We start from the raw sequence: 57671 nt of genomic DNA on the forward strand, positions 1-57671 counted from the left end.
CATCACCTGTACGTCGCCGGCCTCGGTACGGCCCTTATTGCCCAGGTTGTCGGCATGGCTGATGGCGCCTTCACGCACATAGGTGATGATTTCCATGTCCCGGTGCGCGTGTTGCGGGAAGCCGGTGCCCGGTGCAATGAGATCATCGTTCCATACCCGCAGGTTGCCCCAGTGCATGCGCTTTGGGTCGTGGTATTCGGCGAAGGAAAAGTGGTGGTGAGCGTCCAGCCAACCGTGATTGGCGCCGCCCAGGGTATTGAAAGGTCGAAGTTCAAGCATGATCGTCTCCTGTGGATGGGAGCCATGATCCAGCAGCACCCATTCGATAAAAAGCGTAAAAAATGCAGGATTCCTATCGAATGCTTCGATGCCGATGCTCAAGACGTATCTTCACTTCATCGCCTAACTGCATGAGCCCAAAGCAATTGGCTGGAACTGAGGGGCATTTGCGGCGAACATAGCGCTCTAGTCCGAGTTAAAGCCTCGCAGGAGTCCGCGTGCCGCAACACACCCCCGATCTGCCTCCCGAACTGCGGCCACTGGCCGAAATGCCCCTGTTGAAACGGCTCGCCGCCCGATTATTCGGACATGGCCTGACCCGCTTGCGTGCCCAGCACCGGTTTTCCTGGTTGCATGGCCAGGCCGATGGCTTTCGAAGTGGCCACACGGCCGGCGTGGAGTATGGCTATAAGGAAGGCAAGGCAGAGGGTATCGAAGAAGGCCGCCAGGTCTTGCTGATCCGTGACTTCCGGCCGGATGAACACACCGCGCCGGGTGTCGACGACAGCTTGTTCGACGATTGGCGCCTGCCGCTGACCGCCGAGCTGAAAAAACGTATCAAGGCCGACGTCGCGCGCCTGCTGCCAGCCCATGCCCAGCCGAGCACGGCCCAGTGGAAGATGATCTTCAGCGACACGCCGTCCACCTCGGTAATTGCCGGCGCCGGCGCCGGTAAATCCACCTCGCTGGTGCTGCGTATCCTGCTGCTGACCCATTACCTGGGCTTTGAGCTGAGCTCGATGACGGTGGTGACCTTCACCCGCGAATCGCGCAAGGACTTCATCAACAAACTCATGGAAATTCTCGCCTTGTGGGGTCAACCCCTTGGTATGAAAGAAGCCCAAGCCGTGGTGCGCACCTTTCACTCGCGCATTCTGCCGATGGTCCGCAGCCTGCCGGGCCTGGAGCGGTTGCAAGCGTTTGAGAACCTCAACGCGCGCACCGAAGCGGGCTTTGATGAGGCTGACAGTAATCCCTTCGAATTGCGCATCAACGACGTCCAGCGCCAGCAACTGAATGCCTGCTACCACCAGTTGCATGGTCGTCACGAACGCTTCCGCGAACTGATTGCCCCGTTGGCGCGCCACGCCCTGCAACTCAAGGAACTGGAGCGGGATCACCCTGACGTGCAGAAACGCGTGGCCGTTACCGAGCTGGCCGCCAAGCGCGATGAAGAACTCTGTGATGTGATCGAAGACCTGTGGTTTCGCGCCGGCGCCTGGCCGATCAAGGGCATCGAGCCCAATCGCCAGACCTTCGATATCAACGGTGCGCAGTTTCACTGCCATGGCTACATTGCCGAGCTGGATGCCTGGGTAGTGCTGGGCTTCGACCCTCGGGAAAATGCCCAAACCAGTCGTCCCGGCGCCAAGCTGTCCGTGCGCGCAGAGTGGGCGGTAAAGCGCACCCTGTTTCAAGCTTTCTGCCGTAAGCCACTGATATGGCTTGATAACTACGAGTCATCCAGGCGTCTTCTGAGCAGCTTGGCCGGCGATGCAACAGCGGGCCCGGGCTTCGATTACAAGGTCAAGGGCGAGCTGGCTTCGGCGCCACTACTGGACAGCTTTGTCGCCGCCGCCGGGTTTATCGAGAACCTGGGGCTGGATGTGCCCACCGCCGTGGGCAAGATGAGCTTTGCTAAGGACGATCCAGACCGTTTTTACTTCGAGGCGCTGAGCATTTTCTGGAAAGCCCTGGAAGACCACTTGTTGGATCAATCGCCACCGGTCATGACCTACAACCGGATGTTCTCGCTGTTTGGCGAAAACACCCCGGAAAACCTCAAGCTCCTGAACGACAGCCTGCTGCGGCCGATGTCGCACCTGATGATCGACGAGTTTCAGGACGTGTCGCCGCAGATCGTCTCGTGGATCCGTGCCAGCCTGCGGGAAATTCGCAGTCGTGGCCCGGCCATGCACGTAGGTCGTGGCGCCCAGCGTTCCTCGCTGTTGTGCGTGGGGGATGACTGGCAGTCGATCTATGGCTGGCGGGGTAGCTCGCCAAAGTACTTCATGGAGTTCAACAAGGAATTCCCGTCACCCACCACCACGCGGGTGATGCTGGGCGAGAACTACCGCAGCCATCAGCACGTGATCGATGCTGCCGAACACATCGTGCGTGCTGCCCCGGCCATCAGCGGCAAGAAAGCCAAGGCCAGTGGAACCTCGAAGGAATTGGTGCCGGTCAGCGTGCGTGATCGTGACGATGCGGCGTTGGGCCAGCAACTGCTGGCGCACTATCAAAAAGGTGATTCGGTATTAATGCTGTATCGAAAAAGTAGCGATAAGTCATTGATTCAAGAGCATATTCAGGCTGTAGTTAATCTGGATTCTAGCTTGCCGTATGGCGATCGCCGTCTGAAGCAACTGACCTATCACAGCGCCAAGGGCCTGCAAGCGGATGCGGTATTCCTGTTGGGCGACTGCCAGCACTTGACCAGTTCGCCGTACAAGAACCAGGTCTACCGCATGGCGGGCCTGGGCAAGGATGGCGATACCGACGCTTACGACAGCGCGCAAAAAGACGAAGTACTGCGCCTGGCCTATGTGGGGATTACCCGGGCAGTGAGTCATTGCTACTGGTATGTCGACGCGCAGGATGGCCAAGGGGTGAATGTGCCGAAGGCCTCGGATCGGGTTGCCGGGGACAAGCCGTTTTTTGATGATCAGCGCATCAGCAAATCATAAAGGGGGACGTTGAATCACGTGGCGAGGGAGCTGGAGTGCACAGCGCTCCTAGGATTTTGGGGCTGCTACGCAGCCCAGCGGGAGCAAGCTCCCTCGGCACACCAGATCAAGCCCGCAGCGACAGCGGCGGCACAAACGACTCCAGCTCATCCTCTACGGCCTCGATGATCCGCTCCACATCAGCGGCATTCATCACCGTGGCACAAGGGATGCCGGCAATCGCAATCAGGGTTTCTCCGCTGGCGCGGTCGAACAGGCGGGCGATCATGCTGCCGGGAGCATCCATGCTCGCCTCAAAGCCCAGTGGATGAAAATGCCAGCGCATCAGCTGGCAGGCGTTGGGGAATGTCACTTTGTTCATCTTGCCCACCTTGTTCATTGAGCACTTCCTTTAGCTCGCTGCAGGGGCGCCATGACCGTCACTGGTCCTGGCCGTCGTGAGCTTTAAAAATAGCATTCGTTCGCATCCTGCATGGGAGTTTTTTCGCTCCGTTCGGCGGTTCTTTTCAAGAAGTTTGACGTAGGTCATGTACTACGTGGAAATGGGCGAAAGGCCATTAGGCATAACTGTCAAATGGCCATTGAACCCACCCGGAAAGTTGGGCAAGCTCGCAGGCTGCCCCAGCCTTAGAGCGCTCCATGCCCGACTTCATCCCGGATGATTCCCAGCAAACCCAGGCCACCGGAGACTTGGTGCTGCGTCACCATCTATGCTGGAAACACCGGGACCTGGACGGCGTGATGTCGTACTACCACCCGGACATCCAGTACCACGATTTCTTCCAGAACCGCGTAGTAGGCGCAGACGATCTGCGCGAGTATCTGCAAGCCAGCATGCCCCGTGGCGCCGACGAGGCCATCGAGCACACCGACCGCATCCGCGCCGACGGCGACACCGCGTTCATCCAGTACCGCATTACCTTGCGCGGCGGCCAGGGCCTGGTGTCGTTTCGCACCAGCGAAGCCATCACCGTGCGTGACGGCCTGATCTGGCGGGTCAACGAATACGCCTCGCTGGTGCACGAGCAATCTGCCAGCCGCAGCGAGACCACGCGCCCAACCGTCAGCCGCCTGGGCCTGTCGCCCCAGCAACTGAGTTACATGGCCAAGGACCTGCAGCAGTACTTCGAGCGCCAGCAACCCTACCTGGACCCCGAACTGGATCTGCAACGGGTGGCGAAGGAGTGCGGGTACAGCCGCAACCAGATCTCCTACCTGCTGAACCAGGTGCTGGGCCAAAGCTTTTACCGCTACGTCAACCAGGCGCGGCTCCAGCATTTGCTGGCCGCACTGGACAAGGCCACGCCGCCGATCCGCATAGACGAACTGGCGTTTGCCGCGGGCTTCAATTCGACGTCGGCCTTCTACAGCTGCTTCCGCCAGCACACCGGCCAGTCGCCCAAGGCCTACGTCAAACAAATTTCCCTGCGTGCACGCGCGCAAGACAGCCCCTGAGGCCAGGCTCTAGGATCACGGCCATCGAAGTGTGGTGGTGGAGCTAGGCATGCCTGCATGGCGCAATATCAGTTTATGGATGGACCAGCTGGACGAGCCGCTGGTGGCGCGTGCGTCCCTGGAGCACGACCTGGACGTCAACGTGGCCATTATCGGCGCCGGCTACACCGGGCTGTGGACCGCGTATTACCTGAAGCGCCAGGCGCCCGAGCTGAAAATCGCCATCATCGAGGCGCAAACCGCCGGGTTCGGTGCCTCGGGCCGTAACGGCGGCTGGCTGATGGGCAACCTGCTGGGTGAAGACCGCCTGTTGGCCGGCTTGTCCCCCGAGCAGCGCCGGGCCTCGTTCGACCTGCTGCACGCCATTCCCGATGAAGTGGCCCAGGTGATCGAGCGCGAAGGCATCGACTGTGATTACCGCAAGGGCGGCGTGCTGTACTGCGCCGCGCGCTATCCCGAGCAGGAAACCAGCCTGCGGGCCTACCTGGCCAAACTCCACGCTCAGGGCCTGACCGACGACGACTACCGTTGGCTCGGCCCGCAGCAACTCGCCGAGCAAATCCGCATCGCCAAACCCTATGGCGGCATCTATGCCCCCCACGTTGCCACGATTCACCCGGCCAAGCTGGTGCGTGGCCTGGCGCGGGTGGTGGAGCAGATGGGCGTCACGATCTATGAAAACAGCCCCGTCACCCATTGGCAGTCCGGCAGCCTGCGCACGGCTAAAGCTTCAGTACGCGCGTCATGGGTGGTGCCGGCGGTGGAAGGGTATGCCACCACCTTGGCGCCTTTGGGCCGCTATCAGTTGCCGGTACAAAGCCTGATTGTCGCCACCGAACCGTTGCCCGCCAGCACCTGGGACGAAATCGGCCTGAACCGTGGCCAGGCATTCGGCGAAAGCAGTCGACAGGTCACCTACGGCCAGCGCTCGGCGGACAATCGCCTGGTGTTCGGCGCCCGTGGTGGTTATCAGTTTGCCGGCAAGCTGCGGCACAACTTCGACCTCACCCACAGCGAAGTCGAACTGCGTCGCTACCTGTTCGGTGAACTGTTCCCGCAACTCAAGAAAGTCCGGATCACCCACGCCTGGGGCGGCAACCTCGGCATGTCCCGGCGCTTCAAGCCGCACATGCTGTGCGATCACGCGGCGGGCATCGCCCTGGCCGGTGGTTATGGCGGCGAGGGAGTAGGGGCCAGCAACCTGGGCGGGCGTACCTTGGCCGACTTGATCCTGGGGCTCGACACGCCGCTGGTCACGCAGCCATGGGTCATTCAGCCGGGCCGGTTGGACGGGCTCAAGGCCTGGGAACCGGAACCCTGCCGCTGGCTGGGCTACAACGCGATCATTCGCAGCTTCGTCCACGAAGACCAGGTGCTGGCCAACCCCAACACCGCGCCGTGGCGCCGCAAGCTGGCCAGCGGTGTTGCCGGGTTTATGGAAGGTTTCATGCACTAAGTCGTTTCCATCACCACAGGTATGAACATGAGCATTACCCAGTTCAAAGACACACTCAGCGCCCATTTACCGGACTGTTCCCCCGTTGCCGCGCCACTGGGCACACCGGTAGCGGTGGCCTCGACCTTGAGCGTGGAGCGTAGCGACGGCGTCGAAACCGGCATCTGGGAATGCACGCCCGGGCGCTGGCGCCGGCAGATCAAAGCCCAGGAGTTTTGCCACTTTATCCAGGGACGCTGCACCTTCACCCCCGACAACGGGGAAATGCTCCACATAGAAGCCGGCGACGCACTGATGTTGCCGGCCAACAGCACGGGTATCTGGGACATCCAGGAAACCGTGCGCAAGACCTATGTACTGATCCTCTGATTCTTTGATCTTTGATCGCCTGCCATAAAAACAGCCCTAAAACCGCCAGGAAATCGAACCATGAGACCCATTGCCCTGTTGCCGCTGGTATTTGTCGCCACCCTCAGCCAAGCCGCCGAGACGGTGAAGATCTACAACTGGTCGGACTATATCGCCCCCGACACCACCAAGAACTTCCAGAAAGAAACCGGGATCGGCTTCACCTACGACGTGTACGACAGCAACGAAACCCTCGACGGCAAGTTGATGACCGGCAAATCCGGCTACGACGTGGTGTTCCCCTCCAACCACTTCATGGCCCGGCAGATCCAGGGCGGGGCGCTGAAGAAGCTCGACAAGAGCCAGTTGCCCAACTGGAAGAACCTCAACCCGGTGCTGCTCAAGGCTTTGGAAAACAACGACCCGGGCAACGCCCACGGTTTCCCGTACCTGTGGGGCAGCACTGGCATCGGCTACAACATCGACAAGGTCAAGGCGGTACTCGGCGACAACGCCCCGGTGGATTCCTGGGACCTGATCTTCAAGCCCGAGAACATGCAGAAACTGCAGAAATGCGGCGTGGCGATCCTCGACAACGGCCCGGAGCTGCTGCCAGCGGCGCTCAACTACCTGGGCCTGCCGCACCACAGCAAGAAGGCGGAAGACTACAAAAAGGCCGAGGACCTGCTGATGAAAGTACGGCCGTATGTGGCGTACTTCCACTCATCGAAATACACCGCCGACCTGGCCAACGGCGACATCTGCGTGGCCGTCGGCTTCTCCGGCGACATCCTCCAGGCCGAAAGCCGTGCCAAGGAAGCCAAGAACGGTGTGAACATCGGCTACAACATTCCCAAGGAAGGCGCCGCCATCTGGTTCGACATGGTCGCCATGCCCGCTGATGCCCCGGATGAAAAAGCCGGCTATGCGTTCATGAACTACCTGCTGCGCCCGGAAGTCATGGCCAGCATCACCAACTACGTGCACTACGCCAACGGCAACTCTGCGGCCGATAGTCTGGTGGACCCGGCGATCAAGAGCGACACCAAGGTGTACCCAAGCCCGGAAATGATGGGCAAGTTGTTTGCCCTGGAAGCGATGCCGCTGAACATCGACCGGATTCGTACACGGGTGTGGAACACCATTCGTACCGGGCGTTGATGATCGTTCCCACGCTCCGCGTGGGAATACATCCTGTGACGCTCCGCGTCACGACTTCAAAAACGGACGCGGAGCGTCCAGGGCGGCGTTCCCACGCAGAGCGTGGGAACGATCATTAAGGATTCTCCAAGTCATGCCCCAACGACTGGATAAACAACGAAAACAACTCCGGTTGCGACGAGATATCCAGCTTGGCATACAGGTGCCGACGATGAACCTTGACCGTATCCGGCGAGATATTCAGCCGTTCGGCCATGGCTTTTGACGAAAACCCACGCAACACCAACCGCGCAATTTCCAACTCCCGCTCCGACAACACCCCACAGCCAAAATGACTCAGCGCATCCCGGATCTGGCTGGCCATCTCGGCAGGCGCGGCCACCCGCTGCGTGCTCTGCTGCCAATGCTGCTGCATCAACGGCAACACCCAGGCCGCCAGCGTGGTCATCAAACCCGTTTCCTCGCCGGTAAACAACCGCTGCATCCCCAACGACAGCGATAACGTCCCCGCACCCGGTAATTGCAAGATGAACTGCACCTCGTCTTCCAGCACGTTGTCGTGGAAGTAGTTGAGGAAGTACTCACTCTGGCGAAAATGATCCGGCGCCACTTCTTCAAGGCGGTACACGCCACTGGCATAGCCTTCGCGGCACGCCTGGAAAAACGGGTCCAGCAAGTACAAGCCATTGAGGTAAACCAGCATCGACGCCGGCTTGCTACTCGGTTGCGCGTCGTACTCCTCAAGTGCCTGGGGCGGGCCGTCGGCGGGGTAGAAGATCGCCAGGGCATTGTCGAAGGGCACGCATTGGTGCAACAGCAGCACCAGTTGTTTCCAGAAACGCCCGCTGCCGATCTGTGCGACGGTGCGGCCCAGGCCTGCGTGCATGCCGACTTCACTGAACAGGCTCATGTGCAGCTCCACGCAAAGGATTCAGGCCGCAAGGGTTCGACTTTTGCCGGTTGCCGTCAAGGGGAGTACTCCAATAGGGGAATTGGCCGCCTTACCCGCAGCGTTTAAGTTTGCCGTCAGTCAGCGGGGAACATACCCCGCGCCGCTTCACCTTTTCGTTTCTGCCTCAAACCAAGAACAATCAAGAGGATAACGATATGAGTGCTCCTTCGACGCCCGACGGCGTGCTGAAACCCACCTTGAGTGTGTTCGACGTGGTAGCCATCACCGTCTCGGCGGTGACCCCGGCCAGTTCAGTGTTCGTGATTGCGCCCTTTGCCATCCAGCAGGCCGGCAGCGGGGTGTTCCTGGCCTTTGTGATGGCCGCCTTGCTCGCGCTGATGTTTGCCTTTTGCTACGCCGAACTCGGCCGCGCCCACAACAGCGCTGGCGGTGAGTACGTGTACGCCAAGCGGGTGTTCGGCGGCATGGCCGGTTATGCGACGTTCCTCACGGTATTGGTGATGTTGCTGTTTATCCCGCCGGTGCTGGCCACCGGCGCGGCGACTTACCTGAATAACGCCCTCGGCACCCAATTCGACTCACAAACCGTGGCCCTGGTCATCGTCGTGTGCAGCTACGCCCTGGGCATTCTGAATATCAAGCTGAATGCCTGGATCACCGGCACCTGCCTGCTATTGGAAGTGGCGGCGTTGCTGGTGATCGTGTTTATCGGCTTCGGCAACCCGGTGCAGCCGGTCAGCGTGCTGCTGCAACCGCAAATCGTCGAAAACGGCGTGCTGCACCTGGCGCCCTGGGCGCTGGTGATCGGCGCAGTGGGCATTGGCCTGTTCTCCTTCAATGGCTATGGCCCTGCAGTGTTGCTGGCGGAAGACATGAAGTGCGGCGGCAAGGGCGTGCACAAGGCGGTGTTGTGGTCCCTGGGCCTGGTGGTGGTTATCGAACTGGTGCCGATCACCGCATTGTTGATCGGTGCGCCATCCCTCAGCGCGATGATCAGCAGCCCCGATCCGATCGGCTACCTGCTGACCAGCCACGGCAATGAAACCCTGTCACGGTTGGTGAGCGCCGGGATTTTCCTGTCGGTGTTCAATGCGATTGTCGCCATCGTGATTCAGATCGGTCGGGTGGTGTTCAGCAGCGGCCGCGATGCACTGTGGACGCCGACCATCAATAAACTCTTCACCCGGATTCATCCGCGCTGGGATTCACCGTGGTTGGCTACGCTGTTCCTGGCAATCCCTTCGGCGTTGCTCAGCTTCAGCTCGAACCTGGCGGACCTGACGTCCTTCAGCGTGCTGCTGATCATGCTGGTGTACCTGATCGTGGCGTTGAGCGCGTTGATGAGCCGGGTGTTGCTGCGTGACCGCGAGCATCCGTATCGCATGCCGTTGTGGCCAGTGCCGGCATTGCTGGCGGTACTCGGGGCCGGCTACCTGTTGGTAACCCTGGCGATGGCCGCTTCGGTTCGGGACATCATGATTATCATCGGCCTGTTGGCACTGTCGGTGATCCTGTATTGCATCAGTGGCCGGTTGAGTCCGGCGTTTCAGAAATTGTAAGGAGTGGTTATGCGCGCACGTCAATTGGGCATCACGTTGGGGCTGGGCACGCCCGGTGAGTTGAATGCCATCACCGACGTTCCAGGGGTTCGGGTCGGCCACAGCACGATCAAGACCCGCATCAATGGCAAACAGGTACGGACCGGCGTCACGGCGATCCAGCCCCGGGCCGGTGCCGCGCGGTATCAGCCGTGTTTTGCCGGCTACCACGTACTCAACGGCAATGGCGACGCCACGGGGCTTGAATGGATCAGCGAATCGGGCCTGCTGACCACGCCACTGGCGATCACCAACACCCACAGCATCGGCGTGGTACGCGACACCCTGATCGCCCTGGAGCGCGAAAGCCTGGCAGACCCGGCGGTGTACTGGTGCATGCCGGTGGTGATGGAGACCTACGACGGGTTACTCAACGACATCTGGGGCCAGCACGTGGGCCCGGAGCATGTGCGCGAGGCGTTGGCCAACGCCGAATCCGGCCCGGTGGCGGAGGGCGCCGTGGGCGGCGGCACCGGAATGATCTGCCATGAGTTCAAGGGCGGGATTGGCACGGCCTCGCGGCGTTTGTCGGCGGAGCAGGGTGGCTGGACCGTCGGTGTGCTGGTGCAGGCCAACCATGGCAAGCGCCAGGAATTGCGGGTGGACGGCTACCCCGTAGGTCGGCAACTGATGGAAATCCCGTCACCGTTTGCCGATCGCGGTACGCCCGGCATGGGCTCCATCGTGGTGATCATCGCCACCGATGCGCCATTGTTGCCCCATCAGTGCCAGCGCCTGGCCCAACGGGCGTCCATCGGCATTGCGCGCACGGGCGGCGGTACCGAGGACTCCAGCGGGGACCTGTTCCTGGCGTTCGCCACCGGCAATCAGGATTTGCCGGTGGCCGACTACGGGCGCAAGGGCTTGCCCCTTAGCACGTCGCTGCACATGGTCAATAACGACCATATTTCGCCCTTGTTCAGCGCGGCGGCGGAGGCGGTCGAGGAAGCGATCATTAATGCGATAGTGGCCGGGGAAGATATGCTCACCGACGACGGTGCGCGAGTGCCGGGGCTGGACTCGCAAACACTCCTGCAAGCAATGCGTCAAACAGGCTGGCGCGCGCAATAAATAAACTAAGTCTTGTCCCGGTAATACGGGACAAGCACTTAAGTAGTGGCCATTCAACACTAACAATGACACGGTGACACTTTCTTAGTGCACCTCAAGCAATACTTTGGATCCATTCCTCATTAAATGTCTTTAGGAGTATTTAATATTTAAATAGCTGGATTTTTATAAGGTGCTATTGGCCAATGTTTGCAGGTTTTGTTCGTCGACCCAACTTTCTCCTTGGATAAAAACCGCTGGACGAATGATTTCAGGTTGTGTCAGTTTTCTTTCGCCTTCAAAAGGGGCGAGTGATCGGACTTACTCGCCAAAGTGAGTCCGGTCGGACAAAAACTGTTCCACTTGCAAACAAGGAAGTACGTTTATGTCAAAAGTAAAAGACAAAGCTATTGTGTCGGCGGCTCAAGCAAGTACCGCTTATACGCAAATCGATAGCTTTAGCCATCAATACGACCGCGGCGGCAACCTCACGGTCAATGGCAAACCTTCGTTCACCGTTGACCAGGCCGCCGACCACCTGCTGCGTGAGAACGCCGCTTACCGCGACGTGGACGGCAACGGCAAGATCGATCTTACCTACACCTTCCTGACCTCGGCTTCCAACGCGACCATGAACAAGCATGGGATCACCGGGTTCAGCCAGTTCAACACCCAGCAGAAAGCACAGGCCGTACTGGCCATGCAATCCTGGGCTGATGTGGCCAATGTCACCTTCACCGAGAAAGCCTCGGGCGGTGACTTCCACATGACCTTCGGCAACTACAGCGGCGGCCAGGACGGCGCAGCGGCCTTTGCCTACCTGCCAGGCACCAACGCCAAGTACAACGAAAGCGGGCTTGACGGCACTTCCTGGTACCTGACCAACAACAGCTATACGCCGAACAAGACGCCGGACCTGAACAACTATGGCCGGCAGACCCTGACCCACGAAATCGGCCACACCCTGGGCCTGGACCACCCTGGCGACTACAACGCCGGGACCGGCAACCCTTCGTACAAAGACGCGGACTATGGACAGGACACGCGTGGCTACAGCGTCATGAGTTACTGGAGCGAGAGCAACACCAACCAGAACTTCAGCAAAGGCGGGGTAGAGGCTTACTCCTCCGGCCCGCTGATCGACGACATCGCCGCGATCCAGAAGCTCTACGGCGCCAACTACAACACCCGCGCCGGCGACACCACCTACGGCTTCAACTCCAACACCGGGCGTGATTTCCTCAGCGCCACTTCATCGGCTGACAAGTTGGTGTTCTCGGTGTGGGACGGTGGCGGTAACGACACCCTGGACTTCTCCGGCTTTACCCAGAACCAGAAGATCAACCTCAATGAGACCTCGTTCTCCGACGTTGGCGGCCTGGTGGGTAACGTTTCCATCGCCAAGGGCGTGACCGTAGAGAACGCCATCGGCGGTTCGGGCAACGACCTGTTGATCGGTAACGCTGCAGCCAACGTCCTCAAAGGCGGTGCCGGCAACGACATCCTCTTCGGCGGCGGCGGTGCAGACCAGCTGTGGGGCGGTTCAGGCAACGACACCTTTGTGTTCGGCGCCAGCTCGGACTCCAAGCCAGGGGCGGCCGACAAGATCTTCGACTTCACCTCGGGTTCGGACAAGATCGACCTCACCGGCATCACCAAAGGTGCAGGCTTGACCTTCGTCAACGCGTTTACCGGTCACGCCGGCGACGCGGTGCTGTCCTACGCTTCGGGTACCAACCTGGGCACATTGGCAGTGGACTTCTCCGGTCACGGCGTGGCGGATTTCCTCGTCACCACCGTGGGCCAGGCAGCGGTCAGCGACATCGTGGCTTGATTCAGGTGTAAAGGAGGGTGGCGCACACGCGCCGCCCTCTGCCCTTGCATCCACCCCTTGAACGGGCGAAGGTGATGACGCTATTTCGCAGTACAGTTGCCTGGTGTCTCCAGGCGTTGCTTATGTCGGCAGGAGCCACAGCAATGGCAAGCAGTCTGGTTTTACCCACGTCCGCGCAGTTGGCCGGGCATTGGACGCTGCACCAGCAAGAGCAGGTGTGTGCGCTGGATCTGATTGAATACGCCAACGCTCTGGGGGGCGATGTGGAGTGCGCAGGACAATGGCTGGGTGAAGCCCCTGTTAGTTGGACGCCAACTCCCGACGGTATTTGGTTGATGAATGCCGAAGGCACCGGCATTACCCATTTGAATCGCCAGAAAGAAGGCGAATATGAAGGCCGCGTAAAATCTGGCGCGGTATTGATATTACAACGTGCACCCTAATAGTTCGTTATAACGATATAACCCGATTTTAATGTTTGCCCGCCTATTAATGGGGCGCCTGGCAAACTATTGCGCGTCATTCGGCTCAGGGAAGATCAGGCAACATGGCGAAGACCACTCCCGTTGCACCACTGTTCAAGGCACTCGGCGACTACAAAAGTATTCTGATCAGTATTGGCTGCTTCACGGCATTGATTAACGTATTGATGCTGGTGCCGTCGATTTATATGTTGCAAGTCTACGACCGCGTGCTGTCTTCACAGAACGAAACCACCCTGGTGATGTTGACGCTGATGGTGGTGGGGTTCTTCGCCTTTATCGGCGTGCTGGAGGTGATCCGCAGCTTTATCGTGATTCGCATCGGCAGCCAGTTGGAGCGCCGCTTCAACCTGCGGGTGTACAAGGCCGCCTTCGAGCGCAACCTGCAACGGGGCGAAGGCCATGGCGGGCAATCCCTGGGGGATCTGACCCACATCCGCCAATTCATCACCGGGCCGGCGCTGTTCGCGTTTTTCGATGCGCCGTGGTTTCCGATTTATCTGTTTGTGATCTTCCTGTTCAACGTCTGGCTGGGTGTCTTGGCCAGCGCCGGTGCAGTGCTGCTGATTGCCCTGGCGTGCCTCAACGAATACCTGACCAAAAAGCCCCTGGGTGAAGCCAGCGGGTTTTCCCAGCAATCCACCCAGTTGGCCACCAGCCACCTGCACAACGCCGAAACCATCCAGGCCATGGGCATGCTCGGCGCATTGCGCAAGCGCTGGTTCAAGGTGCATTCGCAGTTTCTGGGCTTGCAGAACAAGGCCAGCGATACCGGCTCGATCATCAGTTCCCTGAGTAAATCCCTGCGCCTGTGCCTGCAATCGTTGGTGCTCGGCCTGGGGGCGTTGCTGGTGATCAAGGGCGACATGACGGCGGGGATGATGATCGCCGGTTCGATCCTGATGGGCCGGGTGTTGAGCCCCATCGACCAGTTGATCGCCGTGTGGAAGCAATGGAGTTCGGCCAAGCTGGCTTATCAGCGCCTGGACGGCCTGATGCGTGAGTTTCCGCCCCAGGGCGAGCAGATGGCCTTGCCGGCGCCCAAGGGCAATGTGAGTTTCGAGCAAGTCAGTGCGGGACCGCCGGGGCGGCGTGTTCCCACCTTGCATCAGGTGACCTTCAATCTTGCCGCCGGTGAAGTCTTGGGTGTGCTGGGTGCTTCCGGCTCCGGCAAATCGACCCTGGCCCGTGTATTGGTGGGCGTGTGGCCTACCCTGGCGGGCACCGTGCGACTGGATGGTGCCGACATCCATCGCTGGGACCGCGACGACCTCGGCCCGCATATTGGCTACCTGCCCCAAGACATCGAACTGTTCAGCGGCAGCATCGCCGACAACATCGCACGCTTTCGCGAAGCCGATCCCCAACTCGTGGTGCAGGCCGCCCAACAAGCGGGCGTGCACGAATTGATCCTGCGTTTGCCCCACGGCTACGACACCGTGCTCGGTGACGAAGGCAGCGGCCTGTCCGGTGGCCAGAAACAACGGGTCGCCCTGGCCCGCGCGCTGTACGGCGGGCCGCGCCTGATCGTGCTCGATGAGCCCAACTCCAACCTCGACACCGTGGGTGAAGCCGCCCTGGCCAGCGCGATCATGCAGATGAAAGCCCAGGGCAGCACGGTGGTGCTGGTGACTCACCGTTCCTCCGCGCTGGCCCAGGCCGACAAGCTGCTGGTGCTGAACGAAGGCCGGTTGCAGGCATTTGGTCCGAGCCAGGACGTGCTGCGTGCACTGTCCGGCCAGCGAGAACAGCCCAACTGTAGGAGCGAGCTTGCTCGCGAAGGTCGTTAACGATGACGCGGGCATCCTGAATGGACCCGGCGGTCTCAGGTTTTTCGCGAGCAAGCTCGCTCCTACAGTTTTTTAACAAGCCGCAAGGATCAGGCGCATGAGCAGCGACAGCAGCATTCAAATCAACCGCGATTACGAACAGACTCACCCCGAACACGACGCGCGCTTCTTTGCCCGCATGGGCTGGCTGCTGACAGTGGTCGGCGCCGGTGGGTTTTTCCTGTGGGCCAGCCTGGCACCGCTGGACCAAGGGATTCCGGTACAAGGCACGGTGGTGGTGTCGGGCAAGCGCAAGGCCGTGCAAACCTTGAGCCCCGGCGTGGTCAGCCGGATTCTGGTGCGTGAAGGCGAGGCGGTGAAGCAGGGCCAGCCGCTGTTCCGTCTTGACCAGACACAGAACCAGGCCGACGTGCACTCCCTGCAAGCCCAATACCGCATGGCCTGGGCCAGCGTGGCGCGGTGGCAGAGCGAGCGCGACAACCAGTCAACCATCACCTTTCCGCCGGAGCTGAGCACCAACCCCGATCAAGCCCTGGCATTGGTCCTTGAAGGCCAGCGCCAACTGTTCAGCAGCCGCCGTGAAGCCTTTGCCCGGGAACAGGCCGGGATTCGCGCGAGTATCGAAGGCGCCACCGCACAGCTGAACGGCATGCGCCGCGCCCGCAGCGACCTGACCGCCCAGGCGCAATCCCTGCGTGACCAACTGAACAACCTGCAACCCCTGGCCGACAACGGCTACATCCCGCGCAACCGGCTGATGGAGTACCAGCGCCAACTGTCCCAGGTGCAGCAGGACCTGGCGCAGAACACCGGTGAAAGCGGCCGGGTGGAGCAGGGCATCCTTGAATCGCGCCTCAAGTTGCAGCAGCACAGCGAGGAATATCAGAAGGAAGTCCGCAGCCAATTGGCCGATGCGCAACTGCGCAGCCTGACCCTGGAGCAGCAACTGACTTCCGCTGGTTTCGACCTGCAGCACAGCGAAATCAATGCGCCTGCCGATGGCATCGCGGTCAACCTGGGCGTGCACACCGAAGGCGCTGTGGTGCGTGCCGGTGAAACCCTGTTGGAAATCGTGCCCCAGGACACCCGCCTGGAAGTGGAAGGGCGCTTGCCGGTGCATCTGGTGGACAAGGTCGGCGCCCACTTGCCGGTGGACATCCTCTTCACCGCCTTCAACCAGAGCCGCACGCCGCGGGTGCCGGGGGAGGTGAGCCTGATCTCCGCCGACCAGATGCTCGACGAAAAAACCGGCATGCCGTACTACGTGTTGCGCACCGTCGTCAGCAGCAACGCCCTGGAAAAACTCCATGGCCTGGTGATCAAGCCGGGGATGCCCGCCGAGATGTTCATCCGCACCGGCGAGCGCTCCTTGCTCAACTACCTCTTCAAGCCGCTGCTGGACCGCGCCGGCTCGGCGTTGACCGAGGAATGAGCATGAAGCCGATGTTCATCGCCTTGTTACTCGCCTGCAGCAGCGCCCAGGCTGCCATGGGGCCGTTCGATGTTTACGAACAGGCCCTGCGCAACGACCCGGTATTCCTCGGCGCCATCAAGGAACGCGATGCCGGCCTGGAAAACCGCACCATTGGCCGCGCCGGCCTGCTGCCCAAGCTGTCGTACAACTACAACAAGGGCCGCAACAACTCCCAGGCCACCTTGCCCGACGGGCGCGGCGGTAATTATCACGATGACCGCAACTACAACAGCTACGGCTCCACCTTCACCCTGCAACAGCCTTTGTTCGACTATGAAGCCTATGCCAACTATCGCAAGGGCGTGGCTCAGGCGCTGTTTGCCGACGAGAGTTTTCGCGACAAGAGTCAGGCGCTGCTGGTGCGGGTGCTGACCTATTACACCCAGGCGTTGTTTGCCCAGGACCAGATCGACATTGCCCGCGCCAAGAAAAAGGCCTACGAGCAGCAGTTCCAGCAGAACCAGCATCTGTTCCAGCAGGGCGAAGGCACCCGCACCGACATTCTGGAAGCGGAATCGCGCTATGAGCTGGCTACCGCCGAGGAAATCCAGGCGCTGGATGAACAGGACGCCTCGCTGCGAGAACTGGGGGCGCTGATCGGTGTGCAGAGCGTCAATATCAATGACCTGGCGCCGCTGAATCCGGGATTTGCTGCCTTCACCCTGACCCCGGCCAACTACGACACCTGGCACGAACTCGCGCTGACCAACAACCCCAACCTGGCCTCGCAGCGCCAGTCCGTGGAAGTGGCGCGTTATGAAGTGGAGCGCAACCGCTCCGGGCACCTGCCACGGGTCACGGCCTATGCCAGCTCGCGCCAGCAGGAGTCCGACAGCGGCAACACCTACAACCAGCGCTACGACACCAACACCATCGGCATCGAAGTCAGCATGCCGTTGTATGCCGGTGGCGGCGTCTCGGCGTCCACCCGCCAGGCCAGCCGGGCCATGGAGCAGGCCGAGTACGAACTGGAAGGCAAGACCCGCGAAACCCTGATCGAACTGCGGCGCCAGTTCAGCGCTTGCCTGTCGGGGGTGAGCAAACTGCGCGCCTACCAAAAGGCGCTGACCTCGGCCGAAGCGCTGGTGGTCTCCACCAAGCAAAGCATCCTCGGCGGCGAGCGGGTCAACCTCGATGCGCTGAACGCCGAGCAGCAGCTGTACAGCACTCGTCGCGACCTGGCCCAGGCGCGGTACGACTACCTGATGGCCTGGACCAAATTGCATTACTACGCGGGCAACTTGCGCGACACCGACCTGGCCAAGGTGGATGAGGCATTTGGCCCTATGAGCCGCTGATGGTGGGGCTAAGGAGCTTGCTGTGGTGGGGGGAGCTTACTGTGGCGAGGGAGCTTGCTCCCGCTGGAGTGCGCAGCGCTCCCAAGATCTTGGGGCCGCTACGCAGCCCAGCGGGAGCAAGCTCCCTCGCCACAGTAGCTTTCAAGACACAGCTAGCTCCCAAGCCACAGCAATTGCCCTCGCCACTGGTATTTCAACAATAAGAAAAAGGACTCTTCATGATCACTGATTCACCTCGCTTCAAACCCTTCACCGCAGGCTCCTTGCTGCTGCTGTCAGTGGCAGCCCACGGGCAGTACATCGAAACCGGCAAAGCGGGCGATCCCGCCAGTTGGCGCTCCGCCGAGTTCCAGAGTGACTGGGGCCTGGACCGGATGAAAGCCAACGAGGCCTATGCGAGCGGCATCACCGGAAGTGGCGTGAAGATCGGCGCCCTCGACTCGGGTTTCGACCCCAACCATCCCGAAGCCTCCAAGGACCGCTATCACGCGGTCACCGCCAGCGGCACCTACGTCGACGGCAGCCCGTTCAGCACCACCGGCGCGCTCAACCCCAGCAACGACTCCCACGGCACCCACGTCACCGGCACCATGGGCGCGGCCCGTGATGGCGTGGGCATGCACGGCGTGGCGTACAACGCGCAGATCTACGTCGGTAACACCAACGCCAATGACAGCTTCCTGTTTGGCCCCACGCCGGATCCCAAGTACTTCAAGGCGGTGTACAGCGCCCTGGTGGATTCCGGCGTGCGCGCGATCAACAACAGCTGGGGCAGCCAGCCCAAGGACGTCAGCTACCAGACCCTGGGCGACCTGCATGCAGCCTATGCCCAGCACTACAACCGGAATACGTGGCTGGATGCTGCTGCGGAGGTGGCCAAGGCCGGGGTGATCAACGTGTTCAGTGCCGGTAATAGCGGCTACGCCAACGCCAGCGTGCGTTCGGCCTTGCCGTATTTCCAGCCGGAACTGGAGGGCGACTGGCTGGCGGTGTCGGGCCTGGACAAGGCGAATAACCAGAAATACAACCAGTGTGGCATCGCCAAGTACTGGTGCATTTCCACCCCCGGGGCGTTGATCAATAGCACCATTCCCGACGGTGGCTACGGCGTAAAGTCCGGCACCTCGATGTCGGCGCCCCATGCCACGGGCGCACTGGCGCTGGTGATGGAACGCTACCCATACCTGAACAACGAACAGGCCTTGCAGGTGCTGTTGACCACGGCCACTCAACTCAATGGCGCGGTCACCGATGCACCGACCACCCAGGTCGGTTGGGGCGTGCCGGACCTTGGCCGGGCGATGCACGGGCCCGGGCAATTGCTCGGGCCGATGAATGTCACGATGGCGGCCGGGCAGGGCGATGTGTGGAGCAATGCGATCTCCGACAAGGCGCTGATCCAGCGTCAGGCCGAAGACAGCGCCGAAACCCTGGCCTGGCAGCAAACCCTGCGCGACAAGGGCTGGGAAAACGGCGTGGGCGCCGGCGCGAGCCAGCAGGACCAGACGGACTATGCCGTTGGCACCGCCCGGGCGGCAGCGGCGGCCCAGCGTATCTACGAAGGCAGCCTGATCAAATCCGGTGCGGGCAGCCTGATCCTCACGGGTGACAACACCTACCGTGGCCCGACCACCGTGAATGGCGGTCGGTTGGCGGTGAATGGCTCACTGACGTCGGCAGTGACGGTCAATGACAGCGGCACACTGGGCGGTTCCGGTCGCATCGCGGCGCTGCAGGTGAACAACGGCGGCACCGTGGCGCCGGGCAATTCCGTGGGCATCTTGCAGGTGGCCGGGGACGTGAACCTCGCTGCCGGTTCCACCTATGCGGTCGAACTCACCCCCACCCGCAGCGACCAGATTGTCGCCACCGGCAAGGCAATCCTCGGCGGCGGTACCGTGACCCTGGCCCTGGAAAACAGCCCGACGTTGCTCAGCCAGCAACAGGCCGAGAGCCTGCTGGGGCGTCAGTACAACATCCTCCAGGCGGCGGGCGGGATCCAGGGGCAGTTCGGTGCGGTGTTGCCCAACTACCTGTTCCTCGGCGGCACCCTCGACTATGCCGCCAACGGCGTGCAGCTGGACATTGCCCGCAGTGATGCGAGTTTCGCCAGTGTCGGCGCCACCCGTAACCAGCGCTCGGTGGCGGCGGCCGCCGAGCAGTTGGGCGCGGGCAACCCGGTGTACGAAAGCATCCTGCGTTCAGACTCCGTGGCCAGTGCGCAACAAGGCTTCCAGCAACTGTCGGGAGAAATCTATCCGGCCATCGACACGATGCTGATCAACGATAGTCGCCAACTACGTGATGCCGTCGGCGAGCGCCTGCGCCATACGCCGGTCGCGGGTGAAAGCAATGTGTGGGTCAAGGCGCTCGGCAGCTGGGGCAAGACCGACAGCCGCAGCGAAACGGCGGGCTACACCACCTCACTGGGCGGCATGCTGGCGGGTGTCGACGGTGCGCTGGATGAGCAGACCCGCGCCGGTCTGGTGGCCGGTTACAGCGACAGCTCACTGAACATGGGCAGCGGCACTCACTCCTCGGCGTCCATCGACAGCTACCACCTCGGCGCCTATGCCGGGCGCGAGCTGGGCAACTGGCGCTTGAGCGTCGGCGGCGCGTACAGCTGGCATCGCGGCGACGTGAAACGTGACTTGCAGTACGGCGAAGTCAGCGGCAAGCAGAAGACCAAACTGGATGCGCGCAGTGCCCAGGTATTTACCGAAGCGGCCTACCGTTTAAGCCTGCAATCGATGGCGTTGGAGCCGTTCGCCAACCTGGCTTACGTGCACCTGGACAACGAACGCTTTCACGAGAAAGGCGACGCCACTGCACTTCAGCGTGGCAGTGACAGCCGCGATGCAGTGCTGAGCACCCTGGGCCTTCGGGCATCGAAAACCTTCCCTCTCAATGACCGCCAGCAACTGGACGTTTCCGGCTCGTTGGGCTGGCAGCACAGCCTGAGTGCCGTTGAATCCGAAGAGCACCTGGCGTTTGTCGCCGGTGGGCCGTCGTTCGCGGTGCAAAGCTCGCCATTGATGCGCGACGCGGCACTGGTGGGTGTACAGGCCAGCCTGGCGTTGAGCAAAAGCACACGGGTCAACCTCGACTACACGGGCCAATTGGCTGGCCGGGAAAAAGTCCAGGGCGTGGGGTTGAGCCTGGACTGGCAGTTCTAAACGGTGCCCTCTTCATGTAGGAGCGAGCTTGCTCGCGAAAAACGTGAAGGCACCGCATTTATCCAGAAAGCCCGAGTCATCGTTAACGACCATCGCGAGCAAGCTCGCTCCTACAAGGAAGTCCACCGTGAAAAAAACAAAACGAGGGTTTCAATCCGCCATCCCAACAGGCCCGGGCTACCCGCTCAAGGCCTTGAGCTGCGTGCCATATGGCGCGTTGCTGTGTTGCCTGGCCAGCTTGGGTACCGCCCAGGCCGCACCCTACGTGGAAAGCGGAAAACTGGGGGATGCTGCCAGCTGGCGCAGCAATGAGTTCAAGGCCGATTGGGGCCTGGGCGCCGTGCATGCAGACGCCGCATACGCCGCCGGCTACACCGGCAAGGGCGTCAAGCTGGGGATCTTCGATCAGCCGGTGTATGCCCAGCATCCGGAATTCGCCAGCCCCGGCAAAGTGGTCACGATCGTGACCGAAGGCATTCGCCAATACACCGACCCGTACATCCCGGTGAAGGCCGGGGATGCGTTTCGCTATGACGGCACGCCCTCCCTGGGCTCCAACGGCAAACTCGGCAATCACGGCACCCACGTGGGCGGGATTGCCGCCGGTAACCGCGACGGCGGGCCGATGCATGGCGTGGCGTTCGATGCGCAGATCATCAGCGCCGAAAACGGCGACCCGGGCCCCGAAGACGGGATCATCCTGGGCAATGACGGCGCGGTCTACAAAGCCGGTTGGGATGCCTTGGTGGCCAGCGGTGCACGCATCATCAACAACAGCTGGGGCATCGGTATCGGTGACCAGTACGCCAAGGGCGGGCGCGATCCGGCGTTCCCCAACTTCACGGTCAATGAGGCGCAGGCCCAGTTCAATAACATCCGGCCGATCCTTGGCACCATCGCCGGTGGCGCTTACCAAGGCGCCATCGATGCGGCCCGCAGCGGCGTGCTGACGATCTTTGCCGCCGGCAACGACTACAACCGCAACAACCCGGATGCGATCTCGGGCCTGGCGTACTTCGTGCCGGAGATCGCGCCCAACTGGCTGTCGGTGGCGGCGTTGCAACAGAACCCCGACACCGCCAGTTCCGATCCGTACGTGATCAGCACCTTCTCTTCACGTTGCGGTTATGCCGCCAGCTTTTGCGTGGCGGCGCCCGGCACCAAGATCTACAGCTCGGTGATCAACGGCACCACCCTGGAAAACCTGACCACCGACTACGCCAACTTCAACGGCACCTCCATGGCCGCACCCCATGTGGCCGGCAGTGCAGCGGTGTTGATGGAGCGCTTTGCGTACATGAGTGGCGACCAGATTTCCACGCTGCTGAAAACCACCGCGACCGACCTCGGCGCACCGGGCATCGACTCGCTGTACGGCTGGGGCATGATCAACCTGGGCAAGGCCATCAACGGCCCGGGGATGTTTGTGACGGCTGAGGATATCCCGGCCGAGTTTCGTATCGACGGTGCCTACGGCTCCGGTCAATTCGTCGCCGACCTGCCAGGGATTGGCGCCGTGGTGGATGCCGGCAAACCGACCCAGCGCATTTGCACCGACGTGCATTGCGGCCTGGATGTATGGAGCAACGACATCTCCGGGCACGGCGGCCTGACCAAGCAGGGGATTGGTGCATTGGTGCTGACCGGCACCAACACCTACAGTGGCCCGACCCTGGTCAACCAGGGGTTGCTGGCAATCAATGGCTCGATCACCTCCGACGTCACCGTCAGCAACAGCGGTGTAGTGGGCGGTTCCGGACGCATTGGTTCGCTGACGGCGAACAGCGGCGGTACCGTGGCGCCGGGTAACTCCATCGGCACGCTGAACGTGGCCGGCGATGTGAGCTTTGCGGCGGGCTCCACCTACGCGGTGGAGCTGTCGGAAACCAGCAGTGACCGCATCGTCGCCGGTGGCAAGGCCACCCTCAGCGGCGGCACGGTGACCCTGGCCCTGGAAAACAGCCCGACCCTGCTGACCCAGACCCAGGCCGAAAGCCTGATCGGTCGCCAATACAACATCCTGCAGGCCGCAGGCGGAATCACCGGCAGCTTCGGTTCGGTACTGCCTAACTACCTGTTTATCGGCGGCACCTTGAACTACGCCGTCAACGGCGTGCAACTGGATGTGGGGCGCAACGCCAACACCTTTGCCAGTGTGGCCGCCACCCCGAACCAACGTTCGGTGGCAGCCGCCGCCGAGCAATTGGGTGCGGGCAACGCCGTCTATGAAAGCCTGTTGCTGGCGCCGAATGCGGCCTCGGCCCAAGGTGCGTTCCAGCAGTTGTCCGGGGAAATCTACCCGGCGCTGGAAACCGCATTGGTCAATGACAACCGCTACCTGCGCGAAGCCGTGGGCGAGCGTTTGCAGCAAGGGGAAATGGGCGCATCGAGCCAGACCGTCGACAGCCGTGGCAACGTCTGGGTCAAGGCGCTGGGCGCCTGGGGCAAGACCAACAGCGGCAGTGATACGGCGGGCTACACCACCTCCATCGGCGGCATGCTGGCGGGTGTGGACGGCGCGCTGGATGACGACACTCGTGTGGGCCTGGTAGCGGGGTACAGCGACACGTCACTGAACATGGGCAGCGACACCCATTCCCGGGCGTCGGTAGACAGCTATCACTTGGGTGCCTATGCCGGGCACGAGATCGGTGCCTTGCGTTTGAGCGGCGGGGCGACCTACAGCTGGCACCGCGCCGATGTGAAACGCGAGCTGCAATACGGTGAAGTCGCTGGCAAACAGAAAGCCAAGGTGGATGCCCGCAGCACCCAGGTGTTTACCGAAGCGGCCTATCGCTTGAACCTGCAACCCCTGGCCCTGGAACCGTTCGCCAACCTGGCGTATGTGCATCTGGACGCCGATGGGTTTACCGAGAAGGGCGATGCGGCGGCCTTGAAGGGCCGGGATGACAGCCGCGATGTTGTGTTGAGTACCCTGGGTGCTCGAGCGCTGAAAACCTTGAATATCAACGACCATCAGCAACTGGAGCTTTCCGGCACCCTGGGCTGGCAGCACAACCTGAGCAGCGTCGATTCCGAGCGGCACCTGGCGTTTGCGTCGGGCGGTACGTCGTTCTCGGTGGAGAGTTCGTCGATGGTGCGTGATGCGGCATTGGTGGGCGCGCGGGTGAGTCTGGCGCTGAGCAAGGATGCGAAGGTGAACCTGGATTACAACGGCCTGCTGGCCAGCAAGGAGAAGGTCCATGGGGTGGGTTTGAGCCTGGACTGGGTTTTCTAAACACTGCAGTTCGAAATGTGGGAGCGGGCTTGCTCGCGAAGGCGGTGTGCCAGTCGGTGGATGGGTTGACTGAACCACCGCTTTCGCGAGCAAGCCCGCTCCCACATTGATCCGGTTCCAATCGTCCATTTGTGCAGATTTGGCTTTCTCGACAATTCCAACAAAAGAGAGGCAATACCATGGGTGTTTTCGACTATAAAAACCTCGGGACCGAGGGCTCCAAAGCGTTGTTCGCCGATGCCATGGCGATCACCTTGTACTCTTATCACAATCTGGATAACGGCTTTGCCGTGGGGTATCAGCACAACGGTTTTGGCCTGGGGCTGCCGGCAACCCTGGTGGGGGCGCTGCTGGGCAGTACAGATTCCCAAGGGGTAATTCCGGGTATTCCCTGGAACCCGGACTCGGAAAAGGCGGCCCTCGAAGCGGTCAACAAGGCCGGCTGGACGCCCATCAGCGCCAGTACCCTGGGCTATGGCGGCAAGGTGGATGCCCGGGGCACGTTCTTCGGTGAAAAGGCCGGCTACACCACCGCGCAGGTGGAGGTGCTGGGCAAGTACGATGGCGACGGCAAACTGCTGGAAATAGGCATTGGTTTTCGCGGGACTTCGGGGCCTCGGGAAACCTTGATCAGCGACTCCATTGGCGATTTGGTCAGTGATTTGCTGGCAGCGCTGGGGCCCAAGGATTATGCGAAAAACTACGCGGGCGAAGCCTTTGGCACCTTGCTCAAGGATGTCGCGGCGTATGCCGACAGTCATGGGTTGACGGGCAAGGACGTGGTGGTCAGCGGCCATAGCCTGGGCGGCCTGGCGGTCAACAGCATGGCGGATTTGAGCGGTAATAAATGGTCGGGGTTCTACAAGGACTCCAACTATGTGGCGTATGCCTCGCCAACCCAGAGCAGCGGCGACAAGGTGTTGAACATCGGTTATGAGAATGACCCGGTGTTTCGCGCGCTGGACGGGTCGTCGTTCAACTTCTCGTCCCTGGGCGTGCATGACAAGCCTCATGAGTCGACCACCGACAATATCGTCAGCTTCAACGATCACTACGCGTCGACACTGTGGAATGTCCTGCCGTTTTCCATCGTCAACCTGCCCACCTGGATTTCTCATTTGCCCACTGGCTATGGTGATGGCTTGACCCGAGTGCTGGACTCAAAGTTCTACGACCTGACCAGCCGGGACTCGACGATTATCGTGGCCAACCTGTCGGACCCGGCACGGGCCAATACCTGGGTGCAGGACCTCAACCGCAACGCCGAGCCCCACAAGGGCAACACGTTCATCATTGGCAGCGACGGTAATGACCTGATCCAGGGCGGCAAGGGTGTGGACTTTATTGAAGGCGGCAAGGGCAATGACACGATCCGCGACAACAGCGGGCATAACACCTTTCTGTTCGGCGGGCAGTTTGGGCAGGACCGGGTGATCGGTTACCAGTCCACCGACAAGCTGGTGTTCAGGGACGTGGAGGGCAGTGCGGACTGGCGTGACCATGCCAAGGTGGTGGGGGGCGATACGGTGCTGAGCTTTGGCGCGGATTCAGTGACGCTGGTCGGAGTTGGATTAGCCGGGGTTGGGGGCGATGGCATTTCCATCAGCTGAGTAGCGCTGCTTCTGTGGGAGCTGTCGAGCCTTGGCGAGGCTGCGATGGGATCGCTACAGTGTACCTGGCAGACCGAGTTGCCTGCATCGCGGGCAAGCCCGGCTCCCACAGGGCAGTGCATTGCAAAGAAAGGTGGGAGCCAATTGGCTCCCACTTTTTATTTCTCCTTCATAACGGTCGCGACGTCATCGGCCTTGACGCGAATACGCTTGCCGGCGATGTCGGTGAATTCGTAGAAACCATCGGCCGTTTTCGCGTTGGGCACGTCCTTGGTCAAATATTGGGTACCGTTCTGCAAGGTCACCACGGTCTGTGTGGAGCAACCGGCCAATGCCAGCAACGTGAACATACCCACCGCCAGACCCAAATTCTTCATGCTCATAACCCTTACCTTGATCCTTCGAAAACCCCGCGCCTGAGCGGTCGGGGGAAACATATTTTATGTGGCTGACAGCCATCTGATCATTATTACGCAAAAAGTTGCGTGTGCCTTTGATCTATTACTGATTGCAACAGCCGGCCAGGGACGGCACTCTGTATGCATAACCAGTGTTTGATCCCGTGCCTGACATGTCCAATCCCCTTGAAGACCCGCTCTATTACCTGCATAACTTCCGCCAAGTACTCGATTGGCTGGGGCAGCGGTATGCCGATTTACTGGCCCCGGACGAAGAGCATTTCATTCAGCAATTTGACAGCTTGCCGCAGTCGTCCCAGGCCTTGCTGGTGCGCATGGTGATGCGCAAGGGCGCGCATTTCCGGGCAGGCAAGCTCAATTATGTCGAAATCGGCGCGGTGCACGAGGCGGTGCTGCCGTTGCTGGAACAGGGTTGGGTGACGGATCAATGCCTGTTGTCGTTCGGCGAGCTGTTTGGCCTGTTGCAGAAAGCGGAAATCCTTGCGGTGTTCAAACCCTGGATCGAGCAACCCAGGGCCAAAAAGGCAGATTGGCTGGAGTCGCTGTCAACGCAGTTTTGTGAACCGCGTCACTTCCAGCACTGGTGCCCGGACCTGGCCGATCAGCTTTACAGCCTCACCGTGATGGACCTGTGCGACCGCATGCGGCTGATGTTCTTCGGCAATCTCTATCAGGACTGGTCGGAGTTTGTGCTGGCGGACCTGGGGATTTTTACTTACGAAAAGGTCGAGTTCTGCGCCGAATCCCGTGGATTGCGCAGCCGTGACGACGTGCACGGCTTTCTGTTTCTGCACCAGTGCCAACAGGCTTTTGAAGCGGGCGAGGCACTGGATGCCGTGCTGGAACAAATCGCTACTCTGCACACCGATAACCCCTGGCTGGAAAAACGTCGGGCCAAGCTATTGTTCCAAGTGGGCCAGTACTGCGAGCGCAGCGCCGAGCTTGCCATTGCCGAGGCGATCTACCGAGGCTGCACCTATCCCGGCGCACGCGCACGCCTGATCCGGGTGCTGGAGCGCCAGGAAAACTTCGCCCAGGCGATGCGCCTGGCCCGTGAAGCACAGCTGGCTCCGGAGAGCGCAGCCGAGCAGCAGCACCTGTTGCGTGTGATACCCAGGCTGCGGCGCAAACTTGGCGAGCCGGCGATGCCCAAGGTAAAACCCCGGGCTATCGTGCGCCTGGACCTTGAGCTGCCGGCCCCGGACCCGCTGATGTCGGTGGAGTATTGCGTGCAGGCCCACTTGAGCGACCACGGTGCGCCGGTGCATTACGTCGAGAACACCCTGATCAATTCGTTGTTTGGACTGCTGTGCTGGCCGGCGATTTTCGCGCCGTTGCCGGGGTCGTTTTTCCACCCGTTCCAGCGCGGTCCCGTGGACTTGCACAGCGAAGACTTCCATCAGCGGCGCGCCGAGCTGTTTGCCGAGTGCCTGGCTCAACTGGGCGATGAGCGCTACAAGCGCACCATCCGCCAGCGGTACGTGGACAAATGGGGCATTCAGTCGCCCTTCGTGTTCTGGAACGTACTCAGCGAAGAACTGCTCGACCAGGCCCTCGACTGCCTTCCCGCCGCACACCTGCGCCATTGGTTCGAGCGCTTGTTGCTGGATATCCGCGCCAACCGCGCCGGCATGCCCGACCTGATCCAGTTCTGGCCTGAGGAAAAAACCTACCGCATGATCGAAGTCAAAGGCCCCGGCGATCGCCTGCAAGACAACCAGCTGCGCTGGCTGGAGTTCTGCGGCGAACACCAGATGCCCGTGACCGTGTGTTATGTGCGCTGGACGGAGCAGGCGGCTTGAGCTACAGCGTCGCGGTGCGTGCGTTGTGTGAATTCACCGCCAAGGTCGGCGACCTCGACCTGCGTTTTACCCCGTCTCCCAGCGCCCAGGAAGGGATCGTCGGCCACCGCACGGTGGCTTCACGGCGCAGCGCCCACTACCAGAATGAAGTCGCGCTGGAAGGTGAATACCAGCAGTTGAAAGTGCGGGGCAGGGCGGATGGCTACGACCCGGACCGCAACCAGCTGGAGGAGGTGAAAACCTATCGTGGCGACCTCGACAAGCAGCCGGCCAACCATCGGCAACTGCACTGGGCCCAGGTCAAGGTCTACGGCTGGTTGATGTGCCAGAAACTCGGGTTGTCGGAGATTGTCCTGGCGCTGGTGTATTTCGACATTGTTGGCGAGCACGAAACGCTGCTTAGCCAACGCTTTCAGGCTGCTGAGCTGCAGGATTTCTTCAACCAGCAATGCGCACTGTTCCTCGGCTGGGCCGAACAGGAAATGCACCAGCGCGAAGCCCGCAACGCGGCGGCAACGGCCCTGGGCTTTCCTCATGCAGCGTTTCGCCCCGGCCAGCGTTCCCTCGCGGAAACCGTCTACAAGGCCGTCAGCACCGGCCGCTGCCTGATGGCCCAGGCGCCCACCGGTATCGGCAAGACCGTTGGCACGATTTTCCCGATGCTCAAGGCCCTGGCGCCCCAGCAACTGGACAAGGTGTTCTTCCTCACGGCCAAGACCCCGGGTCGCAAGCTGGCGCTGGACGCCGCGCAAGTGCTGTACGACAGCAGCCCGGATTTGCCGCTGCGGGTGCTGGAACTGGTGGCGCGGGACAAGGCCTGTGAGCATCTCGACAAAGCCTGTCACGGCGACTCGTGCCCACTGGCCAAGGGTTTTTATGACCGCTTGCCGGCTGCCCGTGAAGCCGCATCCAGGGTGCGCCTGCTCGACCAGCGCAACCTGCGGGAAGTCGCCCTGGCCCATGACGTCTGCCCCTATTACCTGAGCCAGGAAATGGCGCGCTGGACCGACGTGGTGGTCGCCGACTACAACTATTACTTTGATTTTGGTGCGATGCTGTTCGGCCTGGCGCAGCTCAACCAGTGGCGGGTCGCGGTGCTGGTGGACGAAGCCCATAACCTGGTGGAGCGCGGCCGTTCGATGTACAGCGCGGCCCTCGACCAGTACACCCTCAAGACCCTGCGGGAGATTGCGCCCGAGCCGCTGAAAAAGTCCCTGCAACGCCTGAATCGTGAGTGGAACGCCCTGCACAAGGAACAAGTCGCGCCGTATCAGGCGTACGCGCAAAAGCCCGACAAACTGCTGCACGCGCTGAGCCTGTGCACCAGCGCCATGGGCGAATATTTCAACGAACATCCCGAAGCGCTCAATGGTGAGCTGCAAGCGTTTTATTTCGAGGCCTTGCAGTTTGCCAAGGTCGCCGAGCTGTTCAACGAACACTTCATCTTCGACATCAGCAAACGCGAGCTCAGTGGCAAACGCAGCGCATCGAACCTGTGCCTGCGCAACGTGGTGCCTGCCGAATTCATTCGGCCCCGGCTAACGGCGGCCCGCAGCAGCGTGCTGTTTTCCGCGACCTTAAGCCCACGGCATTACTACGCGGACTTACTGGGAATGCCGCCCGACACCGCGTGGGTCGATGTGGAATCGCCGTTCAAGGCCGAGCAGTTGCAGGTGCATATCGTCGACCGGATCTCCACCCGGTTTGTCCATCGCCAAGCGTCCCTGGAACCTATCGTCGAGCTGATCGCTGCGCAGTTTGCGCAGCAGCCGGGCAACTACCTGGCGTTCTTCAGCAGCTTCGATTACTTGCAGCAAGTGGCGCAATTGCTCGCTGAGCGACACCCGCATATTCCGCTGTGGCAACAGTCCAGGGGCATGGCCGAGGCCGAACGACAGGCGTTTCTCGAGCAGTTCACCCAGCACAGCCAGGGCATCGGTTTTGCCGTGCTGGGCGGCGCATTCGGTGAAGGCATCGACCTGCCGGGAAGCCGGCTGATCGGCGCGTTTATCGCCACCCTGGGCCTGGCGCAACTGAACCCGGTGAATGAGCAGCTCAAACTGCGGATGGGCGCGATTTTCGGTGCCGGTTACGACTACACCTACTTGTACCCTGGCATCCAGAAGGTGGTGCAGGCCGCGGGGCGGGTGATTCGCAGCCAGCAGGACCGGGGCGTGGTGATGCTGATTGATGACCGTTTTGGCGAGGCACGGGTGCGGCAGCTATTGCCGCGCTGGTGGTCGATCACTGCGGCGGATACACCGCATCCCGCAGTTGGTGGGTGAACAGACCGGACATGCCTTCATAAGCCGTATTGGTCAGTGCAACCACCGTGAGCTTTTGCAGCGGGTCGACGAACCAGCTGTGACCGTAGGCGCCGCCCCATTCGAAGGTGCCCCGGGATTGCGGTGTGCCGGTCAGCGCGGGGTCATTCAGCACGGCCCAGCCATAACCGAAGCCCCAACCCGGGTCCTGGGTTTGCACCTTGGCGCCGACGTGATCGGTGACCATCAACTGCACGCTTTGTGCAGACAGTATCGGTGCGCCGCCCTGGCGAATGGTTTCCAGGAACCGCGCAACATCACCTGCCGTCCCGGCCATGCCGGCGCCGCCGGAAGGGTAGGCATGCGGATCGAGAATTCGCCGCACATCAAACAGCGCAGTGCTGTTGCCCGAGGTGATGGTGGCCTTGTCGACCATGCGCAGCGGCTGCGGTGATCCGTCCTGATACGCCGCAGAGAGGCGTTTGATATCCGTCACCGAAAACTCGGTATCGATTAGCCCGAGCGGTCCGGTCACTGACTCGCGGACCAATACCGGCAGGCTCTGGCCTGACGCCTTTTCCAGTACCGCGCCCAGCACATCGGTGGCCATCGAGTACTGCCAGCCCTTGCCCGGTGGGTAACTCAGGGGCACGCTGGCGATGCGCTTCAGATTCTCGGCAAAGCTGATCTCGGGCTCGCCCAAACCATCGGAAACCCCGGCGGTACGGTAGGGGCCTCGTGTACTTTCCAGGAATCCATAGCTCAGGCCAGCGGTGTGGTTAAGCAACTGGCTGACGGTGATCACCGGGGTAGTGCCATCCGCCAGCTTGGGATTGAAGTCGGGAAGCCAGCGGCTGACCGGATCGTCCAGGCCCAAGCGACCTTGTTCCACCAGGTGCATCGCGGCGGCGGAGACCAGCGGTTTGGTCACCGATGCCAGGCGAAAGATCGTGTCCTCTGTCATCGGGCGCCCGGCTTCGCGGTCCGCCAGGCCGGCAGCACGGTGATAAACCAGCTGCCCGTCCCGCAGCACCAGCACCACGGTGCCCACCAGGCGATTGTCGGCAATGGCGCTGTCGACCACCGCATCCACGCGCTTGGCGAGCAGCGGGTCGTGGCTGTCGGCGCAGGCGAGGGTGGCGCAAAGGGAGGCGGCAAGGGGCACGAGGTATCTGGCAGGAGGCTGCATGGTTCAGGTCGCTCATTGGCAGTGCATGACTGCCAAATATGAACGCTGGGGTCCCGGACTACAACGTGACATTGCACAACTGCTGACTCAGTGCCCATAAGCGTTCGGCCTGCTCCGGGTCGACAGCCCAGGGCCATACGCCGTTACGGCTGGTGTCATCCTGCGACCAAGCGGCCACATCGCAATCTTCGCAGTAGAGTCCGCCCATGCCCTCCAGTTGCGGGCTGACAGCGGCCCACACCGACGTCGCGGCGCCTTGCTCGGGGCTCTTGTAGTGACTGGCGCGGCGGATATTGCCGTGCTCATCCAGTGCGCCGACGAATGCCAGGTCGTCCTTGTTCAGGTAACGGATCAAGTCGGTGAGGATTTCTCCCGGGTGCACGGAAAATGCGCGCACCCCCTCGGCTTTACCTCGTCGGTCCAGTGCTACCGCGAACAGTGCATTGGCGGTTTTTGATTGGCCGTAAGCGAGCCACTTGTCATAGGGGCGGTGTTCAAATTGCGGGTCATCGAAATGCACGGGGCTGAGACGATGGCCGAGGGACGATACCGAAACCACGCGTGCGCCATTAGCCTCACGCAGCGCCGGCCACAACCGGGCGGTTAGCTGGAAGTGGCCCAGGTGGTTGGTGGCGAACTGCGCTTCGAGACCTCGCGCATCCCGTTGCAGTGGTGTTGCCATGATTCCGGCGCTATTGATCAGAAGGTTCAATGCCCGGCCGCTGGCGAGGAAGTTTTCGGCAAAACGGTCGATGGAAATCGGGTCGAGTAAATCCAGGCTGGCGTGTTCAACACCGATGATGCCCGAGAGGTTGCGTTCGGCCTTTTCAGGATCCCGCGCGGGAACGATCACCTGCGCACCCGCGTCGACCAACACGCGCACCGTTTCCAGGCCAATGCCGGAGTAGCCACCGGTGACAATCACCGTCTTGCCTCGCAAGTCGCTGCCCGCCAAGGCTTGCTGGGCGGTAGTGCCGGCATCGAAGCCGCTGCCAATTGGGGTTTGTTTGTCAGCCATGAAAGATCTCCTTATGGGAGGCCTAGAGTCTCTCGCTGGAGCCCGGACGCGGAATGCCCTAGAGTCTGTGTTTCTGTCGCGATCGTCCGGAGCTTTTTTATGGATACCCTTTCCGATGTGCTGGCACTGTTAAAAAGCCATCGATCGACCTTCGCCGGCCTGAAGGCTGGAGGCACCTGGGCCATTAACTTTGCGGCGCCGGATGGCATCAAGTTCAACGCGGTGGTGGAGGGCAGTTGCTGGCTGGAAGTGGAAGGGCTGGCAGTACCGATACGCTTGTATGAGGGAGATTGTTTCCTGTTGACCCAGTCACGCCCGTGGAGGCTGTCCAGCAATCTGTCCCCTGAAGGGCTCGATGCACGTGAGGTGTATGCCGATGCGGTGGGAGGCATCGCCACGGTGGGTGCCACGGTGGATCTGTTCTTGATCGGCGGACGATTTATCTACGGGGACGACGCCCGACTGTTGCTGGATAGCCTGCCGCCGGTGCTGCGGGTAAGCGCCAACTCCGAACAGGCTGCCGTATTGCGCTGGTGCCTGGACCGCCTAGCCAGGGAATACGCGAGTCCGTTACAGGGCGCGGCGCTGATGACCGAGCATTTGGCGCAAATGATGTTGGTGCAGATCCTGCGGCTTTATCAATCTTCCATAGGCGCGCATACCACGGGCTGGTTGGGAGCGTTAAACGACCCAAGGTTGGCGCCGGTGCTGCGGGAAATTCACGCAGCACCAGCCCGGCGCTGGACGTTGAGTGAAATGGCCGGGCTTGCGAGCCAATCCCGCTCCACCTTTGCCTTGCACTTCAAAAAACGGGTGGGGTTGGCGCCACAGGAATACCTGACCCGATGGCGCATGCACCTGGCAGTGCAGGCCTTGAAGGCCAGCGACAACAGCGTGTCCACGATCGGCCAGTCCCTGGGTTATCAGTCAGACAGCGCCTTCAGCAATGCTTTCAAGCGTGTGATGGCCTGTTCTCCCCGGGAATATCGCGAGCGAACTGCATAAACCGTATTACCCCATTTCCCACACCTGCAGCTTCGAGTAACGGGGGAGCTGTCCGTTTCGATCGAGGCTGTAATACATCTTCACGATTTCGCCCATTTGAAGGTCATCCACTGATATTGGGATGCGCAGCGCCTGGCCGGCCGTGTCTGTGTTCAGTGTGCTGGGTACGGTGGTTCTCGACTGGCTGGCAATCCATTGCAAGGTCACGGTGTCCCCGGGTGCGGTCTCGGTGAACGGCACGATGACCGTCACCTGGTGCCTGGCATTCGAAATCTCAACCCGTGCCTGGGGCAGAACGCTGACGGGCTCACCCACCTGTAATTGCAGGCGTTGGGACTCACGGCTGGGGGCCTGGTCGGCACGTTCGTAATACACCTCGGTGAGTTGTGTATCGAAACGCTTGAGGTGTTCGCCGTCGACCGTGAAGGCGAAGCTGCGATCTTCCGCGATCACTACCAACGTGTCTTCCTGGGTGTACGTCGTCGCGCCTCCTTCCCAGGTCAAGCGCACCTTGACTGGCGCATCCCAGCCATCCGGCGCGGTAAACACCACGGTTGCTCGGGGCGTATTCGGGTCCAGACGGCCACCGGTTGCTTCCATAACGCGCGGCGCCTGCCATGGGCTGGCTGCACCGCGTACGCTTATTCGGGTTTTCTTTGACACAAGCGCTTCATCGGTATCCGCTTTGTAGAGGTCGCAGGACAATATCGACACACCGCCACCCAGCGCGTTAACCCGTTCATTCGGAACGTCGAAAGCCAGAAAACTGTTGGTACGCTCGACAGTTTTTTCGTCGTGGTAGGGAACGGAGGCGCCTTGTGCGTCTCGCCCGTCCCAGTTGAGCCGTACTCGGTCGCCTTTACCGAATACATCTGGATCCAGGAACAGCTCGATCTTTTGCGGGCTGCCACCCAGCCGCTGCAAGTCGACAACTTCCCCAGGCTGCTCAAGAAAAGGCGCCTCGAGCGGCTTCGTGCCGAGGTCGACGTGCACCCATTGTATTGCGGACCAATTCACATCTGACTCAGGGTCCATATTAGGCGCCGGATAATTGCCGACGGCGTCGACGACTTGCAGTGCGACTGGTGTATAGGGATTGCTGCCTGCATCCAGCACCACCTCTTCCGGAACGGTGATCGAGAACCCTCTGCCGACGTCCTGGGGCCTGACCACCTGCTTGAAAACCTCTGAGCCCCAAACGATAGTGCAGGTATCAAACTCAGCCATGTTTTCGTATGGCTGGACATCAAGGATGATCCCGTGCCTTGCCCTGTCACGGTTCACTACCGCACCCCCTGCGACGTCCTCGGGGAGGAAAAATACCAAGCCTTGGTGGCCCTCAGTATCGGGGTCCGGGTCCCGCTCACCGGGGCGGGTCAGCTTGACCCGAAGCTTGTAGCGGTTGGACTCAACCCGGTCTGTGTCGGGTTCTTCAACGGTGCAATATACGTTGGCCCAATCCGGCAGGATGCTTTCCTTGGCCATCCTCAGGGTATGCACCCAGTCCCCCACGTTGGCGGGGTTGATAACCAGGTAATCTGCAGGGGCAGGGCTGTTCCAGTACAAAAATATTTCTGTGTCGAGGGCAAGCTGACGGGCAGGGAAGAGCATCGGCCTCAGGTCATGCTCCACATGCCTCAGGCCGAGGCCTCCATCAGACCTGGTTGCCGCTTCGTCCTCCTTGATGGGTGGGGTCACATTTTGGATATACAACTCGGGTTGATCGTCATCAGTTCGTTTATTCAAGGCATGAGACATTGTGAAACCTCCACTGCAGAGGAACTGCAATCAATCAGGCAGGCCGGCGGTTTGGATAACCATTATTCCCGCTGAACGTCCTCATCCCCATAGATCCCCCGGCGCAAAATCTGCAACGTGACCACGCTGGAATAGCGCTGTGCAACGTTGTTCTGATTGATCAGCCAGTAGACTTTCACCACACGATTGAGGTTGCCCGTCACAAACCTTGCGGGCACCCTGACCCGTACGTCTCCAGGTTTTGCGACATACATCGGCAGTTCGACCCGGGTGCCCGGGCCTACCCAATGCAAACGCACGTCTTGGCCAATCGGTGGCGAAGGGAGTGTCACCCAGACGCCATCCGGTACCAGGTCTGGGTCGAGCCGGTGCCCAACAACCCTGTCGACAACCGGTGCCGCCATTGGCGCCCAACGTTTACCGACGAGAAGCGTTTTGCGCGCCGATTCACCCAACAGCGGGCGATTAATTTCAATGCCGTTGGCCTCGTAGTACAGCACCGAGTCGCGGCCCTCAAAGCGGGTGATCTGGGCCGCGGTCAGAGGGAACTCAAGCACATTGCTTGCGGGACGTTCACCGGCACTGCGACTGGACCGGTACTCCACAGTGCCTTCAGGGTCGGGCAGCAGCCAAACCAGGGTAATCAGGTCCCACGGTTTCCAAGTGGCCTGGTAAGGCACGTAGGCGTAAATGGGCTCGGGAAGCAATTCAGCGAATGGCATGACTTCGTTCAAGTAAGGCGCCGGCCATTGGATAACCGGGCCCTGGACACTCACATAGCCGGTACTTGAGTACATCGTCGCGCCGCCGATGGTTTTACGCAGGGCGTAACTCACCTTGGCATGGCCTTGGGACAAGCCGGCCACGAATCCGTGTGGGATCTCAAATTCAAAGATCTTATTAGCCCTGTCCACCGTTTTTACGTCGGTGTGCGTAATCGTGTTGCCTTGGGCATCGGTGGCCTGGAAAAAAAACTCCAGCGTGTCCCTTGCCTCGAAATAATCCGAGGTGGCAAACACAGACGCGGTGATCGATTTGCCCATCAACTGTTCCAGGTCGATGACTCCGGTTTGCGGATCAGCTTCGTTCACATAGGGTTCCCACAATAAATCGCCGCGGGCATACACGGCGACTTCGCTGACCGCTGACCAGCGTGCCTGCGGGTCGGTAGCGTTGCCGGTGTGCCCACGTACCTGGAGTCTTACGGGCAATTTCAGGCTGTCACGGGCTGCCATGATGGTTTCATAAGGCACCACCAGGGTGATTTCGTTTTGCAGGTCCTTGGCAGTGACCGAATAAATAATTTGCTGGTCTCCCCAACACAACAGAACACGGTCGCCGATTGCCATGAACGGATAGGGCATGAGCTGGATCTTGATGGTTTCACGGGCCCTGGCTTCGCTGACGCCGCTGATCAGCACATCATCAGGCAAATAGAAGACGAACCCTTGGTTCCCCGGCGTGGTGCGGTCAGGGTCCCGGCCGCCCGGCAGGTTCAGGTCAACCCGCAGACGCGCCGGCCGGGTGGACGCGCCGGTGAGGTTGTTGCGGCACACCAGCGGGTCGATCAACGGAGGCTTGATACTGCTCGCCGGCAACAGGATCGGTATGCGCGCATCCTGCGCAGTGCCGGGCATGACAAAGGTGTGAGCAACGGGAATCAGCGGGTCGTTGCTGAATAACTCGAGCAAATCACCCGGGGAGGGTCGTAGTGCGGTTTGCAGGTAAACCACTTGGGGTGTTTCGACGTTTCTCAGTCCCAGGCCGCCGTCGACAGTCACATCGCCGGGAGGGGCGGGGAATAATCCTGGAATATCCAGGGTACCGAGTTCTGCGGTGGACTGGATGGTATCGGTAATGACAGTGGACATGGCTGTGGCTCCTTTCTAAAGGGCCCCTTTAGGGGAGGCAAAGAAAAGCGGAGTGCGTGTTACACCAACCTGAAACGTATTTCCCTTAGCTCATAATCATTACCATCCGCAGATGCCTGATGACTGTCGATAAATAGAGTGAGCGATGTACCACTGGGAACAACCGAGCCCTCAAGTGTGAGCCAGGTGTTCATATTGCTGATCTCGGTTGCGCCCACCACTTGTCCTTGCGATGAGCGCAGGGCAAGGGACGGAAGCGTAAAACGACCGTCAAACCTTCTCACCGTGATGCTGAACATGTAAGTAAGGCCCGCGTGTAAGTTGTTAAATACCTGGCTGAAAATCACGCCGTTCTTGTTGTTTACTCCGTAAGTGTAATTATAAAACGTCGTAAAGCTTCCGTAGTCTCTAAACGCTCTGTCGCGAAGATCACTGAGCGCAGGGCCGAACGTCCAGCCATTCGTATTGCTATTGCGGAAGTCAGTGATGTGATCAAACTCTATGCGAATGAACAACACTCGGATTTGTGAAAACCGTCTGGGAACGTTGGCTCTGGACAGATCGTATTTAATTCTGACAGATCCATCCAGATTTCCAATGACATAGCTACGTTCTATCATGATGGTCAACGCCGCACCTGCCTGGTCGGCGTTTAATATGACCTGGAATGACTTACTTACCTGGTCGCCATCCCACATCAACGTAATGATGTCACCCTCCAAGGTATCAGCTGCCGGCACAATTACCGAAGCATGACTGCCAATGTCATCAGGGTTCAGATAGTTGCCAGAGGTGCCTGAAACTTCCACAGGTAGCAAAGTTCTTGTCGGCTCACCCACTTGAAGTTGCAAACGCATCGACGCGCGATGGGGCATCAAGTCCACACGCTCGTAGTACACTTCGACTTCCAGAGTATTAAAACGGCTTACCTCCTCATTCGGGATCACAAACGACAGCTCCTGACCTTCGGAAATAGGCCCCAAGTAGAACTCATCCGAATAGTTCACCGAGTGAGCCACCCATACGACGCGTATTTTAGTTGCAGAGTTCCAGCCATCTTGCGCGCGAAATTTCATCGTGGCACTGGACGTTGGGTCCAGCACGCCATTTGGTGCCTCGACAATAGTGGGAGCGTCCCACTCAGTCACTTCACCAATGACCCTCACCCGAACCTTCTTTGAGGGAAGCCAGGTATTGTCCCTGGCTTTGTAGAGCATGTAGTACATTATCGCGATACCGCTCGCAATCGCGCTGACCAGTTCGTTTGGTACTTCGAACTCCAGGATAATATTGGTCTGGTTAACAGGTTGCTCATCACTGTAGAAGAACGGCACGGTTTGAATGTCGCGCCCCTCCCAATGAAACATGACACGGTCGCCTACCTCAAAAAACGTGTTATCAACGAAAATCTGGACTTTTTGCGCAGCGGCACCCAACTCCTCGAGATTAACGATCTCCCCTGCCTGTTCAAGGAAGGGCGAGTAGGGTCGTTTAACCCCGAGGCCAACGTTTACCCGCTGTATCTGTGACCAGTTCGCGTTTGTATTCGGGCCAGGGTAGTTGCCACCCACGTCCATGATTTGCATCGCAACGGGCAGGTAATTATCGTCCGGGGCCTCGTTGATCACGGCAGCGGTAATGGTCACTTCAAACGCACGACGCACCTCGGCGGCCGTTACCACGTGAGTCACTAACTCCGACCCCCAGGCAATGATGCAGGTATCCCACTCGGCCATGTTTTCGTATGGCTGAACTTCAATCACCACGCCCTGTTCGGCCCTGGCGCTATCCACGTGGCTGCCGGCGTCCAGGTCGGGAGGCAGAAAGAACACCAGGCCTTGATGGCCCTCGACATCCCGATTCGGGTCTTCCTCTCCGGGGCGAGACCGCTTCACTCGAAGTTTCAACGGTTTGGTTTTAGACCGGTTGCCGCTGGGACGCTCCACGGTACAGTAGACTTCCGCCCACTCCGGAAGGATCTGTTCTTTATTCACCATCAGGTTGAAAAAACGGTTTTTCTCGTGCTGCGGTTGAATCACGAGATAGTCCACCGGCACGTACGGATTATTCCAGTAAAGGTAGATCACGGTATCGACAACAATCCCGTCGGGACGTAGCAGAGTCACCTCCAGGTTATGTTCGACATGCCGCAAGCCAAGCCCACCCGCAGACTCTGTATCGCCCGGCGGCGGTGGCGTCAGGTTGCTGATTAACACTGGATCAAGGTCAAAGTCGTCGAGAGCGTTGTTAGTCTCTACTTGCGGATTACGCGGCATGTTGGAACCTCCATCATCGAACACGAGCCATGGATGGGCGTATGGAAACGGCTCACTGCTGTTCGCCGAGAGCACCAATCTGTACTTCCTGGCGTAAGGACTCATTGATTGACGTGGTACTCGCCAGCGCCGCCTCGGGCTCATAGACGTAATAGAGCTCTGGGGTAACGCCGCGGAACCGCAATAGATCGGCATACGGAATCAGCCGCCTGATCGGCACACCCTCAGGGGCTTGCCCGACGGTGAACGGGTCGCAATACAGGATGAGTTCGTTAGTGCCCGGTATGGCATAACGCAGGAGCAACATGAGCGTGTCACTGGGTTGGCGCCATGCATACCAGGGGATCTCCACTGCGGCGCCGGAGCTGGGAATGGGATTGACCACGTGATCGATGTAACGCACAAAAAAAGGCCGCTGCAACTGGACAAGGGCGTCTGTCACTTCGGCAGAGGCGAATTTGGAGTACCGTGTCGGAGTGCCCGTTTTAAGCAGGAGGTAGCTGATCTCGACCTTGCCGCCGACCACTGCCCGTATCTTCTCGTAGGGGACAAAAAAGTCATGAGGTCTGCCGGGCGCAGTGATGGTGATGTATTCGTCGTGCAATACCACCCCACCCAGCTTTGGAAAACCCCGGCAAGTGGCAAAATACGTATAGCCGGCAGGGCCTTCCCACGGGTAGGTAAACAGTTGGATGTGCAAGGGCTTGCCGTCAAGTCGCTCAAGGTCGATGAAACCGGGAAAGTCCTGCGTCGCGAAGACCGGTGCCGGAAGGTCGACAGAGGCAATATCCACCAGCACTGGAATGTTCCGGGATCGTGGCGTGGAAACGTTGCGTACCGCGTCAACCACCTGGAAGCTCACAAGCCGGTTACTGCCATTGCCCCCTGCGGAAAGTTGTTCGTAGTTGAGTTTTATCTCGGTCGATTTCCCCACCCCGGCGACCTGTTGAGGCAGCGCGTAATAGTTCCCCCACTGCAGCTCAATCACATCCCTCGCATCCATATTCGGATAGGGCTCAATCGTGACCGTTACGCCTCGATCGGCTTGTACCTGCTTGATCTCAGTATCGGATAGCTTGAACTTGAGCTCGGAGTGGCCAGGGGTAATCTGATTATTGTCCTTGCCCGCCGGCAGGGTTCTTTTGACCAACACTTTCAACGGATCGGAGGTGTCGAAGTCCGGGCCACCCTCATAACGTACGACGTACCCCAGCGTCATATCCCCGTCGGGAAGATCGTTCACGGAAATGGCAAAAGAGAAGGCGTCGCGGCCTTCTTCTCCGGGCAGCAGTGTTTTGTGTGCGAGAACCCGCTTGTCCGGGAGGGTCACGACTTCGATCACGTCACCGGCCCGGGCTGGCCAATTTTTTTGCACCGTTACTGTCAGGTCACGCGCCAACAACCATAAGGGGATCCCGCCATCAAACCCTTCGAACGCTGGCGACATTCCAGGAATGAGCAGTCGATCGAGGAATTTGGGCTTTCCAGGGTTTGCAGTGCTGGTTTGGATAGACATGACTTTCTCCGGGTAGGAAGTTGGCGGTCGTTACAGGAGCTGCTCCCGCGTTCGCGACCATCAAACACCTGCAAGAGGTCGTTGACTACTGTCAGAATTAACAGGTAGGGACGCCACCTGTTAATTCTGACAGTAGGCAAACCCTGCATTTGGGTATTTGCTTGGAGTCACCGTACCGCGTGCCCCATCGAGGACCTTTGCCATGCCCAAGTCCGGCGTAACCACCGACCTGTTACCCCCCGCTGAGATTCCGCTGAGCCAGCCGCCCATTCCCGGTGATGCGGACAACGCCGATTACGGTATTGGCTTGCGGCATGTCGAACATCCGTTGGTGGTGTATATCGAACGTCCTGATGCCACGCCACCAGGCACTGTCTTTCAGCTGTTCTGGGGTAGCCTCACCCAGCCTGTGGCATTCAATCTTCTCGGGGACGGTGACGAAGGGCTGACACGCATCCCGTTCACCGTTACCCAAGACTATATTCGCGAGTCCTGGGCTGACCCTGTGTTCGCCAGGGTGCTTCGTGAAAACGGTACAAACAGTGAAACCAGGCCGCTGCGGCTGCGCGTCAACCTGCAACGCCCGGGTGGGAGAGATCCCGATGACGACTTGCCTGGCCACCAGAAGCTGATCCTTGAACTGCCGCTAGATGTGGTGCGCGATGGCATCAGCGACGCGCGCGCCCATCAAGGAGTTGAGGTGATCTGCCGTCATTGGGAAAACATGTTCGCTTATGACCTCGTCATCCTGGCCTGGGGTTCCGAGACCATTACTCATCGGGTACAGCCCGACCAAGTTGCCAGGGATATTTCGCTGACCATTGACTATCCAACGATACTTGCCGCCGGGAACGGCGAAATCATCCCTGTGGGGTTCCAGGTCATGGGGCCGACCGGAAATTACCCGGACGAATGGGCGCGCTGGTCGGCGGCGCAATGGGTGGATGTGCATGCCGATAATGACCGGCTGGACCCACCCCGGGTTAAGTTTCCCGTTACCGAGCGGGACATCGACCTTGAGCAACTGGGAGCTCGGGACGTCATCATTTCAGCCCATGTGGGCCTCGCCGATGCCTCTGCTTATAGCCTGCTAACCCTGATCTGGGCCGGTACAGACCGTGATGGCGTCTCGGTTCCATATATCCCCAGCATCACGATCGTGGCAGGTTCCAACGGGATCTATGATTTCGATATTCCCCATGCGCTGATGGCGACGATTGCCCAGGGAACGGTTGTTGTGCACTACCTGCTGCAAGGTGCAGGGGCGCCGGACAAGCGTTCGGATAATTTGCACTTGCGGGTTATTGGTGAAGTTGCCAAATGGCCGGCGCCGACGATTGATGAAGCACCCGCTGGCCACTTGGACCCGGATCTGCCCGAGGCTACCGTGCGCTTCCCGTTTCAGGAAAGCTGGCCAGGCGATGCCTTGCTTGAAGTGGTGTTTGTGGCGGGTGATGCCGAGAGCACGGTTGAGCATCGCATAGGACGAGAGGTTGATGAGATTCCCCCCACTACGGGCGGTTATATGCTTTTCACCGTGCATACCGCCGACTTGAAGCGCTTTGAGGGCTACTTCACTGACGTGTACTACGTTCTTACCAAGCGAAATACTCCACCTGACGAGACGCCTCAGGAATCCCTGCGCCTGAAAGTACAAGTGGGCGAGCCGGCGCGGGAACTGCCCAAGCCGATTGTCCAACAGGCACCCGACGGCCTGTTGAACCCGGATGACATTACCGATTACGCCAAGGTCATTGCCCCATTTACCGAAACGTTGCGGGCTGATTGGATCAACATGTTCTGGATCGGGCCCAATGCCCACACCAGCGTCATGGTTCAAGTGGGCATAGATGGAACCACCACTGAACACGATATTTTGATCGACTACATCACGCCCAATCTGGATCAGGAAGTGATGGTGTTCTACACCTTGATACGAGGCGATAAAGCCTTACGTCATTCACATATCACCACAGTGCTGATTTCTCATGCATCCCTGGAATTATTGGCGCCTGAGCTGGACAAAGCCATCAGCACAGGCCAGGGCACCGCAACGTTAGCGCCTCTGGATGCCGAGGGTGGTGCGAAACTGGTGGTGAGTTATGCAGACATGCTTGGTAGCGACACAATTCAAGTGACCATGAAGGGGACTGCTGGCGCGGGTTCTCCGTTGATCCCAAGCAAACCTGGTAATGAAACCACCAAACGTGTTGAGTTTGATATTTCTGAGATGGCCATTGTTTTTAATATTCATAATCGCAATAACGTAGTGGCGTTTGACTATACCGTAACGCGAAACGAAGAGCCTCAATCGTCGCACACCTTATTTGTGACGATAACACCGATTCCTTCTATAAGTTTACCCCAGCCATTAATTAATAATGTTACTCCTAATGGTATATTAGACATTAGGGCTCTTCCTGCAAATGCTAAACTCACCATTAAAAAGTGGCCCTTTCAATATTCGGGAATGAAGGTGTGGCTGACGTATCGAAGCATGGGGGCGATGCCCGACCCTAATTTGATCTGGCAAGGTATACCTCTCTCTTCGGACAATGGCGTTGAGCATGAAGCTCCATTGGCTTGGTTGGCGACATGTGCGAATGGAGCCGAGGTGAGCATTGAGTTTAAACTGGCATATGACCCTAGTGAAGAGATGGATAACGCAATAAGCTTGCCGCGGACTACTTATCGAATACTAACAAATAGCTTTTTTGAAAGTGCGACTTTTGATAATAGAAGTCTTAACGGATGGCGACGGCACTGGGAACATGCAAACGCCACTTCGGAGTTTTTAAGCAGAAACTCTGGTTATTACTGGAGTAGCACCGTTACAGGCCTCACTGGCACTGCGGGCACAGTCACGGGATTGATTAAAGACTTTCCAATAACATTATTTGTGCCGGGTGTTCAGTATACAATTAGCTTCGACTATCTATACAGGCTCATGGGGGACGTGCAAAGTAGAATTTCCGTAGATCAATACCTTCGTTCGGATGCAATTGACAGATTCGTAGATCAATCGTTTTCTAATATCGGTTCATGGGCAACATTCACCCATACGTTCAGCCCGCAACTTCAAACGCCTGGATCCTACATTCGAGTAGTCCTGTATGTAAATTGCAGGAACTCAGCTGAGGGCACCTCAATATCTTTGGATAATATATCAATTCGAGCAACAGGAATTTGAGTGATCAATGAGTGCCATCAGGGGCTGGTATTTGTACTGCCACCGGCGTGCTGCTGGACGGGATTGACGAAAAACGCGCCGAGCAAGGCGTCACTGTCACGTTCCGGTATCGGGAAAACAGGGCCGCCTACGATGTCATCACGCTGGCCTGGGGTTCCCAGGTCATCACGCACCGCGTGCAGCCTGATGATGTAGGGCAAGATATTCAAATCACGGTTGACCACGCAGTCATTGCCCACGCCGGGCACAATGATGTGCTACCTGTGGTCTTCCAGGTCATGGGGCCTACCGGAAACTACCCGGACGAATGGGCGCGCTGGTCGGCGGCGCAATGGGTGGATGTGCATGCCGACAGTGACCGGCTTGACCCTCCCTGGGTTAAGTTTCCCGTTACTGAACGGGACATCGACCTGGAGCAACTGGGAGGTCGGGACGTCATCATTTCAACCCATGTGGGCCGCGCCGACGCCTCTGCTTATAGCGTGCTAACCCTGATCTGGGCCGGTACAGACCGTGATGGCGTCTCGGTTCCACATACCTCCAGCATCACGATCGTGGCAGGCTCCAACCGGACCTATGATTTCGATATTCCCCATGCGCTGGTCGCGGCCATTGCCCAGGGAACGGTTGTTGTGCACTACCTGCTGCAAGGCGCAGGGGTTTTGCACTTGGAGGTTAAGGGGGAGGCTGTCAAATGGCCGGCGCCCACGATTGATGAAGCCATTGACGAGCCACTCGACCCGTACTTGGCGGAAGCTACTGTGCGTTTTCCGTTTCAGGAAAGCTGGCCGGACGAGGCGTTGCTTGAAGTGGTGTTTCTGGCGGGCGGGCCTGATGGAACGATCGAACATCGGTTGGGGCGCCAGGTCAACGATATCCCGCCCACTGACGACGGGGACATGCTTTTCACGGTGTACACCGCTGAGCTACGGCGTTTTGATGGCTACCTCACACAGGTGAATTACGTCCTCACCAGGCCAAATGAACTTCCCCAGGAGTCGCGCCGTCTGGAAGTGCAAGTGGCAGGGACCGAATTGGTCATCGAGCAAACGCAAGTGCACTTGAATGGCTTTTCGCTGAAAGTGCCTGATTGGCCAAGAACGGGAGAGGACTCTATTAACAACACACGAACACGGTCTGCGAGCGGTGGAGCACCGCCTTATCAATATTCATCAAGCGACAGTTTTGTTGCTTCTGTCGATTCTGTTACGGGGAAAGTAACGGGCAATAGAAATGGATCGGTTGTTATCAGGGTAACTGACAGTATGGAGGCTGAACTATCGTATTCCGTAGAGGTGACCAATATTTGGCGTTTAAATATTAATGAAGCACTAATGACTGGTCCCGAATCGATTGAATGGATGGAGTCAATAGTCGGTACGTCGTTATTCGACGAAATGTTCTACGAAACCATCGTTTCTGGTGAGGTTCAGGACGATGTGAATAGAGTTTATTTACCTCTTCCGTTCGAGAAGCGTTCTATTGGTTATGCGCCCCTGACTGGAGAAATCCCCAGAGCTTTATATTCTTACATCGAGGTGAATTTGTATTTGGTAGTGCTCCCAACCAATATTTACCTGCGTGGTGTTTAACGCCTTTGTGAGTTAACTGAAAAGCGGCCTGGTTCTGGCCGCTTTAACTTTGGCGCACAAGAGAAAACGTAAACGTCGCTCCACGCCCAGCTACATTCACCAACCGAATCTCCCGCCCATGCAACTGCAATATCCGATGAACAATCCGTAGCCCAAGCCCGCCATCACGCCGTGCACCACCAATGGTGAACGCCCGCAGGAATAATCCCTCACGCAGTTCAGCATTAATCCCCGGTCCACTATCACTGACAGTCACTTCAACCCGATCCCCCTTGGGCACAAGCGTAACCTGGATATCCCCCTTAACTGGCGTATGCCGCAACGCGTTATCCAACAGGTTGGTCAGCACCCGCTCAATCAACCCCAGGTCCGCAAACACCGTCGGTACCTGCGGTGGCAAGCTGGCACTCAAGGTGATGCCGCGTGCCTCGGCCGTCAGTTCGAACTTCTGAAAGATGTCCTGCACCAAATCCGGCAGGGAAAACCCTTCGATCACCGGCTGCACAAACCCGTGCTCCAGGCGCACCAGTTCCAGCAGCGATTGCGCCAGGCCGCCAACTTTACGGCTCTGGTCCAGTGCGATGCCCAGGTAACGTCGGCGGTCTTCCGGGCTCAGGCTGGCGTCTTTCAGCGACAGGGTTTCCAGGTAGCCATGCAGCGAAGCCAGCGGGGTGCGCAGGTCGTGCGAGATGTTGGCGACTTCGGTCAGCAGGCGCAGTGGCCTGGGTGATCCAGGCCACGAAGGTGAAGGTGTGATCAACCGATCCGCACGACTTGGCGCAAGGACTCATTCAGGTCTGCTGAACTGGCCAGAACACCTGAGGCCCGGTACACGTAATAGACCTCCGGGGTGTAGCCCGCGAACTGCTCAAGATCCTTGCGGTAGATGAGCCGCTTGACGGGCGAGCCGGCGGGCCACGAACTACCCACCACTCGGGGCTCGGCGAAGACGATAGTGTCGTTGGAAGATTTCACGAAACGCACGATTATGGTGATTTCATCGTCCGGCCTACGCCATTCGTACCAGGGCACCACCATCACCGCAAAATCCGGAATCGGGTCTATCACATGGTCAGGGTAATTTTCGAAGTAGGGAGCGTCGAGGCGTACGATCGAACCCACCACCTGGGCCGAAGTTTTCTTCGAAGGCACTTCAAAGGGCGCTTGCAGTTTCCTCAAGATAAACCGGGTCTCTATCCTCCCGCCCGCAGCGGCACGTACAACGCCGTAAGGAACATAGATATTCACCGGAACCCCTCGCTGCACGACGGGTTCGAAAGCGCGGTACACAATCACCCCACCTAACTGCGGGTACGCGCGGAAGGTGAAGTCGTACATATCGCCGACCAAGCCGGTATTGCGATCCGTGAACAACCCGGTTTTCAGATCTGTCCCCGCGAGCCGTTCCAGGTCGATATATCCGACAGGGTCATCGGTAATGATGCCCGGTCCGTCGGGCGTGGATTCATCGAGGCTTACCAGTACTTTCAGGTACTTCGACCGGCGATGCGAACGGTTGCCAACCACATCGACGACGTAGAAATCCACCAGCAAGTCGTAGCCGTCACCGGCGTCGATAATCTGCTCGTGGCTGACGGTGATTTCTGTGGGTTGCCCTATGCCTGCGACCTGTTGGGTGATCCTTGTCTGGCCCCAATTCAAATGGAGCTTATCGTCTGCGTGCATATTCGGATAAGGCTCAATGGTCGCTGTCACACCAAGGGGAGCGGTCGGGGGAAAGACTTCATACGTCGACAAACTGAACTTGAGCGCAGGATGCCCTTCTGGAGGAAAGCCACTGTCGTCCCCTGCGGGAATGTCGGTCTTGATCAAGACATGCAGTGGGGAGGAAACGTCGTATTCCTTGCCGCCGCCGTAGTACACCGCGTAACCCAATTGTATGTCGCCGTCAGGCAGGTCCGCTTTATGCAGTGTAAGGAAATAGCGGTTCTGTTCCTGCTCTCCGGGCTGCAGTTTTTTGATCGCCAGGGGCTTGGTGTTCGATGGATCACTGATATCGGCCACAGTAATGATGTCGCCTTCAACTGCCGCCCAGTTTTTATCGACCTGTACTGTCAGACCACTGGCCAGCAACCACGCGGGCACCCCGCCGTCGTAACCCGAGACGCCTTGGGACATACCGGGAATAATCAGCCTGTCGAGGTTCTTTGGTTGCTTCTCTCCGGGTGCGCCGGGCATCTCGGTCGTGTTTTTGCTGGGCATGGTGTATCTCCTGATCGGGCCTTGGCGCTTCGTCGGAATACGGTGGCGTCCGTGAGCGTTATCAGACACCTGCAGCACAGGTTTGCCTACTGTCAGAATTAACAGGTAGCGACGCCACCTGTTAATTCTGACAGTAGGCAAACCCTGCGTTTGGGTATTTGCTTGGAGTCACCATACCGAGTGCTCCATCGAGGACCTTTGCCATGCCCCAGTCCGGCGTAACCACCAACCTGTTACCCCCCGTTGAGATTTCGCTGAGTCAGCCACCCATTCCCGGTGATGCGGACAACGCCGATTGCGGTATCGGCTTGCGGCACGTCGAACATCCGTTGGTGGTGTATATCGACCGTCCTGATGCCACGCCACCAGGCACCTTCTTTCAGCTGTTCTGGGGCAGTCTCACCCAGCCGGTAGCGTTCAATTTTCTGGGGGAGGGGGACGCTGGGCTGACACGCATCCCGTTTACCGTCACCCAGGACCGTATTCAAGAGTTCTGGGCCGACCCTGTGTTCGCCAGGGTGATCCGTGACGGCGGCAATCTTTCCGAGACCTTGCCGTTGCGGGTTCGGGTGAACCTGCAACGCCCTGCTGGGCGCGATCCTGACAATCAGGTGCCGGGCCATCAGGGGCTGGTATTTGAACTGCCACCCGATGTGCTGCTGGACGGGATTGACGAAACACGTGCCACGCAAGGCGTTATTGCTACTTTCCGGTATTGGGAGAACATGGCGGCCTACGACCGCATCACGCTTGCCTGGGGCTCCCAGATCATTACGCGTTGGGTTCAGCCAGACGAAGTAGGCAACGACATTAAGATCATTGTTGACCCTACAACCATTGCCCTCGCCGGCAACAGCGATGTGCTACCTGTGGCCTTCCAAGTCATGGGGCCTACCGGAAACTACCCGGACGAATGGGCGCGCTGGTCGGCGGCGCAATGGGTGGATGTGCATGCCGACAGTGACCGGCTTGACCCTCCCTGGGTTAAGTTTCCCGTTACTGAACGGGACATCGACCTGGAGCAACTGGGAGGTCGGGACGTCATCATTTCAACCCATGTGGGCCGCGCCGACGCCTCTGCTTATAGCGTGCTAACCCTGATCTGGGCCGGTACAGACCGTGATGGCGTCTCGGTTCCACATACCCCCAGCATCACGATCGTGGCAGGCTCCAACCGGACCTATGATTTCGATATTTCCTATGCGCTGGTCGCGGCCATTGCCCAGGGAACGGTTGTTGTGCACTACCTGCTGCAAGGCGCAGGGGGGCCGGACAAGCGTTCCGATAATTTGCACTTGGAGGTTACGGGGGAGATTGTCCGGTGGCCGGCGCCTACGATTGATGAAGCCGTTGACGACCAGCTCGATCCGTACTTGGCGCAGGCTACTGTGCGTTTTCCGTTTCAGGAAAGCTGGCCGGACGAGGCGTTGCTTGAAGTGGTGTTTCTGGCGGGCGGGCTTGATGGAACGATCGAACATCGGTTGGGGCGCCAGGTCAACGATATCCCGCCCACTGACGACGGGGATATGCTCTTCACGGTGTACACCGCTGAGCTACGGCGGTTTGATGGCTACCTCACACAGGTGTATTACGTCCTCACCAGGCCAAATGAACTCCCCCAGGAGTCGCTGCGTCTGGAAGTGCAGGTGGCAGGGACTGAGTTGGTCATCGAGCAAACGCAAATGCACTTGAATGGTTTCTCGCTGAAAGTGCCTGATTGGCCGAAAACAGGGGAGGACTCTATTAACAACACACGAACACGGTCTGCGAGCGGGGGAGTGCCGCCTTATCAGTATTCATCAAGCGATACTTTTATTGCGTCTGTCGACTCCGTGACAGGAAAAGTAACGGGTAATAGAAATGGGTCGGTTATTGTGACGGTAAGTGATAGTAATGCGGCTGAACTAACGTACTCGGTGGAGGTGAGTAACGTATGGCGCTTGAATGTTAATGAAACTCTCCTGAGTGGGCCTGAGTCGATTGAATGGATGAATTCAATAGGGGGGACTTCCATATATGGCGCTCTTTTTTATACGGTTCGGAATGATATTGGACGCGTTTATCAGCCACTTCCGTTTCGAGAGCACTTTTATTGGTTATGCTCTATTGGCTGGTTACCTGAGCACTTTGTGTTCCTGCACAGAGGTGAGTTTGAATTGGCTATAATTCCAAATCGATATTTATACGCATGGTGTTTAACGCCTTTGTGACGTAAGTGAAAAGCGGCCCGATCCAAGCCGCTTTAACTTTGGCGTGAAAGAGAAAACGTAAATGTCGCCCCACGCCCAGCCACCTCCACCAACCGAATCTCCCGCCCATGCAACTGCAAAATCCGATGCACAATCCGCAGCCCCAACCCCCCATCCCGCCGTGCACCACCAATGGTAAACGCCCGCAGGAATAATCCCTCACGCAGTTCAGCATCAATCCCCGGTCCACTATCACTGACAGTCACTTCAACCCGATCCCCCTTGGGCACAAGCGTAACCTGGATATCCCCCTTAACTGGCGTATGCCGCAACGCGTTATCCAACAGGTTGGTCAGCACCCGCTCAATCAACCCCAGATCCGCAAACACCGTCGGTACCTGCGGTGGCAAGCTGGCACTCAAGGTGATGCCGCGCGCCTCAGCCGTCAGTTCGAATTTCTGAAAGATGTCTTGCACCAAATCCGGCAGCGAAAACCCTTCGATCACCGGCTGCACAAACCCGTGCTCCAGGCGCACCAGTTCCAGCAGCGATTGCGCAAGGCCGCCGACCTTGCGGCTTTGGTCCAGTGCAATGCCCAGGTAACGTCGGCGGTCTTCCGGGCTCAGGCTGGCGTCTTTCAGCGACAGGGTTTCCAGGTAGCCATGCAGCGAAGCCAGCGGCGTGCGCAGGTCGTGGGAGATGTTGGCGACCATCTCGCGACGTTCCTGGTCCTGGTGGGTGAGGGCGCGCCATTGCTCGCCCAGGCGGTTTTCCATCTGGTTGAAGGCCTGGTCGAGCACGGCAAGTTCGTCCTGGCTCGACGGGGCAGTGGCCACGGGCTGCTCGACTTTTGGCGCGCCGTTGATGTCGAACTGGCCGACTTTCTCCGTCAACAGGCGCAGGGGCCGGGTGATCCAGGCGAAGGCGGTCAAGCCGGCCAGCAGACACAGGAGCGCCACCAGGGCGATGGACCACAGCGCGATATTCAGGGCCACGCTGGTGGCGTCCTGGGCGTCGAACAGGTCGTGGGCCTCGCCCAGCAGCACCACGTACAGGTAGCCGGTTTGCTGGCCATTGACCTTGAGCGGCGCGGCGCTGAAGACCTTGAGCCCGTCGACGCTGCGCGGGTCATCGCCCACGATCGGCAACCGGGCGCCGCTGAGGAATCGGCGGATCGGTTCCAGGTTCACCTGGTCACGGCGCAAGTGCCCGCTGGGCGCGGCATTGCCCACCACTCGGCCATTGATGTCCAGCAGGTACACCTCGACACTCGGGTTCACCAGCATCAACTGGCTGAACAGGTTGCGCACTGCATCGGGCTTGAGGCCGTCGGCGTCCATCAATTGGGTGTCGCGGGCGATGTGTGCCGCTAGGTCGCGGGACAGGCCTTGTACCACCTCCAGTTCGTGCATGTGGTTGGAGCGCACTTGCAACCAGGCCGAGGTGCCGCTGCAAATCAGCAGCAACAACGCGAACACCAGCGACAGGCGCTGTGTGAGGGTCAGCTTCATGACAATTGCTCGGCGAACTTATAGCCACGGCCCCACACCGTAAGGATGCGCGCCGGGTTGGCCGGGTCGGCCTCGACCTTGGCCCGCAGGCGGTTGATATGGGTGTTGACCGTGTGCTCGTAGCCTTCGTGGCTGTAGCCCCACACGGCGTTGAGCAGGTCCATGCGCGAGAACACTTTGCCCGGCTGGCGCGCGAAGAAATACAGCAGGTCGAACTCCCGTGGCGTGAGGTCCAGGCGCTGGCTTTGCAGGGTGGCTTCGCGGGTCAGGGGGTTGATGAACAACTGGCCGAGGTCGAGGCTGCCTGCGTCCATCTTGAGGTTACGGGCCATGGCATCTACCCGGCGCAGCAAGGCTTTGACCCGTGCCACCAGTTCGGGCATCGAGAATGGTTTGGACAGGTAGTCGTCGGCCCCCAGCTCCAGGCCAAGGATGCGGTGCAATTCACTGGAGCGGGCGCTGGTGATGATGATCGGCGTGTAGCGCGTCATGGCACGGGCGCGGCGGCAGATCTCCAGGCCGTCGACACCGGGCAGCATCAGGTCGAGGATCAACGCATCCCAACCGCCTTGCTCCAGCAGTTGCACGGCCTCGTTACCGTCGGCGCTGTGCACCACCTCGAACTGCTCGTCCCGCAGGTGCAGGCAGATCAAATCGGCAATGTGCGCATCGTCCTCGACCACCAGGACACGTTTGGGCTGATCCATTGGCAAAACCTTTTCTCGTGATTCGCGCATTGTGCGGGTTTTGCAACAGTGTAGTTATCACGAATTGTTTAACTCTGCGTGAGGATTCCGCGACCAGCCGGGGCCTAACCTTCACACATCGCAATGGTAAAAATTGTGGCGAGGGGGCTTGTCCCCCGTTGGGCTGCGTAGCGGCCCCAAAAAAAGCGGGAGCGCTGCGCACTCCAACGGGGGACAAGCCCCCTCGCCACAGGGTTATTTGCCGGCCATATAGCGTTGGAACTTAGGAGAAAGTCATGTATACGCGTCGACAAATGCTGCTGGCCGGCGGCGGCCTTGGGCTTGCAGTAATCGCCGGTGGCCTGCTGCAAAAAATCAATGCCGGGCCCGCCCTGATTGCTGAAGCCGAAGCCGCCGAACACTTCGACGTCAGCCACACCGACGCCGAATGGCGCACCCTGCTGACCGCCGAGCAATACGCGATCCTGCGGGAGCAGGGCACCGAACGCCCCTACAGCAGTGCCCTCAACAGTGAGCACCGCAACGGCACTTTCGCCTGCGCCGGTTGTGCATTGCCGCTGTACGCCTCAACCACCAAATTTGAAAGCCACACCGGCTGGCCGAGTTTCTGGCAACCCCTGGAAAACGCCGTGGCCAGCCACGTTGACACTTCCTTCGGTGTGGAACGCAAGGAAATCCATTGCCGGCGCTGCGGCGGTCATCAGGGCCATGTGTTCGATGACGGCCCGGCTCCCACCGGCCTGCGCTATTGCATGAACGGCGCAGCCATGACGTTCACTACGGCTTAATTCAATGTCTTCTTATAAGGGAATTCCCCATGTGGCTTTTGGTTCTCGCCTATCTGGGCGGCGTGTTGACGATTGTCAGCCCGTGCATCCTGCCGGTTCTGCCTTTTGTCTTCGCTCGCACCGGGCAGCCGTTTTTGCGCAGTGGCTTGCCGCTGCTGCTGGGGATGGCGATGACGTTCGCCCTGGTCGCTTCGCTCGCGGCGGTGGGCGGCGGTTGGGTGGTGCAAGTCAATCAGTACGGTCGCTGGCTCGCGTTGCTGTTTGTTGCGCTATTCGGGCTGACCTTGCTGCTGCCAAGTCTGTCGGAACGACTGACCCGGCCACTGGTGGCGGCGGGCAGTCGCCTGTCGGAAGCCGCCGGGGCCGATTCGCGGCCACGGCCGGGCGCTTCGTTCCTGATCGGCGTGGCCACCGGGTTGCTGTGGGCACCGTGCGCCGGGCCCATCCTGGGGTTGGTGCTGACGGGCGCCGCGCTGCAAGGCGCCAGTATCGGCACTACCTTGCTCTTGCTGGCCTACGCGGCAGGCGCTGCCACCTCCCTGGCCTTGGCGCTGCTGGTCGGCGGTAAAGTCTTTGGCTTCATGAAGCGTTCGCTGGGCGCCGGTGAATGGCTGCGCCGTGGCCTGGGTGCGTTGATGCTGTCGGGTGTGGCGGCGATAGCCCTGGGCCTGGACACCGGCATCCTCGCGCGCTTGTCGACGGCGTCGACCGGTGGCCTGGAGCAAAGCCTGGTGGAAAAACTCAGCGCCAAGCCTGAACAGAAGAGCGGGGCAATGATGGCCGGCGGCGCGATGATGGCTGCCAATCACAGCGACACGCTGCCGGTGGAAGGCCAGTTGCCGGCGCTGGACGGCGCCGTGCAATGGCTCAACTCCGAGCCACTGACCGCCGAGGCGTTGAAGGGCAAGGTGGTGCTGGTGGATTTCTGGACCTACTCCTGCATCAACTGCCTGCGCACCTTGCCGTACGTCAAGGCCTGGGCCGAGAAGTACCGCGACCAGGGCCTGGTGGTGATCGGTGTGCACGCCCCGGAATTCGCCTTCGAGCGCGATGTGAACAACGTCACCAAGGCCATGAAGGACCTGGGCATCACCTACCCGGTGGCCATCGACAACAACTACAAGATCTGGCGCGCCTTCAACAACCAATACTGGCCGGCGCACTACTTTGCCGATGCCAAGGGCCAGATTCGCTACCACCATTTTGGCGAAGGTGATTACGCCGAGTCCGAGCGGGTTATCCAGCAACTGCTGCGTGAAGCCGGCGCCACCAAAGTCGCAGGCGGCTTGATCGAAGCTGATGCCAAGGGCATCCAGGCCGCACCGGACATGAACGAAGTGCAATCGCCGGAAACCTACCTGGGTTTCCAGCGTGCCGAGCATTTTGTCTCCACTGGCACGTTGGCTACCGACAAGGTCGCCCACTACCCGGTAGCCGGCAATCTCGCGCTGAATAACTGGACCCTCGAAGGCCAATGGAACGTCGGCGGCCAGCAAGCCACCCTCGCGGCGGCCAACGGCAAGATCGTCTACCGCTTCCATGCCCGTGACCTGCATCTGGTGCTGGGTCCTGGCGCCGACGGCAAGCCGGTGCGCTTCAAAGTGACTATTGACGGCCAGGCGCCGGGGGATGCCCACGGTACCGACATCGCACCGGATGGCAGTGGCACGGTGACCGAACAGCGCTTGTACCAGCTTGTGCGTCAGCCGGGAGCGGTCAAGGACCGGACCTTCACCATCGAGTTTCTAGATCCGCAAGTGGCGGCCTACGCCTTCACGTTCGGCTAACCCATAGCGAAATTTTGAATGGTTAACCCGATCAATGCGGGAGCTGGCTTGCCTGCGATAGCGTTGTTGAATTCACCACCGCCATCGCAGGCAAGCCAGCTCCCACAATTGACCGTGTTTATTCTGATGTTTCGGAGTGAATGAGATGAAACTGCTTAAGTACTTACCGGCCCTGGCATTCGCCGCCTTTGTTGGCCACAGCTCGGCATTCTCCTTCGGCCCGTCCGACGACGCGGTGGTGATTGCGCCACCGGCCATGGACCTGCCCGCGGACTCCAACAACCTGCAAACCGCAGTCTTCGCCGGCGGCTGCTTCTGGGGCGTGCAGGGGGTGTTCCAGCATGTGGAAGGGGTGAAAAACGCTGTCTCCGGCTATGACGGCGGCGCGGCCAGCACCGCCCAATACGACAGCGTCAGCGGCGGCGATACCGGCCATGCCGAATCCGTCGCTGTGACCTACGACCCGAGCAAGGTCAGCTACGGCAAGCTGCTGCAGATCTACTTCTCGGTGGCCCACAACCCCACGGAACTCAACCGCCAGGGCCCGGACAGCGGCACCCAGTACCGCTCGGCGATCTTTGCCCAGAACGCCGAACAGCAAAAAGTCGCCCAGGCCTACATCGCCCAACTCGACGCCGCCAAGGCCTTCGACAAGCCCATCGTGACCCAGATCGAAACGGGCAAGGCCTTCTACCCGGCGGAGTCTTATCATCAGGACTTCCTGACGGAAAACCCGTCCTACCCCTACATTGTGATCAACGACCTGCCCAAGGTGGCACAGTTGAAAAAACTGTTTCCCGACCAATACCGCGCAGAACCGGTGCTGGTAAAAAACCAGTAGGAGCGAGCTTGCTCGCGAAGGTCGTTAACGATAACGCGTGCTGTCTGGATGGGAGCGGCGCCTGCGGATTTTTCGCGAGCAAGCTCGCTCCTACAGTTTGGCCAGGTAGGGCGCCAGGCGTCGGCCCATTTCCTCACCCAGGGCTTGCAGCCCGCTCAAGGGGCGGATCATCACTTCAAACTCGATGATCTGCCCTTGTTCGTTAAAGCGTATCAAGTCGATGCCCTTGAGCTGTTTGTCACCCACCCGCGCGCTGAATTCCAGCACCACGCTTTGGCCGTCGGCGGTCGCCAGCTCACGGTGATAGGTGAAGTCTTCAAATACGTTGAACACGGTGTTGAGGATCATCGACACCACAGGCGCGCCGGGGTAGGGCGTGTGGGCCATGGGCGAGCGGAAGACTGCATCGGGGGCCAGCAATTCGGGAAGGGCCTTGAGGTCACCGGCAACGAGCATGGCGTGCCAGCGCTTGAGGCTGTGGGCAGCTTGCGGAGATAACTTCAATTCGTCGGACATCATCTGCACCTGTTCTTATGATTGGCGGGGCGTTGCACCCCACCAACATAAGAGCGGCACCAAGGCCGGATCAATGATCCAAAATGACAGTTATATGATTGAGTCGCACATCACACCCGTCACGATCGTTCCCACGCGGAGCGTGGGAACGATCACATCAGACGACTTCAAGGTAGGAGCTATGAATCGCCCGCGCCAACTCCCGCACGGTGTCGATAAATTCCGTCAGGCGGCTGTGCAACCCGTCCTCCAGAATCTCATCAATCCCGGTATACCTCAGCCGCGCCTCAAACTCGGCGGCCAAACGCTGGGCCGTACGCCCATAACTTCCCGGCAAGTCCGCCAGGATATGGCTCAACTCTTCAATACACGCATGCAACGAGCGCGGCACATCACTGCGTAACAGCAGCAACTCCGACACCGACCGCGCATTCAACGCATTCGGGTACAGCTCGGTATACGCCTCGAACGACGACAATGCCCGCAGCAGCGCACTCCACTGGTAATAGCCGCGTGCCGAAAGGTCGCTGACCTCTTCCGACTCCTCGCCAAACATCTCGTACCGCGCATCCAGCAGGCGCAACGTGTTATCCGCCCGCTCGACAAACGTGCCCAGCCGGATAAACCGATACGCGTCATTGCGCATGATCGTCCCGGAGGTCGCCCCACGAAACAGGTGCGAACGCTGCTTCACCCAGTCGCAAAAGTGGCTGATGCCATGGCGCGCCAGGCCGCCGGCGGCAATGCTGCGCATCTCCAGCCAGGTGGCGTTGAGGTTTTCCCACATGTCGGCGGTGATCCGTCCGCGTACGGCATGGGCATTCCCCCGCGCAGCCCGCAGGCAGTTGTAGATGCTGGCCGGGTTTTCTTCGTCGAGGGCAAAGAAGTGCAACATGCGCTCGGCGTCCAACTGCTTATGGCGCTCGAGGTAGCTTTCCAGGGTGCCGCTGCTGAGCAGCGACATGGCCAACTCGTCGAGCCCGTCACTGCGCCCGGCCTGGGGCATCAACGACAGTGAATAACTGACTTCGAGCATGCGGGCCAGGTTCTCGGCACGCTCCAGGTAACGGGACATCCAATACAGATCTGCGGCGGTTCTACTCAGCATATTCAGCCCTCCACCACCCAGGTGTCCTTGGTTCCGCCGCCTTGCGACGAGTTGACGATCAATGAGCCTTCGCGCAGTGCCACGCGGGTCAAGCCACCGGGCACCAGCCGGGTTTCCTTGCCCGAGAGCACGAAGGGCCGCAGGTCGATATGTCGCGGCGCGATGCCGTTTTCGACAAAGGTCGGGCAGGTGGACAGGCTCAGGGTCGGTTGGGCGATGTAGGCGTGGGGACGGGCCTTGATGCGTTGCCGG

General features: G+C 59.6%; 40 protein-coding genes and 1 pseudogene (2 of these 41 cut by a window edge). 24 read left to right on the top strand and 17 right to left on the bottom strand.

The genetic code is table 11. The annotated features are described in order from the left end of the window. Positions 1-279, bottom strand: the beginning of a protein-coding gene (locus HBJ59_RS17670) for a pirin family protein (RefSeq protein ID WP_167664259.1). Its footprint begins 417 nt before the window's first position; the window shows 279 of its 696 coding nt (coding positions 1-279); it begins with the start codon at positions 277-279; the stop codon falls past the left edge of the window. Between the two features lie 218 nt (positions 280-497). Here HBJ59_RS17670 and HBJ59_RS17675 point away from each other — a divergent pair, with 218 nt between their 5' ends. Continuing rightward, positions 498-2966, top strand: a complete 2469-nt coding sequence (locus HBJ59_RS17675) for a UvrD-helicase domain-containing protein (RefSeq protein WP_167664260.1) — start codon at positions 498-500, stop codon at positions 2964-2966. Positions 2967-3072: 106 nt separating this feature from the next. Here the strand turns inward: HBJ59_RS17675 and HBJ59_RS17680 are convergent, their stop codons facing one another. Beyond that, the gene (locus tag HBJ59_RS17680; protein WP_076013522.1) at positions 3073-3345 is read right to left on the bottom strand and encodes a DUF1652 domain-containing protein; all 273 of its coding nucleotides are present in this window, start codon (positions 3343-3345) and stop codon (positions 3073-3075) included. Positions 3346-3605: 260 nt separating this feature from the next. Here HBJ59_RS17680 and HBJ59_RS17685 point away from each other — a divergent pair, with 260 nt between their 5' ends. The 4 genes from HBJ59_RS17685 to HBJ59_RS17700 are packed head-to-tail and all read left to right on the top strand — an operon-like array spanning position 3606 to position 7386. Next, on the top strand, positions 3606-4421 hold the full coding sequence (locus HBJ59_RS17685; RefSeq protein WP_076013521.1) for an AraC family transcriptional regulator: 816 nt from the start codon (positions 3606-3608) through the stop codon (positions 4419-4421). A gap of 49 nt (positions 4422-4470) precedes the next feature. Next, positions 4471-5877, top strand: a complete 1407-nt coding sequence (locus HBJ59_RS17690; protein WP_167664261.1) for an FAD-binding oxidoreductase — start codon at positions 4471-4473, stop codon at positions 5875-5877. A gap of 27 nt (positions 5878-5904) precedes the next feature. Then, the gene (locus tag HBJ59_RS17695; protein ID WP_167664262.1) at positions 5905-6246 is read left to right on the top strand and encodes a cupin domain-containing protein; all 342 of its coding nucleotides are present in this window, start codon (positions 5905-5907) and stop codon (positions 6244-6246) included. A gap of 60 nt (positions 6247-6306) precedes the next feature. Next, complete coding sequence (locus HBJ59_RS17700) at positions 6307-7386, top strand: polyamine ABC transporter substrate-binding protein (protein ID WP_017479712.1); 1080 nt, start codon at positions 6307-6309, stop codon at positions 7384-7386. A gap of 115 nt (positions 7387-7501) precedes the next feature. On the opposite strand, the gene HBJ59_RS17710 is transcribed toward HBJ59_RS17700, so the two are convergent. Beyond that, positions 7502-8296: a response regulator transcription factor gene (locus tag HBJ59_RS17710; protein ID WP_372241488.1), complete on the bottom strand. Its 795-nt coding sequence runs from the start codon at positions 8294-8296 to the stop codon at positions 7502-7504. 197 nt (positions 8297-8493) lie between these two features. On the opposite strand from HBJ59_RS17710, the gene HBJ59_RS17715 reads away from it, so the two are divergent. The 10 genes from HBJ59_RS17715 to HBJ59_RS17760 all read left to right on the top strand — a co-directional run bounded on the left by HBJ59_RS17715 (position 8494) and on the right by HBJ59_RS17760 (position 25849). Further along, positions 8494-9858: an APC family permease gene (locus tag HBJ59_RS17715; protein ID WP_167664263.1), complete on the top strand. Its 1365-nt coding sequence runs from the start codon at positions 8494-8496 to the stop codon at positions 9856-9858. Between the two features lie 9 nt (positions 9859-9867). Next, entirely contained in the window at positions 9868-10968 is a 1101-nt protein-coding gene (locus HBJ59_RS17720; RefSeq protein WP_167664264.1) for a P1 family peptidase, read from the top strand. A gap of 364 nt (positions 10969-11332) precedes the next feature. Continuing rightward, positions 11333-12781, top strand: coding sequence for a serralysin family metalloprotease (locus tag HBJ59_RS17725; protein WP_167664265.1), 1449 nt, complete (start codon positions 11333-11335; stop codon positions 12779-12781). A gap of 74 nt (positions 12782-12855) precedes the next feature. Next, entirely contained in the window at positions 12856-13224 is a 369-nt protein-coding gene (locus HBJ59_RS17730; protein ID WP_167664266.1) for an AprI/Inh family metalloprotease inhibitor, read from the top strand. Between the two features lie 104 nt (positions 13225-13328). Then, positions 13329-15053, top strand: coding sequence for a type I secretion system permease/ATPase (locus tag HBJ59_RS17735; RefSeq protein WP_167664267.1), 1725 nt, complete (start codon positions 13329-13331; stop codon positions 15051-15053). 97 nt (positions 15054-15150) lie between these two features. Then, positions 15151-16485, top strand: a complete 1335-nt coding sequence (locus tag HBJ59_RS17740; protein ID WP_167664268.1) for an HlyD family type I secretion periplasmic adaptor subunit — start codon at positions 15151-15153, stop codon at positions 16483-16485. A gap of 2 nt (positions 16486-16487) precedes the next feature. Further along, the gene (locus HBJ59_RS17745) at positions 16488-17825 is read left to right on the top strand and encodes a TolC family outer membrane protein (protein WP_076013512.1); all 1338 of its coding nucleotides are present in this window, start codon (positions 16488-16490) and stop codon (positions 17823-17825) included. A gap of 218 nt (positions 17826-18043) precedes the next feature. Then, on the top strand, positions 18044-21001 hold the full coding sequence (locus HBJ59_RS17750; RefSeq protein ID WP_167664269.1) for an autotransporter serine protease: 2958 nt from the start codon (positions 18044-18046) through the stop codon (positions 20999-21001). 127 nt (positions 21002-21128) lie between these two features. Beyond that, positions 21129-24239, top strand: a complete 3111-nt coding sequence (locus tag HBJ59_RS17755) for an autotransporter serine protease (protein ID WP_167664270.1) — start codon at positions 21129-21131, stop codon at positions 24237-24239. Between the two features lie 179 nt (positions 24240-24418). Then, on the top strand, positions 24419-25849 hold the full coding sequence (locus HBJ59_RS17760) for a lipase (RefSeq protein ID WP_167664271.1): 1431 nt from the start codon (positions 24419-24421) through the stop codon (positions 25847-25849). Between the two features lie 158 nt (positions 25850-26007). Here HBJ59_RS17760 and HBJ59_RS17765 read toward each other — a convergent pair whose 3' ends face one another. Beyond that, positions 26008-26232 carry a YgdI/YgdR family lipoprotein gene (locus tag HBJ59_RS17765; protein WP_076013508.1) on the bottom strand — a complete coding sequence of 75 codons (225 nt, stop codon included), beginning with the start codon at positions 26230-26232 and terminating at the stop codon, positions 26008-26010. A gap of 188 nt (positions 26233-26420) precedes the next feature. Between HBJ59_RS17765 and HBJ59_RS17770 the strand changes: the two genes are divergently transcribed. Continuing rightward, positions 26421-28070, top strand: coding sequence for a VRR-NUC domain-containing protein (locus tag HBJ59_RS17770; protein WP_167664272.1), 1650 nt, complete (start codon positions 26421-26423; stop codon positions 28068-28070). Beyond that, on the top strand, positions 28067-30355 hold the full coding sequence (locus tag HBJ59_RS17775) for an ATP-dependent DNA helicase (RefSeq protein ID WP_167664273.1): 2289 nt from the start codon (positions 28067-28069) through the stop codon (positions 30353-30355). Before HBJ59_RS17770 ends, HBJ59_RS17775 begins: the two co-directional genes overlap by 4 nt. On the opposite strand, the gene HBJ59_RS17780 is transcribed toward HBJ59_RS17775, so the two are convergent. Both HBJ59_RS17780 and HBJ59_RS17785 read right to left on the bottom strand, forming a co-directional pair. After that, on the bottom strand, positions 30315-31523 hold the full coding sequence (locus tag HBJ59_RS17780) for a serine hydrolase (RefSeq protein WP_167664274.1): 1209 nt from the start codon (positions 31521-31523) through the stop codon (positions 30315-30317). The two genes, HBJ59_RS17775 and HBJ59_RS17780, sit on opposite strands and share 41 nt — an antisense overlap. 58 nt (positions 31524-31581) lie before the next feature. Then, positions 31582-32541, bottom strand: coding sequence for an oxidoreductase (locus HBJ59_RS17785; protein WP_167664275.1), 960 nt, complete (start codon positions 32539-32541; stop codon positions 31582-31584). A 99-nt stretch (positions 32542-32640) separates the two neighbouring features. Between HBJ59_RS17785 and HBJ59_RS17790 the strand changes: the two genes are divergently transcribed. Beyond that, on the top strand, positions 32641-33546 hold the full coding sequence (locus tag HBJ59_RS17790; protein ID WP_167664276.1) for an AraC family transcriptional regulator: 906 nt from the start codon (positions 32641-32643) through the stop codon (positions 33544-33546). Positions 33547-33552: 6 nt separating this feature from the next. Here HBJ59_RS17790 and HBJ59_RS17795 read toward each other — a convergent pair whose 3' ends face one another. The 4 genes from HBJ59_RS17795 to HBJ59_RS17810 form a co-directional block, all read right to left on the bottom strand. Further along, positions 33553-35304 (bottom strand): hypothetical protein, encoded by a 1752-nt coding sequence (locus tag HBJ59_RS17795; RefSeq protein WP_167664277.1) that lies wholly within the window; start codon positions 35302-35304, stop codon positions 33553-33555. Positions 35305-35366: 62 nt separating this feature from the next. Beyond that, positions 35367-37175, bottom strand: coding sequence for a hypothetical protein (locus tag HBJ59_RS17800; RefSeq protein ID WP_167664278.1), 1809 nt, complete (start codon positions 37173-37175; stop codon positions 35367-35369). A 59-nt stretch (positions 37176-37234) separates the two neighbouring features. Continuing rightward, positions 37235-39451, bottom strand: a complete 2217-nt coding sequence (locus HBJ59_RS17805; RefSeq protein ID WP_167664279.1) for a hypothetical protein — start codon at positions 39449-39451, stop codon at positions 37235-37237. 52 nt (positions 39452-39503) lie between these two features. Then, positions 39504-40967, bottom strand: coding sequence for a hypothetical protein (locus HBJ59_RS17810; protein ID WP_167664280.1), 1464 nt, complete (start codon positions 40965-40967; stop codon positions 39504-39506). Between the two features lie 202 nt (positions 40968-41169). Between HBJ59_RS17810 and HBJ59_RS17815 the strand changes: the two genes are divergently transcribed. After that, positions 41170-44157, top strand: coding sequence for a carbohydrate binding domain-containing protein (locus HBJ59_RS17815; protein ID WP_167664281.1), 2988 nt, complete (start codon positions 41170-41172; stop codon positions 44155-44157). An 11-nt stretch (positions 44158-44168) separates the two neighbouring features. After that, positions 44169-45749, top strand: a complete 1581-nt coding sequence (locus tag HBJ59_RS17820; RefSeq protein WP_167664282.1) for a hypothetical protein — start codon at positions 44169-44171, stop codon at positions 45747-45749. 43 nt (positions 45750-45792) lie between these two features. Here the strand turns inward: HBJ59_RS17820 and HBJ59_RS17825 are convergent. Together HBJ59_RS17825 and HBJ59_RS17830 are read right to left on the bottom strand one after the other, a co-directional pair. Then, positions 45793-46449, bottom strand: a pseudogene (locus HBJ59_RS17825) (sensor histidine kinase); the annotation flags it as partial. Between the two features lie 56 nt (positions 46450-46505). Continuing rightward, positions 46506-47972 carry a hypothetical protein gene (locus HBJ59_RS17830; RefSeq protein WP_167664283.1) on the bottom strand — a complete coding sequence of 489 codons (1467 nt, stop codon included), beginning with the start codon at positions 47970-47972 and terminating at the stop codon, positions 46506-46508. Between the two features lie 203 nt (positions 47973-48175). Here HBJ59_RS17830 and HBJ59_RS17835 point away from each other — a divergent pair, with 203 nt between their 5' ends. Then, complete coding sequence (locus tag HBJ59_RS17835) at positions 48176-50182, top strand: Ig-like domain-containing protein (protein WP_167664284.1); 2007 nt, start codon at positions 48176-48178, stop codon at positions 50180-50182. 32 nt (positions 50183-50214) lie between these two features. Here the strand turns inward: HBJ59_RS17835 and HBJ59_RS17840 are convergent, their stop codons facing one another. Together HBJ59_RS17840 and HBJ59_RS17845 are read right to left on the bottom strand one after the other, a co-directional pair. Beyond that, the gene (locus HBJ59_RS17840) at positions 50215-51672 is read right to left on the bottom strand and encodes a sensor histidine kinase KdpD (protein ID WP_167664285.1); all 1458 of its coding nucleotides are present in this window, start codon (positions 51670-51672) and stop codon (positions 50215-50217) included. Continuing rightward, positions 51669-52379 (bottom strand): response regulator transcription factor, encoded by a 711-nt coding sequence (locus tag HBJ59_RS17845; RefSeq protein ID WP_167664286.1) that lies wholly within the window; start codon positions 52377-52379, stop codon positions 51669-51671. The genes HBJ59_RS17840 and HBJ59_RS17845 overlap by 4 nt, the downstream gene beginning before the upstream one ends. 275 nt (positions 52380-52654) lie before the next feature. Between HBJ59_RS17845 and msrB the strand changes: the two genes are divergently transcribed. The 3 genes from msrB to msrA all read left to right on the top strand — a co-directional run bounded on the left by msrB (position 52655) and on the right by msrA (position 55795). Further along, entirely contained in the window at positions 52655-53167 is a 513-nt protein-coding gene (gene msrB / locus HBJ59_RS17850) for a peptide-methionine (R)-S-oxide reductase MsrB (protein WP_167664287.1), read from the top strand. A 29-nt stretch (positions 53168-53196) separates the two neighbouring features. Beyond that, positions 53197-54954: a cytochrome c biogenesis protein DipZ gene (locus HBJ59_RS17855; protein ID WP_167664288.1), complete on the top strand. Its 1758-nt coding sequence runs from the start codon at positions 53197-53199 to the stop codon at positions 54952-54954. Positions 54955-55099: 145 nt separating this feature from the next. Beyond that, on the top strand, positions 55100-55795 hold the full coding sequence (msrA, locus tag HBJ59_RS17860; RefSeq protein WP_167664289.1) for a peptide-methionine (S)-S-oxide reductase MsrA: 696 nt from the start codon (positions 55100-55102) through the stop codon (positions 55793-55795). A 90-nt stretch (positions 55796-55885) separates the two neighbouring features. On the opposite strand, the gene HBJ59_RS17865 is transcribed toward msrA, so the two are convergent. The 3 genes from HBJ59_RS17865 to HBJ59_RS17875 all read right to left on the bottom strand — a co-directional run. Next, positions 55886-56311 carry a nuclear transport factor 2 family protein gene (locus HBJ59_RS17865; RefSeq protein ID WP_167664290.1) on the bottom strand — a complete coding sequence of 142 codons (426 nt, stop codon included), beginning with the start codon at positions 56309-56311 and terminating at the stop codon, positions 55886-55888. A gap of 157 nt (positions 56312-56468) precedes the next feature. Then, complete coding sequence (locus HBJ59_RS17870; protein ID WP_076013496.1) at positions 56469-57419, bottom strand: alpha-E domain-containing protein; 951 nt, start codon at positions 57417-57419, stop codon at positions 56469-56471. Between the two features lie 2 nt (positions 57420-57421). Continuing rightward, positions 57422-57671: the final stretch of a circularly permuted type 2 ATP-grasp protein gene (locus HBJ59_RS17875; RefSeq protein ID WP_076013495.1), read on the bottom strand. The gene runs 1160 nt beyond the window's last position; the window shows 250 of its 1410 coding nt (coding positions 1161-1410); its start codon lies off the right edge, out of view; it ends in the stop codon at positions 57422-57424.

It is taken from the genome of Pseudomonas sp. AN3A02 (assembly GCF_011765255.1).
GTDB lineage: Bacteria > Pseudomonadota > Gammaproteobacteria > Pseudomonadales > Pseudomonadaceae > Aquipseudomonas.

What these genes read in the sequence shown, in the direction of transcription:
- HBJ59_RS17765 (WP_076013508.1), bottom strand. Translation starts at nt 26,232, where the DNA reads ATGAGCATGAAGAATTTGGGTCTGGCGGTGGGTATGTTCACGTTGCTG.
- HBJ59_RS17810 (WP_167664280.1), bottom strand. Translation starts at nt 40,967, where the DNA reads ATGTCTATCCAAACCAGCACTGCAAACCCTGGAAAGCCCAAATTCCTC.
- msrB (WP_167664287.1), top strand. Translation starts at nt 52,655, where the DNA reads ATGTATACGCGTCGACAAATGCTGCTGGCCGGCGGCGGCCTTGGGCTT.
- msrA (WP_167664289.1), top strand. Translation starts at nt 55,100, where the DNA reads ATGAAACTGCTTAAGTACTTACCGGCCCTGGCATTCGCCGCCTTTGTT.
- HBJ59_RS17845 (WP_167664286.1), bottom strand. Translation starts at nt 52,379, where the DNA reads ATGGATCAGCCCAAACGTGTCCTGGTGGTCGAGGACGATGCGCACATT.
- HBJ59_RS17710 (WP_372241488.1), bottom strand. Translation starts at nt 8,296, where the DNA reads ATGAGCCTGTTCAGTGAAGTCGGCATGCACGCAGGCCTGGGCCGCACC.
- HBJ59_RS17730 (WP_167664266.1), top strand. Translation starts at nt 12,856, where the DNA reads ATGACGCTATTTCGCAGTACAGTTGCCTGGTGTCTCCAGGCGTTGCTT.
- HBJ59_RS17790 (WP_167664276.1), top strand. Translation starts at nt 32,641, where the DNA reads ATGGATACCCTTTCCGATGTGCTGGCACTGTTAAAAAGCCATCGATCG.
- HBJ59_RS17780 (WP_167664274.1), bottom strand. Translation starts at nt 31,523, where the DNA reads ATGCAGCCTCCTGCCAGATACCTCGTGCCCCTTGCCGCCTCCCTTTGC.
- HBJ59_RS17740 (WP_167664268.1), top strand. Translation starts at nt 15,151, where the DNA reads ATGAGCAGCGACAGCAGCATTCAAATCAACCGCGATTACGAACAGACT.
- HBJ59_RS17785 (WP_167664275.1), bottom strand. Translation starts at nt 32,541, where the DNA reads ATGGCTGACAAACAAACCCCAATTGGCAGCGGCTTCGATGCCGGCACT.
- HBJ59_RS17720 (WP_167664264.1), top strand. Translation starts at nt 9,868, where the DNA reads ATGCGCGCACGTCAATTGGGCATCACGTTGGGGCTGGGCACGCCCGGT.
- HBJ59_RS17840 (WP_167664285.1), bottom strand. Translation starts at nt 51,672, where the DNA reads ATGAAGCTGACCCTCACACAGCGCCTGTCGCTGGTGTTCGCGTTGTTG.
- HBJ59_RS17835 (WP_167664284.1), top strand. Translation starts at nt 48,176, where the DNA reads ATGCCCCAGTCCGGCGTAACCACCAACCTGTTACCCCCCGTTGAGATT.
- HBJ59_RS17690 (WP_167664261.1), top strand. Translation starts at nt 4,471, where the DNA reads ATGCCTGCATGGCGCAATATCAGTTTATGGATGGACCAGCTGGACGAG.
- HBJ59_RS17685 (WP_076013521.1), top strand. Translation starts at nt 3,606, where the DNA reads ATGCCCGACTTCATCCCGGATGATTCCCAGCAAACCCAGGCCACCGGA.
- HBJ59_RS17870 (WP_076013496.1), bottom strand. Translation starts at nt 57,419, where the DNA reads ATGCTGAGTAGAACCGCCGCAGATCTGTATTGGATGTCCCGTTACCTG.
- HBJ59_RS17680 (WP_076013522.1), bottom strand. Translation starts at nt 3,345, where the DNA reads ATGAACAAGGTGGGCAAGATGAACAAAGTGACATTCCCCAACGCCTGC.
- HBJ59_RS17805 (WP_167664279.1), bottom strand. Translation starts at nt 39,451, where the DNA reads ATGCCGCGTAATCCGCAAGTAGAGACTAACAACGCTCTCGACGACTTT.
- HBJ59_RS17750 (WP_167664269.1), top strand. Translation starts at nt 18,044, where the DNA reads ATGATCACTGATTCACCTCGCTTCAAACCCTTCACCGCAGGCTCCTTG.
- HBJ59_RS17855 (WP_167664288.1), top strand. Translation starts at nt 53,197, where the DNA reads ATGTGGCTTTTGGTTCTCGCCTATCTGGGCGGCGTGTTGACGATTGTC.
- HBJ59_RS17715 (WP_167664263.1), top strand. Translation starts at nt 8,494, where the DNA reads ATGAGTGCTCCTTCGACGCCCGACGGCGTGCTGAAACCCACCTTGAGT.
- HBJ59_RS17830 (WP_167664283.1), bottom strand. Translation starts at nt 47,972, where the DNA reads ATGCCCAGCAAAAACACGACCGAGATGCCCGGCGCACCCGGAGAGAAG.
- HBJ59_RS17700 (WP_017479712.1), top strand. Translation starts at nt 6,307, where the DNA reads ATGAGACCCATTGCCCTGTTGCCGCTGGTATTTGTCGCCACCCTCAGC.
- HBJ59_RS17795 (WP_167664277.1), bottom strand. Translation starts at nt 35,304, where the DNA reads ATGTCTCATGCCTTGAATAAACGAACTGATGACGATCAACCCGAGTTG.
- HBJ59_RS17735 (WP_167664267.1), top strand. Translation starts at nt 13,329, where the DNA reads ATGGCGAAGACCACTCCCGTTGCACCACTGTTCAAGGCACTCGGCGAC.
- HBJ59_RS17800 (WP_167664278.1), bottom strand. Translation starts at nt 37,175, where the DNA reads ATGTCCACTGTCATTACCGATACCATCCAGTCCACCGCAGAACTCGGT.
- HBJ59_RS17760 (WP_167664271.1), top strand. Translation starts at nt 24,419, where the DNA reads ATGGGTGTTTTCGACTATAAAAACCTCGGGACCGAGGGCTCCAAAGCG.
- HBJ59_RS17770 (WP_167664272.1), top strand. Translation starts at nt 26,421, where the DNA reads ATGTCCAATCCCCTTGAAGACCCGCTCTATTACCTGCATAACTTCCGC.
- HBJ59_RS17725 (WP_167664265.1), top strand. Translation starts at nt 11,333, where the DNA reads ATGTCAAAAGTAAAAGACAAAGCTATTGTGTCGGCGGCTCAAGCAAGT.
- HBJ59_RS17865 (WP_167664290.1), bottom strand. Translation starts at nt 56,311, where the DNA reads ATGTCCGACGAATTGAAGTTATCTCCGCAAGCTGCCCACAGCCTCAAG.
- HBJ59_RS17815 (WP_167664281.1), top strand. Translation starts at nt 41,170, where the DNA reads ATGCCCAAGTCCGGCGTAACCACCGACCTGTTACCCCCCGCTGAGATT.
- HBJ59_RS17695 (WP_167664262.1), top strand. Translation starts at nt 5,905, where the DNA reads ATGAGCATTACCCAGTTCAAAGACACACTCAGCGCCCATTTACCGGAC.
- HBJ59_RS17745 (WP_076013512.1), top strand. Translation starts at nt 16,488, where the DNA reads ATGAAGCCGATGTTCATCGCCTTGTTACTCGCCTGCAGCAGCGCCCAG.